This is a genomic window from Mesorhizobium sp. B1-1-7 (assembly GCF_006442705.1).
Lineage (GTDB): Bacteria > Pseudomonadota > Alphaproteobacteria > Rhizobiales > Rhizobiaceae > Mesorhizobium > Mesorhizobium opportunistum.
Genome location: NZ_VFWQ01000002.1, coordinates 399,681 through 456,700, shown reverse-complemented (window position 1 = coordinate 456,700; position 57,020 = coordinate 399,681). Strand labels below are relative to the sequence as shown.

Here is a 57,020-nt window from a genome sequence, read left to right as displayed (position 1 = left end):
CACTTGCCAGCCAGCCCCTTGTCACCTCTACTTGCCGGCCAGAAGATCCTTGATCAGCCGCTGGCAGCGCTCCGCCATGAAGTCGAGCAGCAGCCGCACCTTGGGGTCCTGCAGCTTCTTGTGCGGATAGACGGCCGCGAACTGCACTGGCGTCGGCGGCGTGTTGCTCAGGATCACCTTCAGCCGCCGGTCGCGGATGAACGGTTCGACCTCGAAGCGCGGCTTGTTGATGATGCCGCGTCCCGATAGCGCCCAGCCGGTCAGCACGTCGCCATCGTCCGTGTCGTAGGGGCCATGCACCTCGAATTTCTGCGGGCCGGTGGGAGTTTGCAGTGTCCATACATATTCGCGCGCGCCGGAGTAGCGTAGCATCAGGCAGTCGTGCTTGCGGCCGATCAGTTCCTGCGGCTCCACCGGTTCGCCGCGCGCTTCCAGATATTTCGGCGCCGCCACCAGCACGCGTTCGCATTCCATGATGCCGCGCATCCTGAGGCTGGAATCCTCGATGATGCCGAGCCGGAAAGCGACGTCGATGCCTTCCTTCATGATATCGACATTATGGTCCGAGAGCCTCAGCCGCACCTCGATGTCAGGGTATTTATCGTGGAAATCGGGAATGCCCGAGGCCACCAGCCGGCGGCCGAGGCCGAGCGGTGCGGTCACGCGGATGGTGCCGCGCGGCTGGCCGGACAGCGCCGAGACGGCGGCCTCCGCTTCGGTGATCGCTTCCAGCACCTGCTTGGCGCCCGCATAAAAAACCGTGCCGTGCTCGGTCGGCATCAACTGCCGCGTGGTGCGGTTGAACAGCCGCACGCCAAGATGCTTCTCCAACTCCTTGATGCGGTTGGAGGCGACCGCCGGCGAAATGCGCATGTCGCGGCCCGCCGCCGACAGATTGCCGAGTTCGACGACGCGGACGAAAACGGCGATGTTGTCGAGATAGGCCATGCGGAGCACTTTCGCCGGTTTGCAGCGATTAGCCTAGCGCATGACCCCGAAAAATCGGAATCGATTTTCGGAAAGGATCATGCGCCAGATCAAAGTGCTACAGCGTCCTTTGCGCGTCCAAGAGGACGCGCGGCGCTGTAGTATTTTCCATTTTTTTTTGAAAGTCATCGTACACCTCGCCTCTTTTCGTTTGCGCGCGACACCGTAAAGTCGCGTCATCGGCAGGGACGACGTCAATGATGGATTTCGCGATTTTCTGGGACTGGCTGAGCTTCGCCGTGCGCTGGCTGCATGTCATCACCGGCATCGCCTGGATCGGCTCGTCTTTCTATTTCGTCGCGCTCGATCTTGGCCTGCGCCAGCGTCCCGGGATGCCGGTTGGCGCCTTCGGCGAGGAATGGCAGGTGCATGGCGGCGGCTTCTACCACATCCAGAAATATCTGGTGGCGCCGGCCGAGATGCCCGAGCACCTGACCTGGTTCAAATGGGAATCCTATGCCACCTGGCTGTCAGGCTTTGCCATGCTGTGCGTGGTCTATTATGCCGGAGCCGATCTGTTCCTGATCGATCCCAACGTGCTGCCGATGTCGGTACCCGTGGGCATCTTGCTGTCTATGGCGACAATCGGCGTCGGCTGGGTGGTCTATGATCTCCTGTGCCGCTCGCCGCTGGGCAAAAGCGATACCGGCCTGATGCTGGTGCTCTACTGTGTGCTGGTGTTCATCGCCTGGGGGCTGACGCACCTGTTCACCGGCCGCGCCGCCTTCCTGCATCTGGGCGCCATCACCGCCACGATCATGTCGGCCAATGTCTTCATGGTCATCATCCCCAACCAGAAGATCGTCGTCGCCGACCTCATCGCCGGCCGCAAGCCCGATCCGAAATACGGCAAGATCGCCAAGCAGCGCTCGCTCCACAACAACTATCTGACGTTGCCGGTGCTGTTCCTGATGCTGTCGAACCATTATCCGCTGGCGTTCGGGACCGAGTTCAACTGGGTCATCGCCTCGCTGGTGTTCATCATCGGCGTGCTGATCCGGCACTATTTCAACAGCGTCCATGCGCGCAAGGGCAACCCGCATTGGACCTGGCTGGGCGCCCTTGTCCTGTTCATCATCATCATCTGGCTGTCGACCGTGCCGAGGGTGCTGACCGGCGAACCCAAGCAATCCGCATCGGCGGAACTCTATATCGCCTCCGCGCATTTTCCGGCCGTGCGCGACACCGTGCTCGGCCGCTGTTCGATGTGCCATGCGGCGGAGCCGGTCTATGAGGGCATCTACCATGCGCCCAAGGGCGTGATGCTCGACACCGACGCAGGCATCGCCGAACATGCCCGCGAGATCTATCTGCAGGCCGGACGCAGCCACGCCATGCCGCCTGCCAATGTCTCGCAGATATCAGACAAGGAGCGGGCGCTGCTGGTGACCTGGTTCGAAGGCGCAGGGAAATAGGCATGACCTCGATACTTCTGCGCGGCCGCACGCTGTCCTTCGAGCGCTGGCCGCAAACCATCGACGACCATTCGGCCTGGCGCTACGAGGAAGATGGCGGCGTGCTGATCAGCGATGGCAGGATCGTCGCCGCTGGCGCCTATGCCGATGTCGAAAAGCAGGCTGGCGAGGCGGTGAAAAAAATCGACCACCGGCCGCATCTGTTGCTGCCCGGCTTCATCGACGCGCATGCGCATTTTCCGCAGATGCAGGTCATTGCTTCCTATGGCGCCGAACTGCTCGACTGGCTGAATACCTACACCTTCCCGGAAGAGACGAAGTTCGCCAACGCGCAGCATGGACGCCGCATAGCGCGGCTGTTCCTCGACGAGATGGTGCGTCACGGCACCACGACGGTGGTCGCCTACTGCTCGGTGCACAAGGCCTCGGCGGAGGCCTTCTTCGCCGAATCGCACGATCGCAACATGCTCAACATCGCCGGCAAGGTGATGATGGACCGCAATGCGCCCGAAGGTGTGCTCGACACGCCGCAATCCGGCTATGACGACACCAAGGCGCTGATAAAGGAATGGCACGGCAAGGGGCGCCAGCTTTATGCCATCACCCCACGCTTCGCCATCACCTCCTCGCCGCAGCAGATGGAGATGGCCGGAGCGCTCTGTCGCGAGCATCCCGACCTGCACATGCAGACGCATCTGTCGGAAAACCACGCCGAGATCGCCTTCACACAGGAACTCTACCCGTGGTCACGCGACTACACCGACGTCTACGAGCATTACGGGCTGTTGGGCAAAAAGAGCCTGTTCGGCCACTGCGTCCATCTCTCCGAGCGCGAGGCGGACGCGCTGTCGGACAGCGGCTCGGTTGCGGTATTCTGTCCGACCTCCAACCTCTTCCTTGGCTCCGGCTTGTTCGACTATCAGCGCTACCGCAACCGTGACAAAGCGCTGCGCATCGCGGCCGCCACCGATGTCGGCGGCGGCACCAACTATTCGATGCTGCGCACCATGGACGAGGGCTACAAGGTGATCGCGCTGAATGGCGAGAAGCTGAACCCGTTCCAGTCTTTCTGGCAGATCACGCGCGGCAACGCCGAGGCGCTGTCGGCGGTGGAAAGGATCGGCACGCTGAACGAAGGCACCGATGCGGACATCGTCGTGCTGGATGCGAACGCCACGCCGGCGATGCGGCTCAGGATGGAAACAGTCGAGACCCTGGCGCAGGAATTGTTTCTCCTGCAGACCTTGGGCGACGACCGCACCGTGCGCGAGGTCTATGTGGCCGGGCGAGCAGCGAAGACAGACATGGTCGCGGGTTAAGACCGACCGCCGAGGGGAGAGGACCGCAACTCGATGGAGTGGGGGGTCGATCTTCGCGGGGGACAAGATGATGATTGCGCCTGATTGCTAAGTGGTTCCCCTGCTTCGCAAGACGGGTGCCGGTTCGGACAGCTTGGCGCGCTTCCTCTACCCCGTCGATCGGGAGAGAGGTGTCGAGCGAAGCTCGACGGAGTGGGGGTCGACGCTGGCGGGGCAAGACGACCGCTGCGACATGTGCTTGACCGGGCAGAGCTTGTCGTACAAACGACGTGTGACGATTTTCGGAGGAAGAAAATGGCCGCCGCGGACGACATCGCTCTGATCAAGAGACAGGAAGAGGTTCTTGTTTTTCCAGCCTTTGACGAGGCTGTCGCTTTCAAGATCGGTTCGGCCATCCGTGACCGGGCGCTTGCCGAGAACATGCCTGTTATCGTCGACATCAGGACCTTCGATCGGCCGCTCTTCTATGCGGCGATGCCGGGCTCGAACGCCTCCAACCCGGACTGGGCGCGGCGCAAGATCAACGTCGTCAGGCGGTATCTCAGGAGCACCTATCGGCTGGTGCTGGAGCAGCAACGCCCGGACCGCACCTTCAAGGTCGGCGAAGGCCTCGACATCTCGGACTATGTGTTGGCCGGCGGTGGTTTTCCGGTCACGGTCAAGGGCTCCGGCGTCATTGGCGTGATCGCTGTGTCCGGCCTGCCGGAGCGCGAGGATCACGGCGTGGTCGTCGATGCGCTGTGCGCCCACCTGGGCATCGACCGCCAAGAGCTTGCCTTGCCGCCGGAAGCCAAATGACAGAGCTCGACCCCAAGGCTTTCCTCATCTCGATCTTCGACGCCGCCGTCGCCGCTGCCGATCCGGAGCGCACCATCAGGGATCATCTGCCGGCCAGACCCAAGGGCCGCACCATCGTCATTGGCGCGGGCAAAGGCTCGGCGCAGATGGCGGCGGCGTTCGAGAAGGTATGGGACGGGCCGATCGAAGGGCTGGTCGTTACCCGCTACGGCTATGGTGCCAAATGCGAGCGGATCGAGATCATCGAGGCGGCGCATCCGGTGCCGGACGCCGCTGGCCTCGAAGCTTCGCGGCGATTGCTGGAAAAGGTCAGGGGGCTGACCGCGGACGACCTGGTCGTGGCGTTGATTTCCGGTGGCGGCTCGGCGCTGCTGCCATCGCCGGCCGCCGGCCTGACGCTCGCCGACGAGATCGCCGTCAACGAGGCGCTGCTTGCTTCCGGCGCGCCGATCGCTGCGATGAACACCATCCGCAAGCACCTTTCCACCATCAAGGGTGGCCGGCTGGCGGCCGCCGCTTGGCCGGCCAAGGTGGTGTCGCTGGTTGTCTCCGACATTCCCGGCGACAATCCGGCACTCGTCGCTTCCGGGCCGACCGTGCCGGACGTTGGCAGCCGTGAAGATGCGCTGGCATCGATATCGGCCTATGGCATGAAGCTGCCGGCTGCGGTGATGGCGCACATCAATTCGCCGGCTGCCGATGCGCCAGGTCCCGATGACCAGCGCTTTTCGCGCAACGAGGTGCATCTCATCGCCTCGGCCGGCGTCTCTCTGGAAGCGGCAGCCGCGGAAGCCAGTCGACAGGGCATCGAGGCGGTCATCCTGTCGGATGCCATCGAGGGCGAAGCGCGTGAGGTCGGTGGCGTCCATGCGGCCATCGCGCGTGAGGTCGCGACGCGCGACCGGCCATTCCAAAAGCCGGTGGTGATCCTGTCTGGTGGCGAGACAACCGTGACTTTGCGCGCCAAGGGCAAGGGTGGCCGCAACTCGGAATTCCTGCTCGCCTTCGCCATCGGCATCAACGGCGTTGAGGGTATGCACGCCTTGGCCGCCGACACGGACGGCATCGACGGGTCGGAAGACAATGCCGGCGCCTTCGCCGATGGTTCGACCGTTTCGCGCATGCGGGCGGCGGGTATGGATGCCAAGGCCATGCTGGCGGGCAACAACGCCTGGACGGCGTTCAATGCGGTCGGCGACCTGTTCGTGCCAGGGCCTACGGGCACGAACGTCAACGATCTCAGGGCCATTCTCGTCCGTTAAAGCGCGAGTTCGCCAACGTTGGCGCTCTTTCCTCTCCCTCCGGAGGGGGGAGAGGTGGCGCTGCGAAGCAGCGACGGAGTGGGGGAAGCCATTCGGCAAACGCGCCGCCGCAAGGCACAATTTGGCGGGCAGAAAGCTCAGGCAAGCGGCAATGAGACGGAATGGAGGTCGACCCCCACTCCGTCGAGCTTCGCTCGCCACCTCTCCCCCGATCGACGGGGGAGAGGAAATGTGCCTCGGGCTCTTCTTGCGTTGGCGATTGGCGAAAGCCGCGATGACAGCGCCTTTCTCCCCGTCCCTATACGGGGAGAAATGTCCGGCAGGACAATGAGGGGCGGCGCCGACCGACGATCCCTGATCAACCTGATCAAGCCGCCATCAACCGCTTTACCTCTCTCATATCCTTCAGGAAGCGCTTGCGCTCGGCTTCCTTGTCCGCAGGCTCGCGGATGCGCAGGATGAAGGAAGGGTGGATGGTGATGAACACACGCAGGCCGTCCTCGCGCTCGATCACCTGGCCGCGCATCTTCATCACCGGTGTCGCCTTGCCAAGCAGCGACAACGCCGCCGTTGCGCCGAGCGCGACGGCGAGGTGCGGCTTGATCAGTTCGAACTCCTGGTCGAGCCACCAGCGGCAGGCCTGAACCTCGCCGGCATTGGGTTTGGAGTGGATGCGACGCTTGCCGCGCGGCTCGAATTTGAAGTGCTTGACTGCGTTGGTGACATAGACTTTTTGACGGTCAACGTCCGCGTCATCGAGGATGGCATCGAACACCCTGCCCGCCGGGCCGACGAAGGGCTTGCCGGCGAGATCCTCCTGGTCACCCGGCTGTTCGCCGACGAAAATCACCTTGGCGTTGTCAGGACCCTCACCGAAGACGGTCTGTGTCGCATTGCGCCACAGCGGACAGCGACGGCAACCTTCCGCCGCCTCGCGCAGTTCCGGGATCGAGTTGGCATCAGTCTCGTCCGATATCAGTTCGGCGCGCGGAACGGAAACGCGTCGGGCTGGCATCTTCGCATCGCGCGGAAGACCTGTGGTCGCCATCATCCTGCCTCGTCCATTCCAATATTGAAATGGCCGAAGCGGGCGATAGTTCCCTGCTCAGACCTCGTGCAGGTAGAGATGATAATCCAGCTCGCTCACCGTGCGCGCGACACGCAAATATTCGGACTGCTTGATCGCCACGAAGGTGCGGTGCAAATCCTCGCCGAGCGCACCCTTCAGGAAGCTGGATGTCCTCGCCGCCTCGATGGCGGCGCGCCAATCGGCCGGCATCGTCGTGCGGGTGACGGCAGCCTCATAGCCATTGCCCGTCGTTTCGGGGCCGGGATCAAGCCCCTCGTCGAGGCCCTTGATGATACCGGCGAGCACTGTCGCGGCAATCAGGTAGGGGTTGGCGTCGACACCGGACGGCCGGTGCTCGATGCGCCGGTTCGTGGCGTCGCCCGCCGGCACGCGCAACGCCACGGAACGGTTGTTGACGCCCCAGGTCGGTGCCACCGGCGCATAGGATTGCGAGACGAAACGCCGCCAGGAATTGGCGTGCGGCGCAAACACCAGCATCGATTCCGCCATCGTCTGGATCAGGCCGCCGAGACCGCGCAGCAGCGGCAGCGACCAGCTTTCGCCGCCGGCTTCCGAAAATACGTTTCGGCCCGTCTTGTCCTGCAGCGACACGTGGAAATGCATGCCCGAGCCGGCATATTTCTCGATCGGCTTGGCCATGAAACAGGCGGTGACGCCGTGACGGCGCGCCTGTGCCCGCACCAGCCGCTTCAGCATGACAAGGTCGTCGGCCGCCCGCATCACGTCCTTGCGGTAATTCAGCGTCAATTCGTACTGGCCCGGCGCATATTCGGAAATCACCGTCTCGGCCGGAATTCCCTGCACCTTGGCCGCCGCATAGATGTCGGAGAACAAAGGCTCCATGCCGTGCAGATGGTCGACGGAATAGACTTCCGTCTTGCCCGAGACACGGCCGTCAAGCACCGCGCGCGCCGGCTGCACCTTGCCGTCGGCATCGCGTTCGTTGGCCAGCAGGAAAAATTCGAGTTCGAAGGCACCGGCCGGATAGAGCCCCTTGGCCGCCAGTATGTCGACTTGCCGGGCCAGTGCCAGCCGTGGGTCCGAAGACATTGCCTGGCCTTCGAGATGGTACATCGCCATCAGCACCTGGCCGCGCGGCGGGTTGGTGCCATGGAGCGGCACAAGGGTGCCGGGGATCGGCCATGCCCGGAGATCGCCGTCACCGGTCGTCCAGATCAGTCCGGTTTCATGCACATCCTCGCCGGTGATGTCGAGGCCGAGAATCGAGATCGGCATGTGGCGGCCGCCCTCGAAGATGCTTTTCAGCTCATGCCGGCGCACAATCTTGCCGCGGCCGACGCCATTGGCATCTGTCAGCACGATATCGAAGGCTTCGATCTCGGGATGGGCGTCGAGAAAGGCTTGCGCCTCGGTGGGCGAGGAGCCCGAAGGCGAGGTCACGATGGCATTGTCCATGGCCGCTTGTCTCATGCCGCAAGCTTTGCCGCAACCGCGCCGAAGGCGGCGATCAGCCGGTTGACCTGGGCGCCTGACGTCGCCGGCGAGATCAGCATCATGTTGTGGAACGGCGCGATCAACACGCCGCGATTGACCAGCGCGACATGGATGGCGGCTTCCAGCTCCGGCGCATGCGCACCCTCCGCCTCGGCGCCATTGCGCAGCGGGCCGGGCGCGCAGATGAACTCGACGCGGGCGCCGACGCGGGCGACATGCCAGGGCAGATTGTAGCGGTCGATCACGCCGGTCAGGCCGGCATCGAGCCGCCGCGCCAGATGGTCCATGCGGTCGTAATTGTCCTCGGTCATCACCTCTTCGAGCGTCGCGCGCATGGTGGCGAATTGCAGCGGATTGGCCGAGAGCGTCGTGCCCATGCCGGAATAGCCGGGCTCCTTGGTCCTGTTGTAGTCGGCATAGCGCGAGGCGACCTCGTCACTCATGCCCCACACGCTCGCCGGCACACCGCCGGCGATCGGCTTGCCCAGCACGAACAAGTCCGGATCGAGTCCATATTTCCTTGTGTAGCCGCCCGGACCGGTCGAGATCGTATGCGTCTCGTCGATCAGAAGCAGCGTGCCGGCCGCGCGGGTGAGACGCCGCAACGCATCGTGGAAGCCGGGATCGGCCAGAACCATGCAGGAATTGGTCAGCACCGGTTCCGCGATGACGCAGGCGACATCCTTGTCCTTGAGCGCTGCCTCAAGCGCTGGAATGTCGTTGAACTCGATGACCTTGGCCGTACGGGTCAGGTCGCGGAACTCGCCAGCCAGTCCCGGCCGGTTGACGGGCTTTCCGTCGATCAGCCGCACCATCGTCTCGTCCACCGAGCCGTGATAGCAGCCGTTGAAGACCAGGATCTTTTCCCGGCCGGTGACGGCGCGGGCGACGCGCAGCGCAAAGCGGTTGGCGTCGGTCGCCGTCGTCGCGATCTGCCAGAACGGCAGGCCGAAACGCTGCTGCAGCAGCGGCCCGATGGCGAGCGCGTCTTCCGAAGGCAGCATATAGGTCAGCCCGCGGCCGGCCTGGCGGCGGATGGCGCGCGCCACCGCTGGCGGCGAATGGCCGAACATCGAGCCGGTGTCGCCGAGGCAGAAATCGTCGAGCCTGTTGCCGTCTATGTCGGTGATCGTGGCGCCCCTGGCGCTGTCGACCAGGATCGGAAATGGCGTTGGCCAGTCATTCATCCAGTGCATCGGCACGCCGCCGAAGAAGCCGGGCAGGCCGTTGCCGACCTTTGCTTGCGATTTCGGCCGTGCCTTGCGGAACACTTCTCCTTCGGTCTCGCGCAGATTGGCGATGCGGTCGCGGCTGATGCCACCGATGGCCGTCTTTGACATGTCGCTGTGCATGGAAACCCCTTTGACAGGTTCCTCTCTTAGCCAATTCGGGTCGGCGACCGCAATTGGCCGCGCGTCTGTCCTGCATTGGCTCAGCCGTCAATGGCGGTGCTTGACCGTGCCCGAGAACTCAGCGTCAATGCTGCCGGCAATGGCAACACGGGGGGCAAAAATGCGGACGATCATCTGCGTGACGGCGCTGTTGCTGTCGGTCGGCACGGCGTTCGCCACCGGCGGCATCTGGTGCTCGGTCGATGACACGGCGGTGAAATTCCAGGTCGATGCCGGCGTCACCACCGGTATGGGCGGCCCGACCTTCAACTTTCGCGGTGATCTTGAAATCAAGGCAAGGCCTGTCGGCGACCAATTGCGAAAGACCACGTTCGAGGATTCCAACCTCACCCAGTACTGGCTCGACAACAAGGAACTGCGGCTCAACATCTACCACGAGCAGGAGATGGCCAAGACCTTCAGTTCCGTCGAGCTGACGATCCTGACCAGGGCCAGCGACGAAGGCGTCTATGATGGGGACTACAGGCTTGCCGTCTATGACAGCACGGCCGACAAGGACAGCGACGGCAAGCCAGTCGATCTGACAGGCAAGGTTTCCTGCAGCGCCGAATGATCCGCTATTTCGAAGCTACGCCGTGATGTCGATGACGCCGCAGTCGCCGGCGGCACTGCCGAAGGCGATGCGGCGTTCTTCCTTGTCCCACATCATAGAGGTGATCGCGCCCTTGCCGGGCCGCCGCAACAGCACTTCCTTGGCATCCGAGAAGCGCACCGCCATCACCATGCCGTCATCATAACCGACGGCGACGACATCCTGGCTGGGGTGGCAGGCAACAGCCGTCACCATGGCGTTGCCGCGCGTGCCGAGTTCCAGCGGCGCCTTGCCCATCGGGCCGTCCTTGCCTGAAAACGGCCAGACGATCGCCGCCGGCGCGCCGGAACTCGCCAGCCATTTGCCTTTGACGCTCCATGACAGGCTTTTGACCTTGCCGGGATAGCCGGTCATGCGCATGTGCTTGCCGTCCGCCAGCTTCCAGCCGTGCAAGGCGTTTTCCTGCATGGTGGTGACGAGGAAGGCGCCGTCCGGCGAAAAGGTGATGCCGGTGTGGGCGCCGGCCCATTCAAGTTCCACCGGCTTGCCCTCGGCGGCTGGGAAATGCAGCGTCGCGCCATTGTAGCGGGCAACACCGAAGCGCATGCCCTTGGGCGAAAACGCCAGTCCCTCGACCGAGCGCGGATGGACGAATTCCCGGGTCTTGCCGTCGGCGAAACGCACGAAGGCGGTTTTCCCCGTCGCATAGGCAATGGCGCCCTGCGGTCCGGCCGCGACGCTGGTGATCCACTTCTTGCCGGCTGTCGCCAATTCCTGTGCCTCGCCACCTGCCTTCACGGCAAACACCTTGCCGTCCTCACCGCCGGTGATCAGCCGGTCGTTGGCTGCGTCGTGGAAGGCCGCGAGCAGCCCGTCATTGGCCTGAACCGTCTTGTGGCCATTGTCGAGCCGGTGGACGGCGCCATCGGCCAGCACGAAATGCGGCACATCGCCGAGGAAGACGGCGGCAAGGCAGTGGCCTTCGAGATCAAGCGGGGCGACTGTGGGCATGTAAGAACATTCCATTCGATCGGAAGCCGCCAGCGCGGCTGGGTGCGCTCCGCCTTCTCCCCCTGTGGGAGAAGGTGGATCGGCGCGCAGCGCCGAGACGGATGAGGGGTGCGTGACGGAGTGCCGTCATTGCCAAGCTGGAACACCCCTCATCCGACCTCGCTTCGCGAGGCCACCTTCTCCCACAAGGGGAGAAGGAAGAACGGGCAGCGCTAGCGCTATAAACTTCGGAAATCAAGCAGCCTGGCAGGCGTCAAAGCTCTTCTTCAGCCGCTCGGCGTCGAGTTCGCGGCCGATGAACACCAGCCGGCTCTCGTGCTTCTCGCCGTCTTTCCAGGCGCGCTGGTGGTCGCCCTCGATGATCATGTGCACACCCTGGATGACGTAGCGCTCATCGTCGCCCTTGAGCGCGATGATGCCTTTCAACCGCAGGATGTTCGGGCCTTCCATCTGGGTGATCTTCTCGATCCACGGGAAGAATTTCTTCGGGTCCATTTCGCCGCCGCGCAGCGACACCGACTGCACCGTCACATCATGGATGTCGGAGGGATGCGCATGATGGTGGTGGTCATGCCCATGATGGTCATGGTGATCGTGACCATCGTGGGCATGATGATGGTGATCGTGGTCGTCATGCGCCTCGAGGAAATGCGGATCGTTTTCCAGCGCCTTGGAGAGGTCGAAGGCGCCACGGTCGAGCACCTCGGACAGGGCGACACCGGCGCGCGTCGTGCGATGGATCCTCGCCGCCGGATTGATGGCGCGGATCGTCGCCTCGACCTTGGCGAGTTCTTCCGGTGTGACCAGATCGGTCTTGTTGAGCACGACGACGTCGGCGAACGCGATCTGGTCCTCGGCTTCCCTGGAATCCTTGAGGCGCAACGGCAGATGCTTGGCGTCGACCAGCGCTACCACCGCGTCGAGCTTGGTCTTGGAGCGCACGTCGTCGTCCATGAAGAACGTCTGCGCCACCGGCACCGGATCGGCGAGACCGGTGGTCTCGACCACGATGGCGTCGAAGCGGCCGGGGCGGCGCATCAGGCCTTCGACGACGCGGATCAGGTCGCCGCGCACCGTGCAGCAGACGCAGCCATTGTTCATCTCGTAGATTTCCTCGTCGGATTCCACGATCAGGTCGTTGTCGATGCCGATTTCACCGAATTCATTGACGATGACGGCGTAACGCTTGCCGTGGCTCTCCGACAGGATGCGGTTGAGCAGCGTCGTCTTGCCGGCACCGAGATAGCCGGTGAGAACGGTTACGGGGATCTGCGTCTGTGCGTCGCTCATGGCTTGCCTCGAACTGACTGGGCCAAAATCTGGGGCCGCGAAAGGGATTGTCGGTTCCATATAGGATGTGTGCCGGGCTTTTGCACGGGGCAAACCAATGGGCCAAGGCGTCCGGCCGGGATTGTCCCATGATCCTGGCTGCGAAAAGCTTCGCTGCCTCCGCGACGTGACGACAAACAGGGCGTCCGGTCCAGGTCTGCCGACCGTCACATCGCCCGCGTCGCGGTGGCTGTGAATCCGCCGCTGCCGAAACTCGTTTGTCATCTAACTGAAATAAACATCTGGCATTAGCCACGGCGGACACCGCAATGCTTGCCGGCAAAGCTGTTTGGAGCGCCGGAATCTTTTCGATCGTCGATTGCCAACCGGCCGGCTGCGTCTATGCTGCACGCACCGGTACGGCCGAAGAGGGATGACCATGGCCAAGGCGGACAAGACTGCAACGATGAGCCGGCTGCATTCCGCGGCAAGGCTGGCAAGGACCGCACTGGCGGCTCGGCTTCTGGCGCACGGCTTCTATGCCGGCCAGGACCAGATCATGCTGGCGCTCGACCGCGAGGACGGCCAGACGCCGGGCAATCTTGCCGGTCGCCTCGGCGTGCGCCCGCCCACCATCACCAAGACCATCAACAGGCTGCAGGCGCAGGGTTTCCTGGAAAAGCGCGCCTCCGAGGCCGATGCCCGCCAGGCGCACATCTTCTTGACCGACACCGGCCGCGAAACCATCCGCGCCATCGAAAAGTCGGTGAAGAAGACCGAGAAGCAGGCGCTGAAAGGCCTCGACAAGAAGGACCAGAAGGCGCTGTTCAAGCTGCTTGCCCGCATCGAGGCCAACCTCTCCAACGAGGAGCTGGTGTTGATGGACGACGACGCCGAGTCGGACGACTGATAGTCCGGTAGGACGATCAGGCCGCCGCCATCGCGGCCGGTCCACGGATCAGCGAAGACCAGCGTCCAGGTGTCATGCCGAACGCCTTCTTGAATTGCCTGTTGAAATGGCTCTGGTCGCTGAAGCCGGCCTCGACGGCAATCTGCGCCAATGGTTCGCCGGCGATGATCATCCGCCGCGCGTGCTGAAGCCGGCGCATCACCAGGAAACGATGCGGGCTGGTTGAGAAGGCGGCGCGGAAATGCCGTGACAATGCATAGCGGTCGAGCCCGGTGATCGCCTCCAATTCGCCCGACCCCACCGGACGGTTCAGGTTTTCCGTGAGATAGTCACGCGCCGCCGCGGCCGCTTGCCACGCCGTCCTGGCTATCGGCTTGCCCGGCTGGCCGGCATGCCGCGAGAGCCTCTGCATCAGCTGCGCCAGGAAGTCGTCGACGAACAGCTCGTCGAGTTCCTGCTCCAGCGGCCCCAGTGCCGAAAGCAGCGTTGCGCAAAAGGCATCGTCAGTCACCACGGCGTCCCTGACGAAGGGCAACGATGCGCCGCCAAGGCAGTCGAGCATCAGCGACGGTTCGAGATAGAGCATCCTGTAGCGCAACCCGTCCTCGGTGCCGGCGCCGCCGTCATGCAACTCGTCGGGATGCAGCACGATGATCTGGCCGGGCAGGCTTACCCGGGTCTCGCCGCGATAGCGAAAGGTCTGCACGCCCTGCAGCGTCACCCCGATCGCATAGGTGTCATGGCGGTGCAGGTCGAAGGCGCTGCCATGGAATCGCGCCTCGATCCGCTCCATGCCCGCAGGGTCGGGAGCCGAGATGATGCAGTTCTCAGCCGCATCGGCGCACAAACGTCCAAGACCCTCGAAGGCCTGGCTGCCTAGATCGTGCGACATCGTCTCCTTCAGCCTCGAATGGGGACAGTTCGAATGGGTAATGTCTCATGTTCGATACGAAATTTGCAATCGTGCTCAGGGAGGACCTGCCGGTCTGGCAGAAACTCAACGTCACGGCCTTCCTGACCAGCGGCATCGTCGCCCAGTTTCCTGGCATCATCGGTGAACCCTACCGTGACCGGTCAGGCAATCTATACAATCCGCTGTCGATCCAGCCGGTCATCGTGCTGTCGGCCGATCAGGCGACGCTCGCCGCGATCCACCGGCGCACGCTCGAGCGTGGCGTGACGACCTCGCTCTATGTCGAGGAGATGTTTTCGACCGGCTTCGACGCCGCCAATCGCGCCGTCTTCGCCGAGTTTGCGCCCGAAGACGCCAAGGTGGTCGGCATCGCGCTGCGCGCCGACAAGAAGGTGGTCGACAAGATCACCAAGGGCGCCCGCATGCACGCCTAGCGACATAGGCATGGACTAAGCCTGGCGGCACCTGTTGTTAGGCCAGCACGCCCAGGCGCGGCAGCGGGCGACAATTGGCTTGCCGGCAAGCCACAATTCCCGCAAAGGAGGGCTTCAGCCCAGCTTTTCCCCGGCCTGCAAGTGAATGCTCCCCAAAGACACCCAGAAAGCGCGACGCCGCCGGTGGCGATCCTGTGCATGCTTTCCACCTATGTCTTCTTCACCTTCCTCGACACCTCAAGCAAATATCTCGTCCTGGCCGGGGTCTCGGTGCTGATCGTCGCCTGGGTGCGCTTTGCAGTGCATGTCGTGCTGGTCGGCGCTCTCCTGCGCGGCTGGCGCCAGCCGGTGCGGTTTCGCCCAGTCAACCTGCCGGCGCATGTGCTGCGCGGGCTGTTCCTGTTCGGCTCCACCATCTTCAACGTCCTGGCGCTGCGGTCCCTGCAATTGGCCGAGACGACATCGATCTATTTCTTTGGACCGATGGTGATCACCGCACTTGCCGGCCCGCTGCTCGGCGAATGGGCCGGCTGGCGGCGTTGGCTGGCTATCGTGGCTGCCTTCGCCGGGGTTCTGATCATCACCAGGCCGGGTGTCGGCGTTTTTGGCATCGGGCATCTCTTCGCGCTCGGCTCGATGCTGTCGAACTGCTTCTACGTCATCATGACCCGCCGCATGTCGGCGACCGAAACCTCGGAAAGCCTCATACTGTTTTCGGCGCTCGCGCCGGCGGTGCTGCTGTTGCCCCTGCTGCCGTTCTCGTTCTCGCTGCCGCATGATGGCTGGCACTGGTTCATCCTGCTCATGCTTGGCGTGTTCGGCGGCGTCGGGCACTGGCTGCTGGTCCAGGCCTACCGGCTGGCGACGACAACGGCGCTCGCTCCCTATCCCTATTCGCAGATGGTGTGGATGATCATTTCCGGCTGGATCGTCTTCAAGCAGTTCCCCGACCGCTGGACGCTGCTCGGCGCGGCCATCATCGTCGCCAGCGGCCTCTACATCGTCCACCGCGAGCATCGGCTTCGGCTGCAGAGCCGCGCGGCTTCCGATGTCGAGGCGGAAGCGCTGGCAAAAAAACTTTGATTTGCCCCCGATCGGTGGCATAACGCCGCCTTTAAACAGTTTAGGTCAGAATTCAGGTCGTTCGGGGAGCGCAAGGCGCTGGCACAAAAAATCAAGCTTTCGACGATCGCGGATGCGCTCGGCGTGTCCACGGCCACGGTTTCGCTGGCGCTGCGCGACAGTCCCCTGGTCGCCGGCTCGACACGCGACCGCATCAAGGAACATGCCCGCGCCATCGGCTATATCTACAACCGTCGCGCCGCCAGCCTGCGCACCTCGCGCTCGGGCATTGTCGGCGTCGTCGTGCACGACATCATGAACCCCTTCTTCGCCGAGATCCTGCGCTCGATCGAAAGCGAGCTCGACCGCAGCCGGCAAACCTTCATCCTGTCCAACCACTACGACCAGCTCGAGAAACAGCGCACCTTCATCGACACGCTGCTGCAGCTCGGCGCCGATGGCGTCATCATGTCGCCGGCAATCGGCACCCCGGCTTCCGACATCCTGATGGCCGAGGAGAACGGCCTGCCGGCGGTGCTGATCGCGCGCACTGTCGAGGGCGCCGACGTGCCGGTGTTTCGCGGCGACGATGCCTATGGAACGGGGCTCGCCACCAATCACCTGATCTCGCTCGGCCACAAGCGCATCGCCATGATCGGCGGCACCGACCAGACCTCGACCGGACGCGACCGCTATCAGGGCTATGTCAACGCCATGGAAGCGGCGGGACTGGAAGTCAGGCCGTCCTGGCGCATTGCCGGCCCGCGCACCAAGCAGGCCGGCTTCGAGGCCGCCGGGCAGTTCCTGGCACTGAAGGACAGGCCGACCGCGGCCTGCTGCTGGAACGACCTTGTCGCCATCGGATTGATGAATGGTATCGCGCGCGCCGGCCTGGTGCCCGGCGTCGACATCTCCGTCACCGGCTATGACGATCTCGAAGAGGCGGCGATCGCCACGCCGGCGCTGACCACCGTCTGGAACGGCCAGCGCGAGGTTGGCCGCCGCGCCGCCAGCGCGCTGCTCGACAAGCTCAACGGGCAGACGGTACGGCCCTCGCAGGAATTGATCAAGCCGGAACTGCATGTGCGCCAGTCGACCGGCAAACCGGTGGAGCGTGCATGACGAAGGCCGAAGAGTTGCAAGCCGTCGCCATTCTGGTGCCGGCGGGTTTCAGCGACCACGCGGTGGGGCGCATCGAGCGGACATTCAGGCGCATCGGCATCGAGCGCGCCGATGCGGCGCTGGTCACCGACGAGATGCGCAGCACGGTGCGGGGCATTGCTTCATTTGCCGGCATCAACGCGGCCATGATGGATGCGCTTCCCAATCTCGAACTGATCGCCTCCTTCGGCGTCGGCTATGATTCGGTCGATGTCGGCCATGCGGCGGCGAACAACATCATGGTCACCAACACGCCCGACGTCTTGACCGAGGAGGTCGCCGACACCGCGATCGGACTGCTCATCAACACCATCCGCGACCTGCCGCGCGCCGAAACCTGGCTGCGCGACGGTAGCTGGGCGAAGAAGGGCGACTATCCGCTGAGCCGGCTGACCTTGCGTGCACGCCGCGTCGGCATTTTCGGCATGGGCCGCATCGGACGAGCCATCGCCCGGCGGCTGGAAGCGTTCGGGCTGCCGGTCGCCTACCACAACCGGCGTCGCGTCGAAGGTCTTGCCTACCAGTATCACCCGACGCTGAAGGGTCTGGCCGAAGCGGTCGACACGCTGATTTCGGTGGCGCCCGGCGGCGCTTCGACACAGAAGGCGGTCAACGCCGAGATCCTGTCGGCGCTCGGCGTCAACGGCGTCTTCGTCAATATCGGCCGTGGCAGCACAGTTGATGAGGCCGCCCTTGCGGCAGCCCTGGCCAACGGCACCATCGCCGCCGCCGGGCTCGATGTCTTCGCCGCCGAGCCGAATGTGCCCAAGGCGTTGCTCGACGCACCCAACGCCTCCTTGTTGCCGCATGTCGGTTCGGCCTCGCAGCACACGCGCCGCGCCATGGCGGATTTGTGCGTCGACAATCTTGTGTCCTGGTTCGGCGAGCGCCGCCCGCTGACGCCGGTGCCGGAGACTGCGAATGTGAGGGCTCGCGGCTGAGTGGCAGTTCGCCACATTCATTAACGTCGGCTTAACCCTTGGAAATCATTGTTTATCCTGTCCGTGTACAGGGATGAAGACAAGGATGAAGACGCTCTCCGCATTGATCGCCGCCGCTGTGCTTCTTGGCGGTATCCAGCTGTTTCATGGCGGCACTGGGGACAGCGCGGCCAACGAGCCCGCCCCGTCCAACACCTACAGGCTTGTCGCCAATGGCGACGAGGCGGCTTGCGCGGTCAGCCGCGGCGCCGAAGTTTCCGATGGCTTGTCGCTGCTTTCTGTCGCGCCGGCCTGCCGCCGGCTCCTACCAGGTATCGAGCAAGCAAAATTCTGGCGTGAACAAACCGACGGCTCGGTCGCCTTCAGCGCCAACGGCATCGATCCGATCGTCACTTTCAGCATTGCCGACGGCAACGGTTACGAATCCTATGCCCCAGCCACGCCCTTGCTGTCGCTGGCGGCCACCGGTGGTTTGAAGTCGGAAGATTGATTATTCCGCAGCGGCCCGCGCACCGGCTTTCGCAGCCGCATGCAGGCGTACCGCGTCGCCGAAGGCGCGGAAAATCTTGACCGAGTTGCTGTCCGATTTGACCCAGTATTCCGGATGCCACTGGACCCCGACGGCAAAGGCGCGGGCCCCCCTGACCGAAACCGCTTCGACCGTGCCGTCGGTGGCGACAGCCTCGACCTCGAGCTTCGATCCCAGCCGGTCGATCGCCTGGCGGTGCAACGAATTGACCTTCATGTCGCCGGCACCGAACACGCCGGCTAGGCAGCTGCCTGGCTTGATCGAAATGGTCTGGTGGATGGCGAAGCGTTCGTCCTGCTTGTCGCTCACCGGCGCGCGGTGGTCGAGCGAACCCTCGCGTTCCTGGATCTCGGTGCCCAGCGTGCCGCCGAGCGCGACGTTCAGCTCCTGGATGCCGCGGCAGATGGCAAGCAGTGGCACGCCACGCTCGATCGCCTTGCGGATCAGCGGCAGCGTGGTGGCGTCACGCGCCGGATCATAAGGGCCGTTGGCCTCGCTGGCGTCGCCGCCGTAAAGCGAGGGATGCACGTTGGACTTCGAGCCGGTGACCATGACGCCGTCGACCGACGACAGGAGTTCGTCGAAGTCGAGCCTGTCGCCGAATGACGGCACCAGCAGCGGGAACACGCCGGCGCCGGTGATCGCGGCTTCCAGGTACTGCTGTGGGGCGGCATGCCAGGTGTAGTTGTCGAACTGACGGACGTCGGTCGATATGGCGACGAGCGGCTGCTGCATTTTGGCTCTGTTTTCCATCTGGGCAAGGAATGTCCTGCCTTCAAAATAGGCGATCTCCGGGCATTTTTCCATGCCAAGTTTCAGCGTGTCGCATGGGCCACGAAACCGCCTGTTAGACTATAGTTGCAGGGCTGCACGGCTTGGTCACCAAATCCGGCCGCCGTGCTGGACTAGGCTTCTCGCCTGTGTATTGTTTCGGCCAACCGATGCGGGAGCCGAGGATTCCCGAACGTCGGTCTGTTGATCCAATAGGGAGGAACTTCATGGATCGTCGTTCATTCATCCGCAAGGCCGGCGTGACCGGCGTCGGTGCCGCCGCCGCGGCCGCCACGCTTGCGGCACCCGCAATTGCCCAGTCAAATCCCAAGGTGACATGGCGGCTTGCGTCGTCCTTCCCGAAGTCGCTCGACACCATCTATGGCGGCGCCGAGGTGTTCTCCAAGATGCTGTCGGAAGCCACCGACGGCAATTTCCAGATCCAGGTCTTTGCCGCCGGTGAACTCGTGCCCGGCCTGCAGGCCGCTGACGCCACCACGGCCGGCACGGTCGAAGCCTGCCACACGGTGGCATATTATTACTGGGGCAAGGATCCGACATGGGCGCTGGGTGCGGCCGTTCCCTTCTCGCTCAACGCGCGCGGCATGAACGCCTGGCACTATCATGGCGGCGGCATCGACCTGTTCAACGAGTTTCTCGCCACGCAAGGGTTGTTCGGCCTGCCCGGCGGCAACACCGGCGTGCAGATGGGCGGCTGGTTCCGCAAGGAGATCAACACGGTCGCCGACCTCTCCGGCCTCAAGATGCGCATCGGCGGCTTCGCCGGCAAGGTGGTGCAGAAGCTCGGCGTCGTGCCGCAGCAGATCGCCGGCGGCGACATCTATCCGGCGCTGGAAAAAGGCACCATCGACGCCGCCGAATGGGTCGGCCCCTATGACGACGAGAAGCTCGGCTTCTACAAGGTCGCGCCCTACTACTACTATCCCGGCTGGTGGGAGGGCGGCCCGACGGTCCACCTGATGTTCAACAAGGCGAAATACGAAGAGCTTTCGCCGACCTACAAATCGCTGTTGCGCACATGCGCCCAGGCCGCCGATGCCAACATGCTGCAGAAATACGACTATTTGAACCCTCCGGCGGTGAAGCGGCTGGTGGCCGGGGGCGCCAAGCTGCGTCCGTTCAGCCAGGACATCATGGCCGCCTGCTTCGAGAAGGCCAACGAAGTCTATGCCGAAATGGAAGCCTCCAACGCGCAGTTCAAGAAGATCTGGGATTCGATCAAGGGCTTCCGCAAGGAGCACTATCTCTGGGCGCAGGTGGCCGAATACAATTACGACACCTTCATGATGGTCCAGCAGCGCAACGGCAAACTGTAGGACTGTCGAAGTCTGCGCCGCCCCTTATCCGCCCGGCAGGGCGATTAGGGGCGGCGCCAACTCCCGAAAGCTCGCCCTTCAGCCCAAACCCGGCACCACCAGCACCTTGACCTCGCCTGGAGCCGGCGGGCTGGCGATGACGTCAGCCGCCTCTTCGAGCGGCACTTGCCTGGAGATCAGCCGGTCGATCTCGATCGCGCCCGACGCGATCAGCTCGGCGGCGCGGCGATGCGTGTAGGGATTGAGGAAAGAGCCCAGCACCTTGAGTTCCCGGAACAACAGGTCGAAGGGTTCGAATTCCACCTTCATGCCTTGCGGCGTCACGCCGACGATGACGACCGTGCCGCCGGCCCGTGCCAGCCGCATCGACTGCTCGACGGTCTCGCGCACCCCGGCGCATTCGAACACCACGTCAACGCCGCCGGGCACAAGACCGGTTGGCGCAGCGATGGCATCGATCACGTCGCCGGCGGTCGGGTCGACCGTCGCTGTCGCGCCCAACTCCTCGGCGAGTGCGCGCCGTGAAGCCTGCCTTGTCGACAGGATGATGGTCGTGGCGCCGGCCAGCCGCGCCAGTTGCACGGTAAGCAGGCCGATCACGCCGCCGCCGAGCACGACCACCGAACTGCCGGGCTTGATCTCGGCCAGGTCCACGCCATGCAGGCAGCAGCCGAGCGGCTCGCAGAACGCGCCATGTGTCGGCTTCAAACCGGCGGGCAGGATGAAAGCCTGTTTCTGCGGCAGCACGACATAATCGGCAAAGCCGCCGTCGCGGTGGATGCCGATGGCATTGAGATTGCGGCAGAGATTGACCCGGCCGGCATGGCAATGCGGGCACCGCCCGCAGGCGATGTTGGGGTCGCCGGTGACGCGGTCGCCGACGGCAAAGCCGGAGACTTCGGCCCCAACAGCCTCGATGATGCCCGAGAATTCGTGGCCGGGCGTCACCGGCGGCCTGCAAGGAAACTCGCCGTGGAAAAGATGCCGGTCGGTGCCGCAGACGCCACAGGCTTCGACCCGCACCAGAAGATCGTCCAGTCCGGGGACGGGTTTATCGACCTCGCGCAGCGAAATGCTGCCCACCGCTTCCAGCCGCACCGCTCTCATGGCGTCGTTCCCATCAGTTGAAGCTCGGCGGCTGCGAAAGGTCCGGCGTCGGTGTCGCCGGCTTGGCCGGCGGCGAATCGCCGAAACTCGGCGGTTGCGACAGGTCCGGTGTGCCGGGCGCAGCCGGTCCATTGCCGCCATTGGCGGGCGCGCTGCCGCCCTGCGGGGCGCTGAGCGGCGATAGAGAGGGCATTTCCGGCACCTTGTAGTCGATCGTGCCCGCATCGGTCGCCGTGCCCTTGTAGCGCATCACCATTTGCGGGAAGGAGATGGTCAGCCCGATCATGATCACCTGGATCAGGACGAACGGCACCGCGCCCCAATAGATCTGGCCTGTCGTCACCGGCGCGACCTGCTTGCCGGTGAGGCGGTCGAGATAGGGTACCCGCGCGGCGACCGAGCGCAGGTAGAACAGCGCGAAGCCGAAGGGCGGGTGCATGAAGCTGGTTTGCATGTTGACGCCGAGCAGCACGCCGAACCAGATCAGGTCGATGCCGAGCTTGTCGGCCGCCGGCGCCAGCAGCGGCACGATGATGAAGGCCAACTCGAAGAAATCGAGGAAGAAGGCCAGGAAGAAGACGAGGATATTGACGCCGATCAGGAAGCCGACTTCGCCGCCCGGCAGCGAAGTCAAAAGGTGCTCGACCCATATCTGGCCGTTGACGCCGTAGAAGGTCAGTGAGAACACGCGCGCGCCGATCAGGATGAACAGCACGAAGGACGAAAGCCGCGTCGTCGAGGCGAGCGCTTGCTTGATCACATCCAGCGACAGCCGGCCCTTTGCCGCGGCCATCGCCAACGCGCCGACCGCGCCCATGGCGCCGCCTTCCGTCGGCGTGGCGATGCCGAGGAAGATGGTGCCCAGCACCAGGAAGATCAGCGCCAGCGGCGGGATCAGCACGATGACCACCTGCTGCGCCAGCCTGGACATCATGTGGATGTTCAGCCGCCGGTCGGCAATGGCGACGATATAGATCACGATCACGCCGGCCGTGGCGCCCAGAATATCGGCATTGTCGCCATGCGCCGGCGCCAGATAGCGGTACGCCGCGTAGGATATGGCCACCGTTGCCACCAGCGCCACCAGCAGCGACATCACGCCATGACCAAGCGTGCGTGCTTCGAGCGGCAGCGCCGGCATCATCTTCGGCCGGAAGATCGACACGATGAGAATGTAAAACGCGTAGAGCCCCGTCAGCACCAGGCCGGGGATCAGCGCGCCGGCATACATGTCGCCGACCGAGCGGCCGAGCTGGTCGGCAAGCACGATCAGCACCAGCGACGGCGGGATGATCTGCGCGAGCGTACCGGAGGCGGCGATGACGCCGGACGCCAGCCGGCGGTCATAGCCATAGCGCAGCATGATCGGCAGCGAGATCAGTCCCATGGCAATGACCGATGCCGCCACCACACCGGTGGTCGCCGCCAGCAGCGCGCCGACGAAGATCACCGCGTAGGCTAGACCGCCGCGGATCGGTCCGAACAGCTGGCCGATCGTGTCGAGCAGGTCCTCGGCCATGCCCGATCGCTCGAGCACGATGCCCATGAAGGTGAAGAACGGGATCGCCAGCAGCGTGTCGTTCGACATCACCCGGCTGCCGTAGAAATTGTCCGGAAGCGCATAGAGCAGCGGCCAGGCGAGGTTGATCGCACCGCCCGAATAGGGCGTCAGGAGCACGCCGATGAAGAAGAACATCAATCCGTTAGCGGCGAGCGAAAAGGCTACGGGATAGCCGATCAGCATGAACAGGATCAGCGAGGCGAACATGATCGGCGCCATGTTCTGGGCAATGAACTCCATCACGAGCGCACCTCGTCGGCGAGCGCCTTGGCTTCGAGCTCAGCCTGTTCGTGCACGGAAATGAAGGGGGTGGGATCGTCCATGTCGCCGCGTATGATGGCGATCTTCTTGATGATCTCGGAAATGCCCTGCAGCGCCAGCAGGAAAAAGCCGACCAGCAGGATGGCCTTGGCTGGCCAAACGATCAGGCCTCCGGAATTGTTGGACATTTCGCCGCTGTGAAACGACAGCCGCACGTAGGGCACGAAATAGAACACCATCAGCGTCACGAACGGCATCAGGAACAGGAGATGGCCGAGAAGGTCGATCCAGTGCTGCACGCGGCGTGAGAACAGGCCGTAGACGATGTCGATGCGGATATGCTCGTTCTGCTTCAGCGTATAGGCGGCAGCCAGCATGAAGGCGGCGCCGAACAGATACCATTGCAGCTCCAGCCACGCATTCGACGAAATGTCGAAGACCTTGCGGATGACGGCGTTGACCGCGCTCACGAGGATCGCCAGCAGGATCAGCCACGACACCGACTTGCCGATGAATTCGTTGAGGCGGTCGATCGCCCTGGAGAGAGCGAGAAGCCCTGCCATGCATTCCTCCCTTTTATCGGAGGCGTGCCGGCTCCCCTTGTTCCGTCACGCCGCGTGGCCCAACGGTATGCCGCGCGTGGCCGGACGGGTCAACAAGGATGGAGGCAACAAAACAGCATCGATTAAAGCGAGGGCCAAAGACTGGCGGCCTGCCCCGCGTCATGCAACCAAAGTCTGATCGGTTCAGACGACTTTGCTGGTGTCGCGGCCGGCGCCGATCAGCACCAGCATGGCCACCAGGAACAGATACATCCACGCATCGCGCCATTCGATCGGGAAATAGCCGGCCCATAGCGATTCGGCCATGCCGAAAGCCGCCGCGCCCAGCGCTGCCCGTGGCGGCGAGAGATATCCGCCGACCGCCGTCACGAACAGGATCTTCAATCCGTAGACGAGGCCGGAACCGAAGCTGACATTGCCATAGTAGAGGCTGGCCATGACGCCGGCCAGCGCCGCGCATAAGCCGCCGTACAACACGGCGCGCCGGAACACGGTGCGCACGTCGACGCCGCACAGGGCAGCGGCCCCGGGGTCGTCGGAGACCGCGCGCCAGGACCGGCCGAAGCTCGAGCGGGCAAACACCCAGGTGGCGAGTAGAACCGCTGCCAGGACGGCCGCGCAGTCGAGCACCTGGATCAGCGTCAGCGTCGCCTTGAAGCCGGCGCCCTCGGCGAAAACGATGGGCTGGGCCAGCATTGGCGGCAGCCACAGATCATGCGTGTCGGCCGCGATGCGGCTCGCTTCCGATAGCACCAGCAGGATGCCGAGCGTCGTCACCACGATGGCATTGGGCGTGCGGTCGGCCAGCGGCTCGAAGACGCTGCGCGACAGGACATGGCTGATGAGCGCGGCATAGAGCAAGGCCGCCACAACGCCGAGCAGCACCGAAGCCAGCAGCGTCAGCCACAGCACCTGGTAGCCGAAGGCGACGGTCAGGATCATTGCCTGGCCGCAGAAGGCGAACAGCGCGCCATAGGCAAGGTTGGTGCGGTGCAGGATGCCGTTGGTCAGCACGTAGCCGAAGGCAAGCAGCGCATAGAGCGCACCCGAATGCAGCCCGTTCAGCACCTGCTGGAAGAAATAGAGCATGCAAAACCTGCAAAGCATGTCGCCCAAAGCGCACAGCGGTTGGACTGACGGAATGCTCAAGACAAAGGCGACGATAGCTTACCCACAGGAGGTTTGCATCGGTGAATCTAACTTGTCAAATGCGATTTATCGGTTAGATTTTGGGCATGACAGTTGCCTGGACCCCGCATCGCTTCACCGGCGGCCTGCTCGCGCTCGATACGGCGAACACCGTCGTGCTGCGCGGCGATCCCCAGCGCACCTTCGACCGCTTCGACGATCCCGCCGAAATCGCCCGCTTTGCCGAGGCGGCCAGCGGTTTTCGCGCCGACGAGCTTGGCGACAGGCGGCTTGCGGTTTCCTCGCCTGCGGCGATCGCCCCCGTCGTGCTGTCGATCCGCGAGGCGACCGACCGGCTGTTTCGCGGTGCAGTGTCGAAAGGGGTGCTCGCGACCGCGGATATGCCCGGGTTCCTGACGGCCTGTGCCGAGGGCCTGGCTGGCAGCCGGACCGAGATCGGCGCGCCGGGAAGGCCGTTCGGCGACCCTGTGACGCCGATCGCCTTCGAGGCGGCGCTGGCGGTTTCGGCGCTGTCGCTGCTGCGGGACGATACAGTCGCAAGATTGAGGATCTGTCCCAACTGCACCTGGCTGTTCGTCGACAGGAGCCGCAATTCCAGTCGCCTTTGGTGCGACATGGCGGTGTGCGGCAACCGGCAGAAGGCAAGCCGTCACTATCGCCGCCGCCGCATGGCGGCCCATGAGGTCAAGGATGCTTAGAAGGATTTCCCGCTCGGTCGTTGTCGGCGCCATGCTGATCGCCGCCGTTGCGCTCGGCGCCTGCCGGGATACGGGCAAGGATGGCGAAGGCAAGCTGTTCGAGGTTTCGGGCAAGATATTTGTCTTCAACTACCGTCTCGCCCGGGCGACCTATGTCGTCACGCTGCGGCCCTTGCAGCCGATGGGCGAGGGCCAGGTGGCGGTTGCCAGTTTCCAGAATCCGGCCGGCGGTGCGCCTATCGTGGTCGAGCAGAAGGTCTGGCCGAAGCTCGGCAAGGTGAGTCTTGAGAGCCCGGCGCTGACCTGCATCGTCAAGAACAAGCCCTATGCCATCGCCATCAGCATCAAGGGCGCCGACGGTGCGGTCCTGCAGAAGATCGACACCACGCTGATGTCGACGGAAGACCAGTCGATCCTGCCCGACCGGCCGCTGGTCATCGACCAGCTCTATACGGCCAATCCCGACCTCGCCGGCCATCCCGATGGCAAGCTGCCCGGCGAGCCGAAGCCGGATTGTTCGAAAGCCGGCTGACACTTTCCGACCGGCATCGATTTGGCTGGAATTTTCGTGCGTCGTCGCACGATCGGCGCGCTGGTTCGTGCGCGATCCGGCACCTGCCGGACTGTTTGTTGCGCGGCACCCGGTCCCTTCGATTTTGTTTGACCTGACTTGCAAGGGGAGAAAGGATGCGTCATCCGATCCCGACGTTGGCTGCTGCCCCACGCGGCCTTCGCAGAGGAAATGCCTGATGACGCTGCACGATGTCGCGCTCGACGACAAGTTCGATCTCGGGAAGGAGCGCATCTTCCTGTCCGGCGCGCAGGCGGTCATCCGCATGCTTCTGATGCAGCGCGAGCGCGACCGTCGCGCGGGCTTGAACACGGCCGGCTTCGTCTCTGGCTATCGCGGTTCGCCGCTCGGCGGCCTCGACATGCAGCTGTGGAAGGCCAAGAAGCAGCTCGCCGGGGCCGACATCGTCTTCCAGCCGGGCCTCAACGAGGAGCTTGCCGCGACCGCCTGCTGGGGATCGCAGCAGACGGAACTGCTGGGCGAGGGCACCCACGATGGCGTGTTTTCCGTCTGGTACGGCAAGGGGCCTGGCGTCGACCGTTCCGGCGACGTGTTCCGCCACGCCAATCTCGCCGGCTCGTCGAAGCATGGCGGGGTGCTCGCGCTGATGGGCGACGACCACATGGCCGAATCCTCGACCAATGCGCATGCCACCGAATTCCTGTTCGTCGACACCATGGTGCCGATCCTCAACCCGGCGGGTGTCCAGGAGATCATCGACTACGGCCTCTACGGCTTTGCCATGTCGCGCTTTGCCGGCACCTGGGCGGCGATCAAATGCGTCAAGGACAATATCGAATCGACGGCCTCGGTCGATGCATCGCTTGAGCGGCTGAACATCGTCGTGCCGGAGTTCGACATGCCGCCCGGCGGCCTCAACATCCGCCACGAGATCGACATGCTGGGCCAGGAGGAGCGCCTGCATGAACACAAGCGCGCCGCGGCTTCCGCCTTCATCCATGCCAACGGATTGAACCGCATCGTCTATTCGGGCGGCCGCAGCCCGAAGATCGGCATCATCACCCTGGGCAAGAGCTATCTGGATGTGCGCCAGGCGCTGGAGGACATCGGCATCGACGAGGCGGCCGCCAACCGCATCGGCGTGCGGCTGTTCAAGGTCGGCTGCCCCTGGCCGCTCGACCTGCATCACATCGCCGACTTTGCCCGCGGCCTCGATACCATCGTCGTGGTCGAGGAAAAACGCTCGCTGATCGAGGTGCAACTGCGCGAAAGCCTCTACGGCACCGCCTCGCAGCCGGTCATCGTCGGCAAGAAAGACGAGCGCGGTGACTGGCTATTTCCCGCCAAGGGTGCGCTCGATCCCAACGAGATCGCGATTGCGCTCGGCGAGAAGATCGTGAAGACCATTGGTCCGTCGGAAGAGATTTCGGCGCGGGTGGGCAAGCTGCGACAGTTCCAGGCGATGCTTGCGGACGCCACTGACATCGGCTCGCGCACGCCTTTCTTCTGTTCGGGTTGTCCGCACAATTCCTCGACCAAGGTGCCGGACGGCTCGATCGCCGCCGCCGGCATCGGCTGCCATTTCATGGCGCTGTGGATGGACCGCAACACGCTCGGCTTCACGGCCATGGGCGGCGAGGGCGCGCAATGGGTCGGCCAGGCGCCGTTCTCCAAGCGCGACCACATCTTCCAGAATCTCGGCGACGGCACCTACAACCATTCCGGCACGCTGGCGATCCGCTTCGCCCTGTCGAGCGAAGCCAACATCACCTACAAGATCCTCTACAACGACGCCGTCGCCATGACCGGCGGCCAGCCGCATGAGGGTGGCCTGACCGTCGACATGATCGCCAGGCAGGTGCGGGCAGAGGGTGTCGACCGCATCGCCATCGTCACCGACGAGCCCGACAAATATGCGGGCAAGGTCGAATTCCCCGCCGGCGCATCCATCCATCACCGCGACGACCTAGACCTCGTCCAGCGCGAGCTGCGCGACGTCAAGGGTGTCTCGATCCTGATCTACGACCAGACCTGCGCGGCCGAAAAGCGCCGCCGCCGCAAGCGCGGCACCTTTCCCGATCCCGACAAGCGCGTCTTCATCAACGAGCTGGTCTGCGAAGGGTGCGGCGACTGCGGCGTGCAGTCGAACTGCGTCTCGATCCAGCCGGTCGAAACCGAATTCGGCCGCAAGCGCAAGATCGACCAGTCGAGCTGCAACAAGGACTTCTCCTGCGTCAACGGCTTCTGCCCCTCCTTCGTCACCGTGCACGGCGCCAAGATCAGGAAGGCCGAAGGCTTGGCCGGCAAGGCCGATCCGCTCGACGGGGTGCCGACACCGGCCGAATTCCCGCTGGGCTCCGAGGGCTGGGCGGCGATCATCGACGGCGTCGGCGGCACCGGCGTGGTCACCGTCGGTGCAGTCCTCGGCATGGCCGCCCATCTCGAGGACAAGGGCTGCGGCATGATCGACATGGCCGGCCTCGCCCAGAAGGGCGGTTCGGTGTTTACCCATGTGCGCATCGCCCGCACGCCGGACGACATCCATGCCATCCGCGTTTCGGCGGGCAAGGCCGACCTGGTGCTTGGCTGCGACCTCGTCGTGTCGGGCGCCAAGAAGGTGCTGACGGCGGTGCGCGAGGGCCATACGATCTTTCTCGCCAACACCGCCGAGATCATGCCCGGCGAGTTTGCCCGCTCGGCCGATTTCTCGCTGCCCATCGAGCGCCTGAAGAAGGCGATCCGGAGCGCGGCCGGCGACGACAAGGCGCATTTCTTCGACGCCACCCGCACCGCCACCGCTTTGTTCGGCAACTCGCTCGGCGCCAACATGTTCATGCTCGGCTTCGCCTTCCAGCATGGCGGCCTGCCGCTGTCGGCCGAGGCGGTCGAAAGGGCGATCGAACTCAACGGCGAAGCCGTGGCGATGAACATCGCCGCCTTCCGCTGGGGCCGCCGCGCGGCGCACCAGCCGGATTTCGTGCGTGGCCTCGTCGCCCAGCCGGGCAAGGCCGGACAGGCCGCCCCGGTCGCGCAGACGCTGGACGAGATCATTGGCCGCCGTGTCGCCTTCCTGACCGCCTACCAGAACGCCGCCTACGGCAAGCGTTATGCCGACAGCCTGGCCCGCCTGCGCGCTGCCGAAACGAAGGCCGTGCCGGGTTCGACCGCCGTGACCGAGGCCGCGGCCAGGAACCTGTTCAAGCTGATGGCGATCAAGGACGAGTACGAGGTGGCGCGGCTTTACACCGATGGGTCCTTCGCCGCCGAGCTTGGCAAGCAGTTCCAGAGCTACGAGAAGCTCGAATTCCATCTCGCGCCGCCGATCATGGGCCGGCGCGGCAATGACGGCAAACCGAGGAAATCGAGCTTCGGCCCCTGGATGATGAAGGGGTTTCGCCTGCTTGCGGCGCTCAAGGGCCTGCGCGGCACCGCTTTCGACCTGTTCGGATACACCGGCGAGCGGCGCATGGAACGGCAGCTTTTGGCACGGTATGAGAGCGATCTCGATCTTGTCGCCAAGTCGCTGGCGCCGGGCAAGGTCGAGGCTGCGACCGCCCTCGTGTCGGTTCCGGCACTCATCCGCGGTTATGGCCATGTCCGGCAGGCCAGCGCCGAAAAGGCCGCTGGCGAGCGCCAAAGGCTCCTCGAACGCCTGTCAGCCGCCTCGAAGCGGCCGGAACTCCAGGCCGCCGAATGACGGATACGGCTTGTTTACCTGAACCGCATTTTCCCGGCTTTCCCTGGCGTCAACTCCCTTGACCGCGAGCGAGCGTCCGCCCCTCTAAATGTTTCTTAAGGCGAATATGGCACTGCTTGGCTCCCAAGGGTTGGGATTCAGGCGTGAATCTGAGAAAAAAGAACGAGATCCCGGTCGACGTCTACATTCCGTTCGTGGAAACCCTGTTTCGCGACGGATTGACGCTTTCGATCGGATTCTTTGCCCAGACCCTGCTGGTGGTGCTCGTCTACTGGAAGACCAGGGACCCGGCTTACCTTGCGGTGACGTTTGGTTTCCTGACCGTCGCCTTCCTGCGCTTGCGCAACATCCGCAAGTACCGGCATGCGCCGACGCCCAAGAGCTGGGAGGAGGCCCGCCGGCGCGAGAACGACTATATTTTCTACGGCTCCATGCATGGTTTCATGCTGGGAACCTTCTGTTTCGTCGGCATCTATCTCGCCTATGACGGGTTTGCCGAGATCGCCGCGGTCTGCGTGACGCTGGCGTCGGCCACGTCCATCGCCGGCCGAAACTATGGTTCGCCCAGGATGGTGATGATCTTCATCATGACCATGACCTGGCCGATCTCTCTCGGCTTCATCCTGCGCGGCGACCCCTACCATTTCATCCTTGGCCTGCTTTCGGCGCCCTTCCTGTTCGCCATCAAGCGCTTCGCCGATCTGGTCCGCGAGGTGCTTTTCGCGGCGCTGTCGGAGGAAAAGAAGGCAAACCGCCTCGCCCAGCGTTTCAACCGGGCGCTCAACACCATGTCGCACGGCCTTGTCATGCTCGGCCCGGACGGCCGGGTGGCGGTCGCCAATGCCGAGGCCGCGCATTTGATGTCGCTCAAATCGGCCGACGCGCTGCTCGGACGATCGATCCACGGTCTCCTGATGCGCGGCGTCGCCGGCGGCATGCTGGCGCCGAAAGACTGCCGCTACATCGAGGCCCAGCTGACCCGCGCGCTGCGCGAGGGCCGCGACCGCAAGGTTCTGGTTTCCCTCGCCAATGGCCAGCATTATGAATTCTCGGCCCGCGAGGGCAGCCAGGAACTGGGGGTCATCACCTTCGAGGACGTGACGGCGCGCGTCGAGGCGGAAGACAAGATCCGCTTCATGGCGCGCTACGACAATCTCACCGGCCTGCCCAATCGCGCCTATTTCCATGAACTGATCGGCGAGGCGATGGCTTCGGGCGACCGCGATCGTCTCTGCGGCCTCGCGGTGCTCGACCTCGACGATTTCAAGAGCGTCAACGACACGCTTGGGCATCCGATCGGCGATGGGTTGATCTATGCGGTCGCCGAACGTCTTGCCGCCGTCGCCGGGCAAGGCATCACCGTCAGCCGTTTCGGCGGCGACGAGTTCATGGTTTTCTTCGACCGCATCGAGGATGAGAGCCACCTGACCATCCAGATCGATGAGATCTTTGCCGCGTTGCAGGGCGAAGTGGACGTCGCCGGCCACGGGCTGCGCATCCAGGCCAGTGGCGGCGCGGTGCTGTCGCGGGTCAGGGACAGCGATGTCGACGCGATGATCGTCAAGGCCGACCTGGCGCTCTACAAGGCCAAGGAACTCGGCAAGAACGGCTGGCGCCTGTTCGAGGCGGCGATGGATGCCGCGTTCCGCAATCGCCAGCTGATGAAGGCTGACCTGCGCAGCGCCGTGGAAAGCAAGGGCCTGCGGGTGGTCTACCAGCCGATCGTGGCGATGAGCACCATGCGCATCGCCAGCTGCGAGGCGCTGTGTCGCTGGGACCATCCCGATCTCGGACCGGTCTCACCCGGCATCTTCATTCCGCTGGCCGAGGAAATGGGCATCATTTCGGAAATCAGCACCTTCGTGCTGCATGCGGCCTGCACCGAATGTGCCAAATGGCCTGACCAGACCAGCGTCTCGGTCAACCTCTCCGCCAAGGATTTCCGCAGCCGCGACGTCATCCAGAAGGTTCGCGATGCCTTGGCAAGCTCCGGTCTCGCTGCCGGCCGGCTGGAGATCGAGGTCACCGAAACGGCGCTGCTCGACGACAAGTCGCTGACGCGCCAGTATATCGAGGAGCTGAAGCAGATCGGCGTGCGCATCGCGCTCGACGACTTCGGCACCGGCTATTCGAGCCTGAGCTACCTGCACAAGCTGCCGCTCGACAAGATCAAGATCGATCGCTCCTTCCTCATGGACGTCACCCAGAACTCCCGTTCCCTGGAGCTGCTCAAGGGCATCGTCAATCTTTCGCGGCCGCTGGGGCTTTCGGTAACGGTCGAAGGCGTCGAAACCTTCGAACAGCTCAAGATCCTGGCGCTCGAGGTCAAGCCGGATCTCGTGCAGGGCTTCCTGTTCGGCTCCGCGCTCAGCGCGTCCGGTATCGAGACCATGTCGACCACGGTCTGGCCCTTTGCCAAGGAGATCAAAAGCGCCAAGAGGGCATCCCGCGGCTAGTTTGCGGGACGGATGCTTTTGATTTTAGTAAAATTTTACCGATTGTTAACCTTAACGTTCGGTAAACAGTGCCCGAATCATTTTCATCTTTACATCCCGTGGTCTCGTCGTAGGGTTGAAACGCGGCGGCATTTACGGGGAAAGTCCATGGACGCGCATTTGACAGCGCTTCGCCAGGTGGCGGGCGTGAGCGAAGAAAATTCGCCCGACAACATGTCGAGCTTTGCCCGAAACATCTCCGCGATGTTGGAGCGCACTGAATATCGCCGCTGCGACAAAGGCGAAGACCTCGAAGACATCTATAGGTTGCGCTACAAATCCTATCGGTTGAGCGACATGGTGCCGGAGAATCCGGACCATATTATCCACGACGAACTGGATGAAGCCGAGAACTGTTCGAAGTTCGGCATCTACATTGACGGCGACCTGGTCAGCACGCTGCGCATCCACCATGCCTGCCACGAGACGCCGCAGTCGCCTTCCACCACGGTTTATGGTGACATCCTGCGGCCAATGCTTGCCGCCGGCGCGCATTTTGCCGATCCGAGCCGCTTTGCCGCCGACCCGGACTGGTCGAGGGTTTATCCGCAGATTCCTTATCTCACGCTGCGCCTTGCCGGCATGGCCTGCTTCTACTTCGATGCGCCCTACTGCCTTTCCACCATCCGGCCTGAGCATGCGGGCTTCTATCGCCGCATCTATTGCTCCGAGCAGATCGGCGAATTGCGCGACTATCCGGGACTGAACTACAAGGTCGTGCTCTACCGCGCCAACGTCAACGCAATCCGCGAGCGCTCCTTCTCCCGGTTCCCCTTCTTCCGCTCGACGCCGCTGGAGCAGCGCATGCTGTTCGAGACGCCTGGTGCGGGCGAACTGGCACCGCTGACCATCCTGCCGACGGCAAAGTATTTTCGCGAAGCCGCCTGAGGTCTCGCGACCGACGCCGTGCGATTTTTCCCGACATCCGTGGAGCTTCCAGGCGGTTTCCGCGTTCTGGGTGACGGCGGGCGCGCCGGGAATGTGCGCCAGCGGCTGTCGCGTCGTTATCGCGTGGGCCATACAATCGTCGACCAGACAGGGTCGAAAGGAGTTTCCCATATGACCGTTTCAACGCTCGCGCTCACGCCGCTGATCTCCTTGATAGCCGGCGTGCTGATCCTCGTGATGCCACGATTGTTGAACTACATTGTCGCGATCTACCTGATCATCGCCGGCCTGCTTGGATTGTTCCCGCACCTCGCCGGCTGAAGCCGGCGCAATTTCAGGAAAATGTAAGGCGGGTTTCCCGATAAAAGCGCATAGCGCTTGCCCTTGGGAATTGCGTCAGCATTAACTCTCAGCCAGCGAAGAAGCGTAGCGCTGCGGCGACGATGGCCTCCGGCCTGTCCTCCTGCATGAGATGGCCGGAACCGGGGACGAGGGTCAAGGCGCAATCCGGCAACATGGCCGCGAGCTTTTGGCCGCTTTGCGGCGATATCCAGCGGTCGTCCTCTCCCCACAGCAAAGCGACGGGGCAGCGGAGTTCACCGTAGAGCGGTTCGACCTCGTCGGTGAAACGCGGGTCCATCTGGGCGATCTGCCGATAGAAAGCCGGCTGGCCAATAGGCCCGGTCCAAGGCGCGATGTAGGGTTCCAGTTCGCTGTCCGACAGAGGCCTGGCCGCAGCGCCCGAAACATACGCCTTCAGGATCGCCACCTGTATGTAGTCAGGCACGCCGGCGAAGGCGGCCTCATGTCGTCGGACATGCTGAACGAAGGGCGAGCCCCATGGCCGCACCGCCACCGGGTCGATCAAAAGCAACCTGTCATAGTCACGGCCGTCGATCAGGTGCGCGCGTAGCGCCGTGGCGCCGCCGAAATCATGGGCGATGATCTTGGGTCGATCGAGCTTCCAAAAGGCCAGCATCGCCGCCAGCGCCTCGTTCTGGATGCCCAGCGAAACATCCTGGCCTTCCCGTTTGGTGGATCGCCCATATCCGGGAAGATCGTAGAAATACAGCGTATGCTCGCGCGCCAGTTCCGGTGCGACGCGATGCCAGACATGCGAGGAGAACGGCGTGCCATGCACGAGCACGATCGGAGGGCCTGAGCCGGCGGTCCCCCACGCAATGGCAGTGCCGTTCCAGTCAAATGTCTGTATGGGCGTGGTCATGGCGCTTCACCACCGGCTGTTCATCCGGCGACGATACTCCCCCGCGACAACGTCCAGAACCGCCAAATTCTCACAGCAGCTTCAACGGAGCTGACACATGATGCCGGCAGTTTCAATTTTCCCTTGAGGCAGTTGTCGGCTGCGATGCGGCAATAGCGCCATTGCTCTTGGCCCGGCTTTTCGCTATGTGCCTCAAAGATGTCTTCGAAGGGGTATTCCTATGGCTGATCACACGCCGAGCGGTCCTGTAGAACTGGGCGCGAAGATGGACTACGCCGAGCATGACCGCACCTATGCGGGCTTTCTCATGCTGGCCAAATACGGATCGCTTTTCTGCGGCGCCATACTCCTGGCGATGGCTTTCGGCTTCTTCGCTGGCGGCTTCTTCTCGGCGACCATCCTGTTCATCCTGATCATGGCCGTTGGCGCTTTCATTCTGCGGTAGACTTTCCAAAACCCTCTTGCCTTGACGTCGCCGGACGCCCCGGCCGACACTTTGCGCAGACAGGTTCCAGCCGAAAGGATCATGCGGTGGGACAGACGGTTTTCATCCCTCGTGAGCTTGACGCGAACGAGCCGCGTGTCGCGGCCTCGCCAGATACGGTGAAGCGGCTGGCCGGGCTTGGCTTCGATGTCGTCGTCGAGACCGGTGCCGGCACCAGGTCGCGCATCCCCGACGAAGAGTTCGCCAAGGCGGGAGCTGCCATCGGCAAGGCCGCGGATGTTGGCAAGGCCGATGTCGTGCTCAAGGTCCGCCGGCCGTCGGAAGCCGAGCTGAAGGGATACAAATCCGGCGCCGCCGTCATCGCAATCATGGACCCCTATGGCAACGATGCCGCCGTCGCGGCGCTGGCCAAGGCCGGTGTCACCGCCTTCTCGATGGAATTCATGCCGCGCATCACCCGCGCGCAATCGATGGACGTCCTGTCCAGCCAGGCCAACCTCGCCGGCTATCAGGCGGTGATCGACGGCGCCTCGGAATATGACCGTGCGCTGCCGATGATGATGACGGCGGCCGGCACTGTTCCTGCCGCCAAGGTGTTCATCATGGGCGTCGGCGTCGCCGGCCTGCAGGCGATCGCCACCGCGCGCCGCCTCGGTGCGGTCGTCACCGCCACCGACGTGCGCCCCGCCGCCAAGGAACAGGTCGCCTCGCTCGGTGCAAAATTCCTGGCCGTCGAGGACGACGAGTTCAAGGCCGCCGAGACGGCAGGCGGCTACGCCAAGGAAATGTCCAGGGAATACCAGGCCAAGCAGGCGGCGCTCACCGCCGAGCACATCGCCAAGCAGGACATCGTCATCACCACGGCGCTGATCCCCGGCCGGCCGGCGCCGAAGCTGGTCTCGGCGGCCATGGTCGCTTCGATGAAGCCGGGCTCGGTGCTCGTCGACCTCGCGGTCGAGCGTGGCGGCAATGTCGAAGGCGCGGTTCCAGGTCAGGTGGTGAACACGGCCAATGGCGTAAAAATCGTCGGCCACCTCAATGTGCCCGGCCGCGTCGCCGCATCCGCCTCGCTGCTCTACGCCAGGAACCTGTTCGCCTTCCTCGAGACGCTGGTCGACAAGACGACCAAGACGCTCGCCATCAACCGCGATGACGATCTGGTCAAGGCAACGATGCTGACCGATGGCGGCAAAGTCGTTCATCCGGCCTTCGCCAAGGCCGATCAGCAGCCTCCAAAGGGCCAATATGTCGAGCCGGCCGCGATCCCGGCCAAGACCATGGTCGCCGACGCTTCGCCCAAGAAGTCCGCGCCCAGGAAGACCGCCGCATCCAAGTCGCCCTCTTCCAAGTCGAAAGGCACAGCGTGATGGATCAGACCCTGCAGAAAGCCCTCGACCAGCTCGACCAGGCCAGTGCTGCCGTCCGGCTTGCAGTGCAGAACCTGGCCAACACTCCTGGTGGCACTGACGCGGCGGGTGACGCCGCGCACGCGCTCTCGGGCGGCGCCATCGATCCCTTCGTCTTCCGTTTCGCCATCTTCGTGCTGGCGATCTTCGTCGGCTACTATGTCGTCTGGTCGGTGACCCCCGCACTGCACACGCCGCTGATGGCCGTCACCAACGCCATCTCCTCGGTCATCGTCGTCGGCGCGCTGTTGGCCGTCGGCATCGCCGCTTCCGGTGTTGCCGCCGGCTTCGGCTTCGTCGCGCTGATGCTGGTTTCGGTCAACATCTTCGGCGGCTTTCTCGTCACCCAGCGCATGCTGGCCATGTACAAGAAGAAGGACAAGTAGAGCGCCATGAACGCCAACTTCGCGTCCTTCCTCTACCTCGTTTCCGGCGTCCTGTTCATCATGGCGCTGCGCGGCCTGTCGCATCCGACCACCAGCCGCCAGGGCAATCTCTACGGCATGATCGGCATGGCCATCGCCATCGCCACCACGCTGGCGCTGGCAACCCCGTCCGCCCCGCGCTTTGGCCTGATCGTGCTTGGCCTCGCCATTGGCGGCGGCGTCGGCGCCGTCACCGCGCGCCGCATCGCCATGACCTCGATGCCACAGCTGGTCGCGGCCTTTCACTCGCTGGTCGGCCTCGCCGCCGTCATGGTGGCGGCAGCCGCCATCTACGCGCCGGAAAGCTTCGGCATCGGCACGGCTGGCGACATCCATGCCCAGGCGCTGATCGAGATGAGCCTTGGTGTCGCCATCGGCGCCATCACCTTCACCGGCTCGGTGATCGCCTTCCTCAAGCTCGACGGTCGCATGTCGGGCAAGCCGATCATGATCGGCGGCCGCCACTTCATCAACGCGGCGCTCGGCGTGGCGCTGATCGTGCTGATCATCCTGCTCGTCACCACCGAGTCAAAACTGGTCTTCTGGCTGATCGTCGCCGCCTCGCTGGTGCTCGGCATCCTGCTGATCATCCCGATCGGCGGCGCCGACATGCCGGTGGTCGTCTCGATGCTGAATTCCTATTCGGGCTGGGCGGCGGCCGCACTCGGCTTCACGCTCGGCAACCTAGCGCTGATCATCACCGGCGCGCTGGTTGGCTCGTCCGGTGCGATCCTGTCCTACATCATGTGTAAGGGCATGAACCGCAGCTTCATCTCGGTCATTCTCGGCGGCTTCGGCGGCGAGACGACTGCTGCCGCCGATGACGGCATAGAGCGCACGGTCAAGCAGGGCTCGGCCGACGACGCCGCTTACCTGATGATGAACGCCCAAAAAGTCATCATCGTGCCGGGCTACGGAATGGCGGTCGCGCAGGCGCAGCACGCGCTGCGCGAAATGGCCGACAAGCTCAAGGCCAACGGCGTCGACGTCAAATACGCCATCCATCCGGTGGCCGGCCGCATGCCCGGCCACATGAATGTGCTGCTCGCCGAAGCCAACGTGCCCTATGACGAAGTGTTCGAACTCGAGGACATCAACTCCGAATTCGCGCAGGCCGACGTCGCCTATGTCATCGGCGCCAACGACGTCACCAACCCGTCCGCGCGCGACGACAAGTCCTCGCCGATCTACGGCATGCCGATCCTCGACGTCGACAAGGCGCGCACCTGCCTGTTCGTCAAGCGCTCGCTCGGCTCCGGCTATGCCGGCATCGACAACACGCTGTTCTACAAGGACGGCACCATGATGCTGCTCGGCGACGCCAAGAAGATGACCGAGGAAATCGTCAAGGCCATGGATCACTGATCCGGGCCGGCAGAAATCTCGACATACAAACGCAAAGAGCCCGGTTTCAAAGCCGGGCTCTTCTCGTTTCTATTTTCTGGACGATTGCGTTCAGGGGTTCGCGAGAAATACCGCTTCCTCGTCGTCGCGCTGCCTGCCGCCAAGCGCCGCGGCGGCACTGGCGATGAAGGCGCCGATGACGAGTGACAGGGCGCCGAGCAGGGCGAAAGTCGCGCTTGCTTTTCGGGCTGTGTCGGCCGCCTGCTGTGCCTTGACCTTGGCATCTTGCGCCTTGGCCAGGACAGCATCGACACGCGTTTTGGCATCCGCCTCGGAGAGGCCGGTGCGCGCGGCCACCAGTTGCGACAGGTATGTCTTGTCCTCCGCGGATACCTCGCCCGCGACGGTACCGGCGATCAGGATGCGCGAGGCCTGCCCCGCCGCGGCGGCCTGATCGCCGGGGTTGCCGGTGGCGAGTTTGGCCGGATCGGCCGGCCGGAACAGCGAATCCACCAGATAGGAGGTCGCATTGTCGGCCGATGCCGATGCGTTGTTGGCATTGGCGGACGCGCCCGCCGACGCTCCCGTGGCGGCGCCCGAAGCCACGTTGGATGCTGCCTGCACGCCCGTTCCAATCGCCGCCGAAAGTGCCGAGCCAAGCACGCCGACGACGAGCAAGGTGGCCAACGCCCAAGCGAGGAAGCCGTGAGCGGTGTCACGGAAATAGACTTCGTCGGTGTGGATGCCGACCCATTTGGTGCGCAGCCGGCCCGCCAGATAGCCGCCGACACCCGACGACAACCACTGCACGACGACAAGCCAGATTGCAGTCGATACGGCGAAACTGGTCGCCGAGAGGCCAGAGCCCGACCAGGGTGAAACCATCGTTAGCCCAAGCCCGGAGCCGAGCAGCATGAGGATGAAGGTCAGCGTCGAGGCCGCGAAGGCACCGGCGATGATCGGTCCCCAGCTGACAGCCGTGGAGGATGATTCCGTTGCAGTCGATACGCCGACAGCCGATAGGGTGGAGGACTGCATGGAGGCCTCCTATCGCATGAAAAGCATGAGAAGAATGATGATCGGAATCGGAACTCCGAGCAGCCACAGTAGAATGCCGCGTCCCATGAAAGCCTCCTGTAAGAAATTGTGATCGACACTGTCACAATGTCTTTGAAGGCCTTCTGTTCCGGCAACTTCTCAATGATTTTGATTGTGCAAGCCGACATTGGCGGGCCCTGGGGCACGCCAATGTCTCAAAAAAGCTTGCACAGACCTCAGATATCCAGATTGGCGACCGATAGCGCGTTGTCCTGGATGAATTCACGCCGCGGCTCGACCTCGTCGCCCATCAGCCGCGAAAACAGCGAGTCCGCGTCGGTGGCGTCATTGACCTTGACCTGCAGCAGCGAGCGCACATTCGGGTCGAGCGTGGTTTCCCAGAGCTGCTCGGCGTTCATCTCGCCGAGACCCTTGTAGCGCTGCATGGTCAGCCCTTTGCGGCCGGTCGCAAAGACGGCATTGAGCAGCGCCAGAGGCCCCGAGACGGTTTCGGAGACATCCTTGCGGCGCAGCACCGGCGGCGTCCCATAGACCTCGCTGAGGCGCTGTGCGTAGCGGTCGAGCTGGCGGGCGTCGGCCGAATTGATCAGTGCCATGTCGAGATGGGCGTATTCCTTGACGCTGCGCACGGTGCGCTCGAACACATAGCCGCCGATCCCTTCGTTCGACGTCGACATCCGCCCTGTCCAGCCGCGCTCGGTATCCTCGGCGATGATGTCGAGACGTTGTGCGACCCGCTCCGCCATCGCGTTGGCGCGGCCGAGGTCGGCAAAGACGTCGGGGTTGAGCCCGCCGGCGATCGCGGCCTGTTCGACCACGCCCCTATTGTAGCGCGTGTGCAGGCCGTTGATGAGCTGGCGCACGGCCAGCGCATCGTCGATGGCGCTGCGCAGGTCCTGCCCGGCCCGAACCTCGCCGGAGCCCAGCGCAAGCGAGGCTTCCTCGAGCCCGGAGCCGATCAGGAATTCCTCGAAGGCGCTCTCGTTCTTGATGTATTGCGAGCTCTTGCCACGCGTCACCTTGTAGAGTGGCGGCTGGGCTATGTAGAGGTGGCCGCGCTCGATCAGTTCCGGCATCTGCCGGAAGAAGAAGGTCAACAGCAAGGTCCTGATATGGGCACCGTCGACGTCGGCGTCGGTCATCAGGATGATCTTGTGATAGCGCAATTTGTCGGCATTGAACTCGTCCTTGCCGATCGAGGTGCCGAGCGCGGTGATCAGCGTGCCGATCATGTCGGAGCCGAGCATCCGGTCGAAGCGTGCCCGCTCGACATTGAGGATCTTGCCGCGCAAGGGAAGGATCGCCTGGTTCTGCCGCGAACGGCCGCCCTTGGCCGAGCCGCCGGCGGAATCACCCTCGACGATGAAGATTTCGGACTTCGCCGGGTCGCGTTCCTGGCAGTCGGCCAGCTTGCCGGGCAGGGACGTGACGCCGAGCGAGCTCTTGCGGGTGATGTCGCGCGCCTTGCGCGCGGCTTCGCGCGCCGCCGCGGCCTGGATCACCTTGTCGATGACCACCTTGCCCTCGGTCGGGTGCTCTTCCAGCCAGGTGCCGAGCGCCTCGTTGACCAGCCCTTCGACCACCGGGCGGACCTCCGACGAGACCAGCTTGTCCTTGGTCTGCGAGGAGAATTTCGGGTCGGGAACCTTGACCGACAGCACCGCCGTCAGGCCTTCGCGGCAATCGTCGCCGATCAGCGAGACCTTTTCCTTCTTGGTCAGGCCCGAGGAGTCGCCATAGCCGGTGATCTGGCGCGTCAGCGCGCCACGGAAGCCGGCCAGATGGGTGCCGCCATCGCGCTGCGGGATGTTGTTGGTGAAGGCCAGCACATTCTCGTGGTAGCTGTCGTTCCACCACATCGCCACCTCGACGGTAATGCCGTCGCGCTCGGCCTTGATGGCGATCGGCTTGTCGATCAGCGGTTTCTTGACCCGGTCGAGATATTTGACGAACTCTTCGAGGCCGCCATCGTAATGCAGCTCATGCCGCAACACGTCGGCATGGCGGGCATCGGTCAAGACGATGCGCACGCCGGAATTGAGGAAGGCGAGTTCACGCAGCCGGTGTTCCAGCGTGCCGAAGTCGAATTCGACCATGGTGAAGGTCTCGGCCGACGGAAAAAAGGTGATTTCCGAGCCGCTGCGCCCCTCATAGGTGCCTGGCTGCTTGTCCTGTTCATAGGCGCCGGTGACTTTCAGCGGCGCGTCCGCATTGCCATGCGTGAAGCTCATCTCGAAGATCTGGCCATTGCGGCGGATTTTGAGCTTCAGCCATGCCGAAAGGGCGTTCACCACGGACACGCCGACACCATGCAGGCCGCCCGACACCTTGTAGGAATTCTGGTCGAACTTGCCGCCCGCATGCAGCTGCGTCATGATCACTTCGGCCGCCGAAATGCCTTCGCCGGTGTGGATATCGGTCGGAATGCCGCGGCCATTGTCGATAACCGTCACCGAACCATCGGGGTTGAGCGTCACCGTGACCAGGTCGGCGTGACCGGCCAGGGCCTCGTCGATGGCGTTGTCGACCACCTCATAGACCATGTGATGCAGGCCCGAACCGTCGTCAGTGTCGCCGATATACATGCCGGGGCGTTTGCGGACGGCGTCCAACCCCTTCAAAACCTTGATGGAATCGGCGCCGTATTCGGCTTCAGCGCCGTTGGTGTTCTCGATCTGGTCGCTCATGAAAACCTGTTGTCTAGATGCCGCTTGTACAGCGCGAAAAATCGGCCCCGAATCGCGCCTCTGCTATGCACAAGATATAGGCGCTAAAGGCGGTTTTTCCAAGGTTTGCAGGCATTTCCGGCCCAAATGCCGAGCCGGCAGCCGGCTATTTTTTTCGGGCGCCGAATTTAGCGACAAGGCCGCGCAGATATTTGATCGTGGGTTTGTCCCTGGGCGCCAGCCGGCCCGTGCGATCGAGCTCCAGCGTCAGGTTCAGCGCCTTGGTCAGCACCGCCTTCGGATCCTTGGCCACATACGCATAGTTGATGTAGGCCTGCACCAGGTCAAATTGCCAGATCGCATTGTTCGGGTCGGACCGGGCCAATTGCTGGCGAATGCCAAGGCTGGCTTCGAAGGCTTTCTTGGAGGCCTCGAAGTGGCGCTGCTTGGTCTCCAGCATGCCGATTTCCGACAGGGTGATCGACAGATCGCGTTGCCAGTCGGAATTGCCTGGGTCGAGCTTCGCCAGCCGGTCGGCAATGGCAAGGCTGTCCTGGTAGTTTTGCAGCGCGTCGCTGGTATTGCCCTGGGCGTCAAGCACGCCGGCAACCTTCTCCAGGCAGACCGACAGGTCGCGCTGCCACTCGGTGTTGGCGGGGTCATCAGCGGCAAGGTCGCGCGCCACGGCCAGTGCTTGCCGGTAGGAAGCCAGTGCCGCCGGCCAGTTCTCCTGGTCGTTGAGTGCGTTGCCGACCTTGGCGTAACTGATCGACAGGTCGCGCTTCAAGTCGGTATCGTTAGGGTCGCGGCGCACCAGGTTTTCGGCGATCGCCTGGCTGTTGCTGTAGGCCACGAGCGCACCGGCGGCGTCGCCGCGCTGGCGCAGCACGTCACCGATCCGCTCCTGGCTGACCGCGACAGCGCGCTGGCGCTCTGGGTCATCGGGTTTGTTCCCCGTCAGCACCAGCCGAATTCTCAGGCTCTCCTCAAAGGCCGTCTGGGCATCGTCCAACTGGCCGGCGGTACGGGCAAGGTCGCCGATCTCGTCATAGCTTATGGTCAGGTCGCGCAGCCGATAGGCGCTGTCCGGCTCGGCATCGGCCAATTTCTGCTTGATCGACAGGCTCTCTCGATAGGCCTGAGCCGCCGCGCCCACGTCGCCTTGCGTCGCCAGCACGTTGCCGATCTTGTCATTGGCCATGGCAAGATCACCGAGCCAGTCCTTCTTGTCCGGCATGCTTGCGGTCAGCGCCTCCAGCATGCCCCTGGCCGCCTCATAGTTTTCGAGCGAGGTCGGCAGGTCGCCTTGCGCCATTTTTATGTTGGCGAGCTTGATGTGGCTGATGGCGAGATCCCGCTTGACGCTGGGATCGGCTTCCTGACGCGACCGCTGCTCGAGATCGCCCAACAGGGCGGTGAAGGCGCGGCCGGCCGCCTCGACATTGCCGACCGTCGTATAGAGCTGACCGAGTTCCTCCAGCGTGCGGCTCTGGCGGTCGGCCTGTTCCAGGTTGAGAGCGGTCTGCCCAGCTTCGCCATACAGCGACAGCACCGTTTCATAGCCCTTGATGGCCGCCGTATAGTTGAGATCGGCGCGCGCGGCACCCGCCGACAAGAACAGTGTTGCGGCCTGCGACAGCGTGCGGTCGACGAAATTCGCCTTCAGCGCCTTGCGCGACACCTCGTCGACAGCGACCGCTTCGGCGAGCTTCGCCTGTGCCGCGCCGAAGGCGCCCAGGGCCAGCTGCTCCTCGGCCTGGCGGCGCAGTTCAGTGACCCGCGGATCGTCGGCAGCCAGCGTCTTCATCTCGGCGCGCACCTTGACGAAGGCGTCGGCCGCCTCGCGCAGCCGGGCATTCAGCCTGTCCGCCGACAGATGGCTGGTGTCGGCGCTGATCAGCGCCCCGTAGAGCGGCGCCAGCGGCATGTCGGCATCGGTGGCGATCTGCTCGACCTGGCCGCGCATTTCCGGCGTCACGTCGGCCATGGCCAGCAGCAGGCGTTCGCGCTCCGGCAACTGTTCCCTGGCGGTGGCGGCGAAGAACAGCTTCGGCAGGCCGCTCTCGACATAGGGCAGCTGTTTGCCGCGCGACAGGTCGTAGACTTCCTGCTGCACCAGCGTCAGCACGGAGCGGATTTCGAGCCCGTCGGTGCCGAGATATTTGGTCAGCGCCGTGGTGAAGGGCGAGTTCTGGCCGGTTCCGTCGGCGGCCGTCTCGCCGGGCGCGGCCGAAAAAGCAAACAGGATGTTTTCCGCCCGGCCAACGCGCCCGAGGCCCGGCTTGACCTTGTCCGCGACATCCTTTGCCAGGGCGGTGGCGCCGCGCCCTTCGCCACCGTTCCCCGAGAACGGATCGCTGCGGCATGCATCGAGCACGATCAACCCGACCTTGGCGGTGGCGGCGACCGCGTCGCGCACCTCTTCCAGCGGCAGGCTGGTCTTGTCCAGCGCGTCGAGCGAGGACGCGTCGGCATCGACCGGCAGCAGCCGGTTGTCGCCTGAGATCTCGACGCCATGGCCGGAGAAATAGACCAGCGCCACGTCGGCACCCTTGGCGTCTTCGCGAAAATCGTCGAGTGCGCGCCGCATGCGCCGCAGATCCCGGTTGGTTTCGAGCACGACCTCGAAACCGAGCTTCTTCAGCGACGCTTCCATCGCCTCGCCGTCGTGAACGGGATTGGCGAGCGCCCGGACCAGCCGGTAATCGTCGTCGGCCATGACCAGCGCCACGCGCCGCTCGGCCACCGCCGTGGCGGTGGTCGCGAGCATCAGCAGCAAGGCAAACAGCAAACGCAAGTGGAACCGCCCCCCGGCTCGGTCGTTTGCCGACCATTCCACCTCTTTATCGCGCGGGCAAGCCGGCCCGAACCGGCTCGTTCAGGCCGCGCGCATCGGCTTCAGTGCCTCGCTCCAGCGCGACAACTCGTCCAGCATGGTCCTGGCTCCGCCAGCCACCTGCTCGCTGGCGTTGAAAGCGCGGTTTTCGTCGAGCAGCTTCTGGTACATCGGCAGCGCGACGCCTTCGGGGATCGGCATGATTCCGACCGATGTCAGTAACGGCTTCAGCGCCTGCGCCGCGCGCAGGCCACCGGAAACGCCGCCATAGCTGAAAATGGCGGCGGGTTTGTATTTCCATTCCCGCGCCAGGTAGTCGACCGCGTTGACGATCGCCGGCGCGACGAAATAATTGTACTCCGGCGCCACGAACACAAACGCGTCGGCGGCGTCGGTCGCCTTCGACCAGGCCTTGGTGTGGTCGTTCTGGTAGTTGCCAAGTCTCGGATGATGCGGCTCGTCCAGCACCGGCAGGTCGAACGCAGCGATATCAGTCAGCACCGGCTCGAATTTTCCATGCTCGCGCGCGAACGCCTCCAGCCACTCGGCAAAAACCGGGCCGGCGCGGCCGGGCCGCGTGCTGCCGATGATGATGTTCAGATGATGTTTCAAGGCGGGCTCCTTCGATTGGCGGTATCGTTGGTGACGGTCCCTACGGCAGAGCGCAACGACGGACAAGGCGGGAGCCTGCGCCCGGCGGTCACGATCGGATGAACGAAGCCGTCTGCTTTCGCGTCTCGCGCTGGCCTGGTTCGTCCTGCCGTTCGGCCACATGGACGCCCGCATCGCCAGTCACTACATTGAGGGGCAACAGCGGAGCACTTCATGGACACGCAGCCCGCACCATTCGTTCCGCCCGCCCCGAAGCCGCGCACGTCGCCGCCTTCGACGCTGGAGATGATCCGCATCGTCTACCGCAACCCGCTCGAACTGTGGGGTGAGCCGACCTATAACGAACCCTGGATTTCGGCCAACGGCGCGGGCGGGCCGCTGGTCATCGCCAACGACCCCGGCCTTATCCGCCATGTGCTGGTCGACAATGCCAAGAACTACAAAATGGCGACGGTGCGCCAGAAGATCCTGCGACCGATCCTGCGCGACGGCCTGCTGACCGCCGAGGGCGAGGTCTGGAAGCGGTCGCGCAAGGCGATGGCGCCGGTGTTCACCCCGCGCCACATTTTCGGCTTCGCCCAGCCGATGCTGAAGCGCACGCGCGAGTTCGCCACCCGCTACGAGGCGGGCGGCATGTCCGATATCGCCCATGACATGACGCTGCTCACCTACGACATCCTGGCCGAGACGCTGTTTTCCGGCGAGATCGCTGGCGAGCAGGGCAGTTTCGCCAATGAGATCGATCGTCTGTTCGAGACCATGGGCCGTGTCGATCCGCTCGACCTGTTGCGCGCGCCCGACTGGCTGCCGCGGCTCACCCGCATCCGCGGGCGCAAGACCATGGCCTATTTCCGCAAGATCGTCACCGACACGGTCAAGATGCGCGAAGAGAAGGTCAGGCGCGATCCCGATGCCGTGCCGCAGGATTTCCTGACGCTCCTGCTCAAGGCCGAGGGGCCAGAGGGGCTGACCCGGGCCGAGGTCGAGGACAACATCATCACCTTCATTGGCGCCGGCCATGAGACCACGGCGCGCGCACTCGGCTGGACGCTTTATTGCCTGGCCGAATCGCCATGGGAGCGCAACAGGGTCGAACAGGAGATCGACCAGGTGTTGGCGCGCGAAGCCGATCCGACGAAGTGGCTGGACGCCATGCCGTTGACGCGCGCCGCCTTCGAGGAGGCGCTCAGGCTCTACCCGCCGGCGCCGTCGATCAACCGCGAACCGATCGTGCCGGAGATGTGGAAGGATCTTTACATCCCCAAGCACGCGGCCGTGCTGGTCATGCCATGGGTCGTTCATCGCCACCGGAAGCTTTGGGACAGGCCCGATGCCTTCCTGCCGGAGCGCTTTCACCCGGGAAACCGCGAAAAGATCGACCGCTTCCAGTATCTGCCGTTCGGCGCGGGGCCGCGCGTCTGCATCGGCGCCAGCTTCGCCATGCAGGAGGCGATCATCGCGCTCGCCATCCTGCTATCGCGCTTCCGCTTCGATGTGACCGCTGAAACGAAGCCCTGGCCGGTGCAGAAACTGACCACGCAGCCGCATGGTGGTTTACCCATGCAGGTCACACCTCGCTAGAGCAATTCCAGGAAAAGTGTGACACGGTTTTCCGTCCGGAATTGCGTAAAAACAAAGAGATAGAGCGGTTCGCCGTTTCCGTGAAACGGTGAAATGCTCTAGGCGGGCCGATAGTCAGGTGATGCCGGCCTGACCTTTGGACGGTTGCGGCAGTTTATGCCGCGGGCTTGCGCTGCTGGAATTGACCGGCGGCGCGGAAGCGCCAGAGGTAGCTGGGCAGGACCGTCGCGATCGATTGCGGCTGGATGCCCAGCCCGGTGAGTGTCCGGTTGGCCTTGGTTGCCGCGTCGGAAACGATGTTGTGCTCGCGCAGCTGCATCACCTGGTCCTTGGTCAGCAGCGGATTGGGCAACAGTCCGAGGATAGAGGCCTGGATGTTGGCCACCCACCACGGCACCGGCACCAGCAGGCGCTTGCGCTCGATCACCTCGAGCAGCTCTTCCATGCATTCCCTGAAGGTGAGCACCTTGGGACCGCCAAGCTCGTAGATCTGGCCGCCATCGACCTTGCCGTCGACCGAGCGCGCCACCGCCTCGGCGACATCGCCGACATAGACCGGCTGCAGCTTGTTGTTGCCGCCGCCGATCAGTGGCAGCACCGGTGAATAGCGCGCCATATTGGCGAAGCGGTTGAAGAAGGAGTCCTCAGGCCCGAAATTGATTGATGGCCGGAAGACCACGGCATCCGCGATCGTCTCCAGCACGGCCTTTTCGCCAAGCGCCTTGGTGCGCGCGTAATCCGATTGGGAGTTCGGATCGGCGCCGAGCGCTGAAATATGGGTGAGGCCGGCGCCGACAGAGCGCGCCGCCTCGGCCACCGCGCGGGCGCCGAACTCGTGCACGGCGGAGAATTTCTGCCGGCCGCTCTCATGCAGGACGGCGACTAGGTTGATGACATGGTCGGCGCCTTGGACGGCGCGGTCGACCGACCAGCGCACCCGCACATTGGCCTGTACCGGCTGGATCTGGCCGACATTGCCGAGCGGCTGCAAATGGCCTGCAAGGTCAGGCCGCCGGCAGGCGACCCGGATGCGATAGCCGCGCTTGGCCAGCGCGCGCACGACATGGCGGCCGACAAAGCCGGACCCGCCAAACACGACGACGAGCTTCGGGGTCTGCAAGATTTCGGTCATGGCGGGCTCCGGCGCACGTTCCAGATGGCTTGGCTGAAGCCGTTTCATAGTCCGTTTTGCGCCAAAGGCAAAGGGTGACGCGACGTCGCTGTCACCCTTGTCTCCGCGCAATTCCAGGAAAAGTGCAAGGCGGTTCTTCCTTGGGAATTGCGTCAGGACAAAAACACCTCAGAACGCCTTGCCGATGCGGGCGTCGACGCAGAAAACCCCGCCGAAGCGGGGTTTTCCGGATGACATCCATGCGAAGCCAGGGGCCGACGGAGCGGCCTGACCTGAGACGGTATCAGGAGGGCGTGAAGCAAGTACGCCCACCCCAGCCCTGAACATCCGACATGGTGCCACCGACCTTCTTGCAGGCCGCGACGAAATCGGCGCTGCAATTGGCGAATTTGGCGTGGCCGTTCTTGCAGTAATGGTCCTCGGTGGCGCCGCCGCTCGGGGCGGTGATGACGCCGGGCGTGGACGGTTTCACCGGAGCGGCCTTCAACGTGGCTGCCTGGGTGGCGCCCATGAACGAGCCGAGAAGAAGGACCGCGTGAGCATGGTGATCTTGGTGTTGGTCATGGCAATTTTCCTTTTGATTCCGGTTGGGTTTTCCGAGGCGCGAAGGGACATCCTCCGCGTGAAGCAGGCTTTCGCTTTCGGTTTGCTGTTTCCCCCGGCGTGGATCGGGCAAGCTCGCCTTGCCCTGGACAAAGCTGGGTGTTTGCAAAGCGCAAAAAGGTTCAGCGGCGCGCAGAAAAAAACGCACCGCGCCGCGCCCTGCGCCGGCAGTCTTCAGGTAACTGTCTGAAATAATGGACTATTCAGGCTGAATAGCGCTCGGCGAATTCGGAAATGCGCTGCACGACCGCCTTCGGCGCGGTGATGCCGCGTGCCTGCGCCTTCTCGGCTGCCTCTGCCCGGGCGCGCCCCGGCACATGGACGCCGTAGCGGCGGCGCAGCCGGTCGAGCTGGTCCTTCATGCGCTGCTCGAAATCCGGATCGAGCAGCTTGGGTTCGACGGCAAGCACGAACAGGCCGGTTCCGGGGCTGTCCGGGCCGCCGCTGAACCATGGCGCGTCGAGCGACCAGTTGGCGCCCGACAGGCCGGCTGCCAGCACTTCGACCATCAGCGCGATGTTGGCGCCGCGCTGGCCGCCGAAGGCAAGCATGGCGCCCTTCATGGCGGCCGCCGGATCGGTGGTCGGGTTGCCGCTCTCGTCCAGCGCCCAGCCTTCGGGAATTTTCTTGCCGTCCTCGGCCGCCTTGCGGATGTTGACGAAAGCGGTGGCGCTCGACGACTGGTCGATGACCAGCGGCGCGCCGTCGGCGGCAGGGGCGGCGAACGACATCGGGTTGGTGCAATAGACCGGCTTGACCGAGCCGGAACCAGCCAGAACGGCCGGGCCATTGGTGGCGGCGAACGACACCAGCCCTTGCGCCGCCAGCCGGCCGGTGAAGTAGCCGAGCGCGCCGCATGTATAGGCATTCTTCTGCGAGAAGATGGCGACGCCGAACAGCCTTGCCGCCTTGGCGAGGTCGTCGATGGTGCGGTCGAAGCCGGTATGCGCCAGCCCGCCGCGCGCGTCGGAGAGATAGACCGCCAGCGCCGGCCTTGTGATCACCGGATCGGCGTTGCCGTCGATGCGGCCGGCCTCGAGCGCTTCGAGATAATCGATGAAATGCGTGAGCCCCACGCTCGAAAGCCCTTCTGCCTCGGCCGATATGATCGAGGCGGTGAGCGATTGCGCCGCTTCTTCATTGGCGCCGGCGCCGAGTGCCGCCATCCGGCACAGTCCTCTTGCCTGGTCGAGACTGAGTTGCATCGTAGCTGCCTTCAAGTGGGTAGGGAGTGGTGGGTAGTGAATAGAGGATGCGGCGAGCCGCTTCCACTCACTATTCGCTACTCACTCCTCACGAGAGCAATTCCAGGAAAAGTGTGACACGGTTTTCCCGGGAAAAGCGCGTAGCGCTTTCCCTTGGGAATTGCGTAAAAACAAAGAGATAGAGCGGTTCGCCGTTTCCGTGAAACGGTGAAATGCTCTAGCCGATCTTGTTCGGGATGCGCGCCTCTATCCTGCCGAAGGCGAACACCAGGATGCCGGTGATCGTCATGTAGATCAGCGCCAGCAGCAGCAAGGGTTCGTAGGTGAGGTAGGTGTCCTGCCGCACCTTGGACGAAACCGCGAAGATATCGATGACGCTGATCGTCGCCACCAGCGGCGTCGATTTCAATTGCAGCACGGTCTCGCCGGTCAGTGTCGGCAGCGCCCTGTAGAAGGCCTGCGGCAGCCAGATGCGCCGAAAGATTTTCCAGCGGCTCATGCCAAAGGCGCGAGCCGCCTCCAATTGTCCCTTGGGTACGCCGGCAAAGGCACCGCGCATCACCTCGCCCTCGTAACCGGCGAACGACAGGGTCAGCGCCAGCACGCCATAAGGCCAGGCTTGCCGCAGATACGGCCACATCCAGGATTCGCGAATCCACGGATATTGCGGAAACAGCGAACCGAGGCCGTAATAGAGCAGCCACAGCTGGATCAGCAGCGGCGTTCCCCGGATCACCGTACAGAAGGCCTTGGCGGGTGCCGCGAACCAGAACGAGCCGGTGGCCTGCGCCAGCCCGAGCGGCACGGCGAGCAGGAAGCCGAGCACGCAGGTAACGGCCAGGATCCATAGTGAACGCCAGATGCCGAGCAGGCCCATCTCGTAATACTGCGGCAGCCAGTCCCAGCGCATGAAGAATATGGCACCCAGAACCAGCCCCAGCGCGACCAGGATCAGCACGATGCGGTGCGGCTGCAGCCATAGCGACGTTCGCGCGACAACGTTGATGACGGCCGCTTCGTTCGCCATCAGCGTGCTTCCTTGAGCGAAGGCATGCCGCGCCGCGACCATGCCTCGACGCGGCCGATAAGGAAATTGGAAATCAGCGACAGCAGCAGGTAGAGAACGGCTGCGGCGAAAAAGAAGGTGAAATAGGCTTTGGTGACGCCTGCGGCCTGCCGCGTTGCCAGCGCCAGTTCGTAGAACCCGACGACCGCCAGCAGGGCGGTGTCCTTGGTGGCGATCAGCCAGAGGTTGGCGAGGCCCGGTATGGCAAACGGCAGCATGGCCGGCAGGGTTATGCGCCGCAGCATCAGGCCGGGAGACATTCCGTAGGCACGGGCGGCTTCGATCTGGCCCTGCGGAATAGCCAGGATCGCTCCGCGTATCACCTCGGTCGAATAGGCGCCCTGGACGAAGCCGAGCACGGCGATGCCGGCGGCAAGGCCACTGATGTCGACGCGCTGGTAGCCCATTGCCGTCAGCGCCTGGTTGATCAGGTCGGTTCCGGCATAATAGAGCAGCAGGATCAGCACCAGTTCGGGCACGGCGCGCACGACGGTGGTGTAAACCGCCAGCAGATCACGCACCACCGGCCCGCCATAAAGCTTGCCGAAGGCGCCGCCAGTGCCGATCAAAAGGCCGAGGCAAGTGGCCCCGAGCGCGATCTCGATCGAATGCAGAAGTCCGAGCAGAAGCGTTCCGCCCCAGCCTGGTGGGTTGGGCGAGAGAAGCTCGATGATGCCGGCCGCCGAGGCCGAAAGAAATGCGTCGATCAGCTTTGCCCCCGGATTGCTGGCGTCAGCCGCTGGCCATTTTCGTCAGCGAAAGCGTGCGTGGACAGGTTCAGGCGAAACCGCACGACGCACGATGCGCCGCGCGGCCACAAGCCAAGCTTGCCAATCAGTTCGACTGCGCGCCGCCGCCGCCGTAAATGTCGAAATCGAAGTACTTCTTCGAGATCTCGTCATACTTGCCGTTGGCGCGGATCGCCTTGATACCGGCGTTGATCTTTTCCTTCAGGTCGGTGTCTTCCTTGCGCACGCCGGCGCCGACGCCCGGTCCGAGCACTTCGTCGTCCGGAGCCACCATGCCCTTCAGGTCGCAGCATGCCTTGCCCTGGTCGGACTTGAGGAATTCGCCGAGCGCGATGGAATCGGCCTGCACCGCGTCCAGCCGGCCGGCGGCGAGATCGTTGTTGGCTTCGTCCTGGGTCTGGTACTCCTTGATCTCGGAAGCCGTGGCGCCGAAGTGCTTCTTGGCGTAGACGGCATGTACGGTCGACACCTGGACGCCGACGACCTTGCCCTTGAGGTCTTCAGGCGTGGAGCCGAATTTCTGGTCCTTCGGTCCGATGATCGCCGTCGGCGTGTTGTAATACTTGTCCGAGAAATCGATCGTCTTCTCGCGCTCCGCGGTGATCGACATCGAAGAGACGATGAGGTCGATCTTCTTGGTGGTCAGCGCCGGGATGATGCCGTCCCAGGCAACAGGCGTGATGACGCAGTCGAGCTTCTCCTCGGCGCATACGGCGTCGATGAACTCGATCTCCCAGCCGACCCATTTGCCCGAGGCGTCCGGCGAGGTGAAGGGCGGATAGGGCTCGGCGGCGACGCCGATCTTGACCGGATCGGCCTTGGCGACGCCCATGGCGGCGACGCCGAGCAGCAGCGCCGCGGCGAATGTCTTCAGAACAGTCTTCATTTTCAAACTCCCAGTTTGTTGTTGGTTCCCGGTTTTCTTCCGTCCCGGCCTGTCCCTAGCCGATGTTGCGGATGAACTGCTTGAGCCTTTCGGATTTCGGTGCGCCGAAGATCTGCTCCGGCGGCCCTTCCTCCTCGACCAGCCCGTTGTAGAGATAGACGACGTGGGTCGCGACCTCGCGGGCGAACTTCATCTCGTGGGTGACCAGCACCATGGTGCGGCCTTCGCGCGCCAGGTCGCCGATCACCTTCAGCACTTCGCCGACCAACTCGGGGTCGAGCGCCGAGGTCGGCTCGTCGAACAGCATGACGCGCGGATTGATGGCAAGCGCGCGAGCGATCGCGGCGCGCTGCTGCTGGCCGCCTGAAAGATAGGCCGGATAGACATCGCGCTTTTCGGCAAGCCCGACGCGCGCCAGCAATTTCTCGGCCTGGGCGATAGCCTCGTCGCGCTTGACGCCGAGCACATGCACCGGAACCTCGATGACGTTCTCGATCAGCGTCATGTGGCTCCACAGGTTGAAATTCTGGAACACCATGCCGAGCTTGGAGCGGATGCGCTCGATCTGCTTGCGGTCCGCCGGAACGGTGTGGCCATAGCTGTCGGCCCTGAGCTTGATCTCCTCGCCGTTGACGCGGATGATGCCGCTGGTCGGGTTTTCCAGGCAGTTGATGCAGCGCAGCAGTGTCGATTTGCCCGAGCCCGAGCCGCCGATAATGGCGATCACCTCGCCGTCGCGCGCCGACAGCGACACGCCCTTCAGCACGTGCAGTTCGCCGAATTTCTTGTGCAGGTTCTCGACGTGGATGGCTTCGGCGGCGCCGTCCTGCACCTTGCCGGATTGGACTGTGGCAGCTTCCACCACGGTCACTGGGCGACCTCTGTAGGGTCGGCGGTTCGTCGAACGTCTATCCGGCTAATCAACATATACGCTGTACTGCCCACTCCAGACTTCAGCATGGACCCAACGGCGAGAGCCCGTCAATCCTGCTCATTACGGCACTTGCGAGCTTGTTGTGCAAGTGTATAAATAGCCTTCCATGAAATTTTTTCGATTTTTTTCAGCAGAAAAAGGGCCTCTATGAGCGCTTTCGGATCACAGTCCATGGCGGCGCCGCTGCGACGCGTGCTGATGCGGTCGGCGGCCAACGCCATGCGCAATGCCGACAGGGATGCCTGGCACTATGGCCCGGGTTTCAATCCGGCGAAAGCGGCATCGCAGCACGCGCTCCTTGCTGAACTGGTGACGGCTTCCGGTGCCGAGATCGAATGGATCGAGGACACCGCGGATGGACTTTCGGACTCGGTGTTCACGCACGACCCGTCGCTGATGACCGACCGCGGCGCGTTGATCCTGTCCATGGGCAAGCCCTTGCGCGCCAGGGAACCTTCGCTGCATGAGGAAACCTACCGAAGGCTGGGCATTCCAATCCTCGGCCGGGTCGAGGCTCCCGGCCAGGTCGAAGGTGGTGATTGTGTATGGCTTGATGCCCGCACGCTGGTGATCGGGCGCGGTGTCCGCTCCAACCAGGAAGGCATCCAGCAGGTTTCCAACCTGCTGACGCCGCTCGGCGTTTCCGTCTACGGCTTTGACCTGCCGCTGTGGCAGGGCCAGGAGGCGTGCCTGCATCTGATGTCGGTGATCAGCCCGCTGGCCGACGACCTCGCACTGGTCTATTCACCGCTTTTGCCGGCCCCGTTCTATCAGATGCTGAAGGCGCGCAACATCCGGCTGGTCGAAGGCGACGCCGAAGAGTTCGCGGCTTCCAATGGCCTTAGCCTGAACGTGTTGCCGACCAGCCCACTCAAGGTCATTGCCGTTGCAGGCTTTCCAAAGACCAAAGCCGCGATGGAAGCCGCCGGCTGCACGGTCGAAATCTTCGAGGCGGATGCGCTCTGCATCGCCTGCGAGGGCGGGCCGACATGCCTGACACGGCCGATCCTGCGCCAATGAATACGCCGTCCCGCCGCAGCTTCCGTCGCGAGGGCGAGGAGCGGCGGCGGCAGGATCTGATCGAGGCCACCCTGGACAGCGTGGCGGAACATGGCCTGCAGGGCGCCACCTTGCGCACCATCGCATTGCGTGCCGGCGTCACCGCCGGGCTGATCCGGCACTATTTTCCCAGCAAGGAAGAATTGCTGCAGGAAGCCTATGCGGCGCTGATGGGCCGCATGACCGAGCAGGCGAAAGCGGCGTTGGTCATGGAAGACGCCTCGCCTCGTCAGCGTCTTGCGGCTTTCATCACCGCCAACCTCGATGCGCCGATCATCGACGCGCGGGTGTTTTCGCTCTGGGCAACCTTCATCGGCCGCGCCAGCGCGGATCCGACCCTGGCCCATGCCCACCGCGAAGGCTACCTTGGTTTTCGCAATGAGGTGGAAGCGGTCGTGGCCGAGGTGCTCGCCGCCGAACGGCGCAATCCGGACACAAGCCAATTGCGCCACCATGCCATCGCGATCAATGCGATTATCGACGGACTCTGGATCGAAGGCTGCCTGGCCGGCGAGATGTTCTCGCCCGGCGAACTGGCGGCGATTGGCATCAAGACCGTCGAGGCCGAACTAGGCCTTGCGCCGGAAGGGAAGAAAAACCAATGACGACACTCGGCGAGGCCCTTATCACGCTGCTTGAAGCGCATGGCGTCGATACCGTCTTCGGCATCCCAGGCGTCCACACGGTCGAGCTTTACCGCGGCCTGGCGCGCTCGAAGATCCGTCACGTCACGCCGCGCCATGAGCAGGGCGCCGGCTTCATGGCCGACGGCTATGCCCGCGCCAGCGGTAGGCCGGGCGTCGCTTTCGTCATCACCGGACCGGGGCTGACCAACACCATCACCGCCATGGGCCAGGCGCGCGCCGATTCGGTGCCGATGCTGGTCATCTCGGGCGTCAACGCCATGCCGACCCTGGGCAAGGGGCTGGGCTTTCTGCATGAGCTGCCGGATCAGCGCGGCATGATGGAAACGGTGGCCCTGTTTTCGCAACGCATTACCGAAGCCGATGAATTGCCCGGCGCGCTGGCACGGGCCTTCGCGCTGTTTTCGTCTTCCCGCCCCGGCCCGGTGCATATCGAGATCCCGACCGATGTCATGGTCAAGACGGCGGACGGCATCGCTGCCCTGTTGAGCAACGCCGCGCCGCCCGCGCCCGACGGCGCGGCAATTGCGGATGCGGCCAAACTCATCGCCGCCGCGCGCCGTCCGCTGATCCTTGCCGGCGGCGGCGCCAAGCGTGCCGACATGGCGCTGCGTCGCCTGGCTGAGAAGATGGGCGCACCGGTCGTCGAGACCACCAATGCGCGCGGCCTGCTGCACCGCCATCCGCTCTGCGTTCCGGCAAGCCCGAGCCTGAAGGCGGTTCGCGCCCTGATGGCGGACGCCGATCTGGTGATTGCCGCCGGCACGGAATTCGGGCCGACCGACTATGACGGCTATGGCGACGGCGGCTTCGTCCTGCCTTCCAATCTGATCCGCATCGACATCGGCGCCGACCAGCTTGCGCGACGTCCGGTGACAGTCGCCATCCAGGCCGATTGCACCGAGGCGATCGAGGCCCTGCTTGCCGCGATCGGCGCCGCTCATCCGGCCGCGCCGGACGGCCAGGTACGCGCCGCCGCTGCACGCGAGGCCGGCTTTGCCGAGCTGAGCCCGGCCTATGTGGCGCAGGTGCATGCGGTGGAAATGATACGCGACACCTTGCCGGGCGCGATTATCGTTGGTGATTCGACACAACCGATCTATGCCGCCAACCTCTACTATGATCACGACCGGCCAGGCGGCTGGTTCAACGCCTCCACCGGCTTCGGCGCGCTCGGCTACGGCCCGCCGGCGGCGATCGGCGCAGCGCTTGCCATGCCCGATGCGCCGGTCATTTGCCTGACTGGCGACGGCGGGTTCCAGTTCACGTTGCCTGAGCTCGGCGCGGCGCTCGATGCCGCGGCCCCTGTCATCTTCGTCGTCTGGAACAATCGCGGCTATCGCGAGATCGAAACCTCGATGCTCGATGTCGGCGTGGAACCTGTCGGCGTATCGCCGGCGCCGCCGGATTTCTGCAAGCTGGCCGAGGCCTATGGCATCGGCGCCGAACGGCTGGCCGATGTCGGCGCCTTGCCGCGGGCCCTGAAGCGCGCCCGGGCGACGGGACTGCCGTGCGTCATCGAAATCACGATCGATTGAAGCCTTCAGGACAGCGTTGATTTTCCATCCAGCATCGTATCCTTCG

50 protein-coding genes are annotated in these 57,020 nt (G+C 63.9%); 26 read left to right on the top strand and 24 right to left on the bottom strand.

The window, feature by feature from the left end:
• Positions 1-27 precede the first annotated feature (27 nt).
• Positions 28-948 (bottom strand): LysR family transcriptional regulator, encoded by a 921-nt coding sequence (locus FJ978_RS04680; RefSeq protein WP_140570610.1) that lies wholly within the window; start codon positions 946-948, stop codon positions 28-30.
• Positions 949-1,184: 236 nt separating this feature from the next.
• Here FJ978_RS04680 and FJ978_RS04675 point away from each other — a divergent pair, with 236 nt between their 5' ends.
• The 4 genes from FJ978_RS04675 to FJ978_RS04660 all read left to right on the top strand — a co-directional run bounded on the left by FJ978_RS04675 (position 1,185) and on the right by FJ978_RS04660 (position 5,781).
• Positions 1,185-2,402 carry a urate hydroxylase PuuD gene (locus FJ978_RS04675; protein WP_140570608.1) on the top strand — a complete coding sequence of 406 codons (1,218 nt, stop codon included), beginning with the start codon at positions 1,185-1,187 and terminating at the stop codon, positions 2,400-2,402.
• Positions 2,403-2,404: 2 nt separating this feature from the next.
• Complete coding sequence (gene guaD / locus FJ978_RS04670; protein ID WP_140570607.1) at positions 2,405-3,721, top strand: guanine deaminase; 1,317 nt, start codon at positions 2,405-2,407, stop codon at positions 3,719-3,721.
• Positions 3,722-4,015: 294 nt separating this feature from the next.
• On the top strand, positions 4,016-4,519 hold the full coding sequence (locus FJ978_RS04665) for a heme-degrading domain-containing protein (RefSeq protein WP_023775919.1): 504 nt from the start codon (positions 4,016-4,018) through the stop codon (positions 4,517-4,519).
• Positions 4,516-5,781, top strand: a complete 1,266-nt coding sequence (locus FJ978_RS04660; RefSeq protein WP_140570606.1) for a glycerate kinase — start codon at positions 4,516-4,518, stop codon at positions 5,779-5,781. Before FJ978_RS04665 ends, FJ978_RS04660 begins: the two co-directional genes overlap by 4 nt.
• A gap of 367 nt (positions 5,782-6,148) precedes the next feature.
• Here FJ978_RS04660 and FJ978_RS04655 read toward each other — a convergent pair whose 3' ends face one another.
• From FJ978_RS04655 to FJ978_RS04645, 3 genes are all read right to left on the bottom strand, one after another.
• Complete coding sequence (locus tag FJ978_RS04655) at positions 6,149-6,796, bottom strand: UdgX family uracil-DNA binding protein (RefSeq protein ID WP_246678046.1); 648 nt, start codon at positions 6,794-6,796, stop codon at positions 6,149-6,151.
• Between the two features lie 90 nt (positions 6,797-6,886).
• Positions 6,887-8,287 carry a glutamine synthetase family protein gene (locus tag FJ978_RS04650; RefSeq protein WP_140570604.1) on the bottom strand — a complete coding sequence of 467 codons (1,401 nt, stop codon included), beginning with the start codon at positions 8,285-8,287 and terminating at the stop codon, positions 6,887-6,889.
• Between the two features lie 11 nt (positions 8,288-8,298).
• Positions 8,299-9,678, bottom strand: coding sequence for an aspartate aminotransferase family protein (locus tag FJ978_RS04645; protein ID WP_140570602.1), 1,380 nt, complete (start codon positions 9,676-9,678; stop codon positions 8,299-8,301).
• A gap of 160 nt (positions 9,679-9,838) precedes the next feature.
• On the opposite strand from FJ978_RS04645, the gene FJ978_RS04640 reads away from it, so the two are divergent.
• Positions 9,839-10,291: a hypothetical protein gene (locus FJ978_RS04640; RefSeq protein ID WP_140570600.1), complete on the top strand. Its 453-nt coding sequence runs from the start codon at positions 9,839-9,841 to the stop codon at positions 10,289-10,291.
• Positions 10,292-10,306: 15 nt separating this feature from the next.
• Here FJ978_RS04640 and FJ978_RS04635 read toward each other — a convergent pair whose 3' ends face one another.
• Positions 10,307-11,281 carry a WD40 repeat domain-containing protein gene (locus FJ978_RS04635; protein ID WP_023775914.1) on the bottom strand — a complete coding sequence of 325 codons (975 nt, stop codon included), beginning with the start codon at positions 11,279-11,281 and terminating at the stop codon, positions 10,307-10,309.
• 234 nt (positions 11,282-11,515) lie between these two features.
• Positions 11,516-12,571: a GTP-binding protein gene (locus FJ978_RS04630; RefSeq protein WP_023775913.1), complete on the bottom strand. Its 1,056-nt coding sequence runs from the start codon at positions 12,569-12,571 to the stop codon at positions 11,516-11,518.
• Positions 12,572-12,989: 418 nt separating this feature from the next.
• Here FJ978_RS04630 and FJ978_RS04625 point away from each other — a divergent pair, with 418 nt between their 5' ends.
• The gene (locus FJ978_RS04625; RefSeq protein WP_013891578.1) at positions 12,990-13,460 is read left to right on the top strand and encodes a MarR family winged helix-turn-helix transcriptional regulator; all 471 of its coding nucleotides are present in this window, start codon (positions 12,990-12,992) and stop codon (positions 13,458-13,460) included.
• A gap of 16 nt (positions 13,461-13,476) precedes the next feature.
• On the opposite strand, the gene FJ978_RS04620 is transcribed toward FJ978_RS04625, so the two are convergent.
• Positions 13,477-14,352 (bottom strand): AraC family transcriptional regulator, encoded by an 876-nt coding sequence (locus tag FJ978_RS04620; RefSeq protein WP_013891577.1) that lies wholly within the window; start codon positions 14,350-14,352, stop codon positions 13,477-13,479.
• A 47-nt stretch (positions 14,353-14,399) separates the two neighbouring features.
• Here FJ978_RS04620 and FJ978_RS04615 point away from each other — a divergent pair, with 47 nt between their 5' ends.
• The 5 genes from FJ978_RS04615 (at position 14,400) to FJ978_RS04595 (ending at position 18,461) form a co-directional block, all read left to right on the top strand.
• A complete protein-coding gene (locus FJ978_RS04615) occupies positions 14,400-14,807 on the top strand; it encodes a DUF2000 family protein (RefSeq protein ID WP_013891576.1) in 408 nt (135 codons plus the stop codon).
• 198 nt (positions 14,808-15,005) lie between these two features.
• Positions 15,006-15,890 (top strand): DMT family transporter, encoded by an 885-nt coding sequence (locus FJ978_RS04610; protein WP_041163965.1) that lies wholly within the window; start codon positions 15,006-15,008, stop codon positions 15,888-15,890.
• 78 nt (positions 15,891-15,968) lie between these two features.
• The gene (locus tag FJ978_RS04605; protein ID WP_083833194.1) at positions 15,969-16,991 is read left to right on the top strand and encodes a LacI family DNA-binding transcriptional regulator; all 1,023 of its coding nucleotides are present in this window, start codon (positions 15,969-15,971) and stop codon (positions 16,989-16,991) included.
• Positions 16,988-17,971 carry a 2-hydroxyacid dehydrogenase gene (locus FJ978_RS04600; RefSeq protein WP_140570598.1) on the top strand — a complete coding sequence of 328 codons (984 nt, stop codon included), beginning with the start codon at positions 16,988-16,990 and terminating at the stop codon, positions 17,969-17,971. The genes FJ978_RS04605 and FJ978_RS04600 overlap by 4 nt, the downstream gene beginning before the upstream one ends.
• Before the next feature lie 85 nt (positions 17,972-18,056).
• Positions 18,057-18,461 carry a hypothetical protein gene (locus tag FJ978_RS04595; protein WP_140570596.1) on the top strand — a complete coding sequence of 135 codons (405 nt, stop codon included), beginning with the start codon at positions 18,057-18,059 and terminating at the stop codon, positions 18,459-18,461.
• Here the strand turns inward: FJ978_RS04595 and FJ978_RS04590 are convergent, their stop codons facing one another.
• Positions 18,462-19,235 (bottom strand): gamma-glutamyl-gamma-aminobutyrate hydrolase family protein, encoded by a 774-nt coding sequence (locus FJ978_RS04590; protein ID WP_140570661.1) that lies wholly within the window; start codon positions 19,233-19,235, stop codon positions 18,462-18,464.
• Positions 19,236-19,498: 263 nt separating this feature from the next.
• On the opposite strand from FJ978_RS04590, the gene FJ978_RS04585 reads away from it, so the two are divergent.
• Positions 19,499-20,608 (top strand): TRAP transporter substrate-binding protein, encoded by a 1,110-nt coding sequence (locus FJ978_RS04585; protein WP_140570594.1) that lies wholly within the window; start codon positions 19,499-19,501, stop codon positions 20,606-20,608.
• Between the two features lie 78 nt (positions 20,609-20,686).
• Here FJ978_RS04585 and FJ978_RS04580 read toward each other — a convergent pair whose 3' ends face one another.
• The 4 genes from FJ978_RS04580 to FJ978_RS04565 all read right to left on the bottom strand — a co-directional run bounded on the left by FJ978_RS04580 (position 20,687) and on the right by FJ978_RS04565 (position 25,189).
• Positions 20,687-21,715: a zinc-dependent alcohol dehydrogenase family protein gene (locus FJ978_RS04580; RefSeq protein WP_140570592.1), complete on the bottom strand. Its 1,029-nt coding sequence runs from the start codon at positions 21,713-21,715 to the stop codon at positions 20,687-20,689.
• Positions 21,716-21,728: 13 nt separating this feature from the next.
• Positions 21,729-23,516 (bottom strand): TRAP transporter large permease subunit, encoded by a 1,788-nt coding sequence (locus FJ978_RS04575; RefSeq protein WP_140570659.1) that lies wholly within the window; start codon positions 23,514-23,516, stop codon positions 21,729-21,731.
• A complete protein-coding gene (locus FJ978_RS04570) occupies positions 23,516-24,100 on the bottom strand; it encodes a TRAP transporter small permease subunit (protein WP_013891567.1) in 585 nt (194 codons plus the stop codon). Before FJ978_RS04570 ends, FJ978_RS04575 begins: the two co-directional genes overlap by 1 nt.
• A 183-nt stretch (positions 24,101-24,283) precedes the next feature.
• Positions 24,284-25,189 carry a branched-chain amino acid ABC transporter permease gene (locus FJ978_RS04565; RefSeq protein ID WP_013891566.1) on the bottom strand — a complete coding sequence of 302 codons (906 nt, stop codon included), beginning with the start codon at positions 25,187-25,189 and terminating at the stop codon, positions 24,284-24,286.
• Between the two features lie 146 nt (positions 25,190-25,335).
• On the opposite strand from FJ978_RS04565, the gene FJ978_RS04560 reads away from it, so the two are divergent.
• From FJ978_RS04560 to FJ978_RS04535, 6 genes are all read left to right on the top strand, one after another.
• A complete protein-coding gene (locus FJ978_RS04560) occupies positions 25,336-25,947 on the top strand; it encodes a CGNR zinc finger domain-containing protein (protein ID WP_013891565.1) in 612 nt (203 codons plus the stop codon).
• Positions 25,940-26,479: a hypothetical protein gene (locus tag FJ978_RS04555; protein ID WP_023765548.1), complete on the top strand. Its 540-nt coding sequence runs from the start codon at positions 25,940-25,942 to the stop codon at positions 26,477-26,479. The genes FJ978_RS04560 and FJ978_RS04555 overlap by 8 nt, the downstream gene beginning before the upstream one ends.
• A 217-nt stretch (positions 26,480-26,696) precedes the next feature.
• Entirely contained in the window at positions 26,697-30,176 is a 3,480-nt protein-coding gene (locus tag FJ978_RS04550) for an indolepyruvate ferredoxin oxidoreductase family protein (protein WP_140570590.1), read from the top strand.
• 143 nt (positions 30,177-30,319) lie between these two features.
• Complete coding sequence (locus FJ978_RS04545; RefSeq protein ID WP_140570588.1) at positions 30,320-32,632, top strand: EAL domain-containing protein; 2,313 nt, start codon at positions 30,320-30,322, stop codon at positions 32,630-32,632.
• 147 nt (positions 32,633-32,779) lie between these two features.
• Complete coding sequence (locus tag FJ978_RS04540) at positions 32,780-33,559, top strand: hypothetical protein (protein WP_013891561.1); 780 nt, start codon at positions 32,780-32,782, stop codon at positions 33,557-33,559.
• 171 nt (positions 33,560-33,730) lie between these two features.
• Complete coding sequence (locus tag FJ978_RS04535; protein WP_013891560.1) at positions 33,731-33,880, top strand: DUF3096 domain-containing protein; 150 nt, start codon at positions 33,731-33,733, stop codon at positions 33,878-33,880.
• Between the two features lie 88 nt (positions 33,881-33,968).
• Here the strand turns inward: FJ978_RS04535 and FJ978_RS04530 are convergent, their stop codons facing one another.
• Positions 33,969-34,784 carry an alpha/beta hydrolase gene (locus FJ978_RS04530; protein ID WP_140570586.1) on the bottom strand — a complete coding sequence of 272 codons (816 nt, stop codon included), beginning with the start codon at positions 34,782-34,784 and terminating at the stop codon, positions 33,969-33,971.
• Positions 34,785-35,004: 220 nt separating this feature from the next.
• Here FJ978_RS04530 and FJ978_RS04525 point away from each other — a divergent pair, with 220 nt between their 5' ends.
• The 4 genes from FJ978_RS04525 (at position 35,005) to FJ978_RS04510 (ending at position 38,425) form a co-directional block, all read left to right on the top strand.
• The gene (locus FJ978_RS04525; RefSeq protein ID WP_013891558.1) at positions 35,005-35,229 is read left to right on the top strand and encodes an aa3-type cytochrome c oxidase subunit IV; all 225 of its coding nucleotides are present in this window, start codon (positions 35,005-35,007) and stop codon (positions 35,227-35,229) included.
• Positions 35,230-35,315: 86 nt separating this feature from the next.
• The gene (locus FJ978_RS04520; RefSeq protein ID WP_013891557.1) at positions 35,316-36,596 is read left to right on the top strand and encodes a Re/Si-specific NAD(P)(+) transhydrogenase subunit alpha; all 1,281 of its coding nucleotides are present in this window, start codon (positions 35,316-35,318) and stop codon (positions 36,594-36,596) included.
• Positions 36,593-37,021 carry an NAD(P) transhydrogenase subunit alpha gene (locus tag FJ978_RS04515; RefSeq protein ID WP_181176650.1) on the top strand — a complete coding sequence of 143 codons (429 nt, stop codon included), beginning with the start codon at positions 36,593-36,595 and terminating at the stop codon, positions 37,019-37,021. Before FJ978_RS04520 ends, FJ978_RS04515 begins: the two co-directional genes overlap by 4 nt.
• Before the next feature lie 6 nt (positions 37,022-37,027).
• Positions 37,028-38,425, top strand: coding sequence for an NAD(P)(+) transhydrogenase (Re/Si-specific) subunit beta (locus FJ978_RS04510; RefSeq protein ID WP_140570582.1), 1,398 nt, complete (start codon positions 37,028-37,030; stop codon positions 38,423-38,425).
• Between the two features lie 90 nt (positions 38,426-38,515).
• On the opposite strand, the gene FJ978_RS04505 is transcribed toward FJ978_RS04510, so the two are convergent.
• From FJ978_RS04505 to FJ978_RS04490, 4 genes are all read right to left on the bottom strand, one after another.
• Positions 38,516-39,442, bottom strand: a complete 927-nt coding sequence (locus FJ978_RS04505; protein ID WP_140570580.1) for a hypothetical protein — start codon at positions 39,440-39,442, stop codon at positions 38,516-38,518.
• A gap of 236 nt (positions 39,443-39,678) precedes the next feature.
• Positions 39,679-42,150 (bottom strand): DNA topoisomerase (ATP-hydrolyzing) subunit B, encoded by a 2,472-nt coding sequence (gene gyrB, locus FJ978_RS04500; protein ID WP_140570578.1) that lies wholly within the window; start codon positions 42,148-42,150, stop codon positions 39,679-39,681.
• Positions 42,151-42,295: 145 nt separating this feature from the next.
• The gene (locus FJ978_RS04495) at positions 42,296-44,926 is read right to left on the bottom strand and encodes a caspase family protein (protein WP_140570576.1); all 2,631 of its coding nucleotides are present in this window, start codon (positions 44,924-44,926) and stop codon (positions 42,296-42,298) included.
• 81 nt (positions 44,927-45,007) lie between these two features.
• Positions 45,008-45,577, bottom strand: a complete 570-nt coding sequence (locus tag FJ978_RS04490; protein WP_140570574.1) for an NADPH-dependent FMN reductase — start codon at positions 45,575-45,577, stop codon at positions 45,008-45,010.
• 213 nt (positions 45,578-45,790) lie between these two features.
• Here FJ978_RS04490 and FJ978_RS04485 point away from each other — a divergent pair, with 213 nt between their 5' ends.
• Positions 45,791-47,158: a cytochrome P450 gene (locus FJ978_RS04485; RefSeq protein ID WP_013891549.1), complete on the top strand. Its 1,368-nt coding sequence runs from the start codon at positions 45,791-45,793 to the stop codon at positions 47,156-47,158.
• Positions 47,159-47,312: 154 nt separating this feature from the next.
• On the opposite strand, the gene FJ978_RS04480 is transcribed toward FJ978_RS04485, so the two are convergent.
• The 7 genes from FJ978_RS04480 to FJ978_RS04445 all read right to left on the bottom strand — a co-directional run bounded on the left by FJ978_RS04480 (position 47,313) and on the right by FJ978_RS04445 (position 53,670).
• Complete coding sequence (locus FJ978_RS04480; protein WP_140570572.1) at positions 47,313-48,290, bottom strand: complex I NDUFA9 subunit family protein; 978 nt, start codon at positions 48,288-48,290, stop codon at positions 47,313-47,315.
• Between the two features lie 283 nt (positions 48,291-48,573).
• Positions 48,574-49,041, bottom strand: coding sequence for a hypothetical protein (locus tag FJ978_RS33085; protein ID WP_246678044.1), 468 nt, complete (start codon positions 49,039-49,041; stop codon positions 48,574-48,576).
• 55 nt (positions 49,042-49,096) lie between these two features.
• Complete coding sequence (locus FJ978_RS04465; protein WP_140570568.1) at positions 49,097-50,098, bottom strand: Ldh family oxidoreductase; 1,002 nt, start codon at positions 50,096-50,098, stop codon at positions 49,097-49,099.
• Between the two features lie 217 nt (positions 50,099-50,315).
• Complete coding sequence (locus tag FJ978_RS04460) at positions 50,316-51,125, bottom strand: ABC transporter permease (protein ID WP_140570565.1); 810 nt, start codon at positions 51,123-51,125, stop codon at positions 50,316-50,318.
• Positions 51,125-51,838 (bottom strand): ABC transporter permease subunit, encoded by a 714-nt coding sequence (locus FJ978_RS04455; protein WP_210160835.1) that lies wholly within the window; start codon positions 51,836-51,838, stop codon positions 51,125-51,127. Before FJ978_RS04455 ends, FJ978_RS04460 begins: the two co-directional genes overlap by 1 nt.
• 160 nt (positions 51,839-51,998) lie before the next feature.
• Positions 51,999-52,799 carry a transporter substrate-binding domain-containing protein gene (locus FJ978_RS04450; RefSeq protein ID WP_013891543.1) on the bottom strand — a complete coding sequence of 267 codons (801 nt, stop codon included), beginning with the start codon at positions 52,797-52,799 and terminating at the stop codon, positions 51,999-52,001.
• Between the two features lie 55 nt (positions 52,800-52,854).
• Positions 52,855-53,670 (bottom strand): ABC transporter ATP-binding protein, encoded by an 816-nt coding sequence (locus FJ978_RS04445; protein ID WP_013891542.1) that lies wholly within the window; start codon positions 53,668-53,670, stop codon positions 52,855-52,857.
• A 210-nt stretch (positions 53,671-53,880) separates the two neighbouring features.
• Here FJ978_RS04445 and FJ978_RS04440 point away from each other — a divergent pair, with 210 nt between their 5' ends.
• From FJ978_RS04440 to FJ978_RS04430, 3 genes are read left to right on the top strand one after another with little or no spacing between them, the layout of a single operon-like run.
• A complete protein-coding gene (locus tag FJ978_RS04440) occupies positions 53,881-54,753 on the top strand; it encodes a dimethylarginine dimethylaminohydrolase family protein (RefSeq protein ID WP_140570564.1) in 873 nt (290 codons plus the stop codon).
• Positions 54,750-55,397: a TetR family transcriptional regulator C-terminal domain-containing protein gene (locus FJ978_RS04435; RefSeq protein ID WP_246678043.1), complete on the top strand. Its 648-nt coding sequence runs from the start codon at positions 54,750-54,752 to the stop codon at positions 55,395-55,397. Before FJ978_RS04440 ends, FJ978_RS04435 begins: the two co-directional genes overlap by 4 nt.
• Entirely contained in the window at positions 55,394-56,974 is a 1,581-nt protein-coding gene (locus FJ978_RS04430; protein WP_140570560.1) for a 5-guanidino-2-oxopentanoate decarboxylase, read from the top strand. The genes FJ978_RS04435 and FJ978_RS04430 overlap by 4 nt, the downstream gene beginning before the upstream one ends.
• The last annotated feature ends 46 nt before the right edge of the window (positions 56,975-57,020 follow it).

What these genes read in the sequence shown, in the direction of transcription:
- FJ978_RS04450 (WP_013891543.1), bottom strand. Translation starts at nt 52,799, where the DNA reads ATGAAGACTGTTCTGAAGACATTCGCCGCGGCGCTGCTGCTCGGCGTC.
- FJ978_RS04540 (WP_013891561.1), top strand. Translation starts at nt 32,780, where the DNA reads ATGGACGCGCATTTGACAGCGCTTCGCCAGGTGGCGGGCGTGAGCGAA.
- FJ978_RS04625 (WP_013891578.1), top strand. Translation starts at nt 12,990, where the DNA reads ATGGCCAAGGCGGACAAGACTGCAACGATGAGCCGGCTGCATTCCGCG.
- FJ978_RS04555 (WP_023765548.1), top strand. Translation starts at nt 25,940, where the DNA reads ATGCTTAGAAGGATTTCCCGCTCGGTCGTTGTCGGCGCCATGCTGATC.
- FJ978_RS04535 (WP_013891560.1), top strand. Translation starts at nt 33,731, where the DNA reads ATGACCGTTTCAACGCTCGCGCTCACGCCGCTGATCTCCTTGATAGCC.
- guaD (WP_140570607.1), top strand. Translation starts at nt 2,405, where the DNA reads ATGACCTCGATACTTCTGCGCGGCCGCACGCTGTCCTTCGAGCGCTGG.
- FJ978_RS04435 (WP_246678043.1), top strand. Translation starts at nt 54,750, where the DNA reads ATGAATACGCCGTCCCGCCGCAGCTTCCGTCGCGAGGGCGAGGAGCGG.
- FJ978_RS04610 (WP_041163965.1), top strand. Translation starts at nt 15,006, where the DNA reads ATGCTTTCCACCTATGTCTTCTTCACCTTCCTCGACACCTCAAGCAAA.
- FJ978_RS04505 (WP_140570580.1), bottom strand. Translation starts at nt 39,442, where the DNA reads ATGCAGTCCTCCACCCTATCGGCTGTCGGCGTATCGACTGCAACGGAA.
- FJ978_RS04595 (WP_140570596.1), top strand. Translation starts at nt 18,057, where the DNA reads ATGAAGACGCTCTCCGCATTGATCGCCGCCGCTGTGCTTCTTGGCGGT.
- FJ978_RS04530 (WP_140570586.1), bottom strand. Translation starts at nt 34,784, where the DNA reads ATGACCACGCCCATACAGACATTTGACTGGAACGGCACTGCCATTGCG.
- FJ978_RS04645 (WP_140570602.1), bottom strand. Translation starts at nt 9,678, where the DNA reads ATGCACAGCGACATGTCAAAGACGGCCATCGGTGGCATCAGCCGCGAC.
- FJ978_RS04480 (WP_140570572.1), bottom strand. Translation starts at nt 48,290, where the DNA reads ATGACCGAAATCTTGCAGACCCCGAAGCTCGTCGTCGTGTTTGGCGGG.
- FJ978_RS04660 (WP_140570606.1), top strand. Translation starts at nt 4,516, where the DNA reads ATGACAGAGCTCGACCCCAAGGCTTTCCTCATCTCGATCTTCGACGCC.
- FJ978_RS04565 (WP_013891566.1), bottom strand. Translation starts at nt 25,189, where the DNA reads ATGCTCTATTTCTTCCAGCAGGTGCTGAACGGGCTGCATTCGGGTGCG.
- FJ978_RS04600 (WP_140570598.1), top strand. Translation starts at nt 16,988, where the DNA reads ATGACGAAGGCCGAAGAGTTGCAAGCCGTCGCCATTCTGGTGCCGGCG.
- FJ978_RS04525 (WP_013891558.1), top strand. Translation starts at nt 35,005, where the DNA reads ATGGCTGATCACACGCCGAGCGGTCCTGTAGAACTGGGCGCGAAGATG.
- FJ978_RS04440 (WP_140570564.1), top strand. Translation starts at nt 53,881, where the DNA reads ATGAGCGCTTTCGGATCACAGTCCATGGCGGCGCCGCTGCGACGCGTG.
- FJ978_RS04550 (WP_140570590.1), top strand. Translation starts at nt 26,697, where the DNA reads ATGACGCTGCACGATGTCGCGCTCGACGACAAGTTCGATCTCGGGAAG.
- FJ978_RS04680 (WP_140570610.1), bottom strand. Translation starts at nt 948, where the DNA reads ATGGCCTATCTCGACAACATCGCCGTTTTCGTCCGCGTCGTCGAACTC.
- FJ978_RS04640 (WP_140570600.1), top strand. Translation starts at nt 9,839, where the DNA reads ATGCGGACGATCATCTGCGTGACGGCGCTGTTGCTGTCGGTCGGCACG.
- FJ978_RS04635 (WP_023775914.1), bottom strand. Translation starts at nt 11,281, where the DNA reads ATGCCCACAGTCGCCCCGCTTGATCTCGAAGGCCACTGCCTTGCCGCC.
- FJ978_RS04665 (WP_023775919.1), top strand. Translation starts at nt 4,016, where the DNA reads ATGGCCGCCGCGGACGACATCGCTCTGATCAAGAGACAGGAAGAGGTT.
- FJ978_RS04510 (WP_140570582.1), top strand. Translation starts at nt 37,028, where the DNA reads ATGAACGCCAACTTCGCGTCCTTCCTCTACCTCGTTTCCGGCGTCCTG.
- FJ978_RS04620 (WP_013891577.1), bottom strand. Translation starts at nt 14,352, where the DNA reads ATGTCGCACGATCTAGGCAGCCAGGCCTTCGAGGGTCTTGGACGTTTG.
- gyrB (WP_140570578.1), bottom strand. Translation starts at nt 42,150, where the DNA reads ATGAGCGACCAGATCGAGAACACCAACGGCGCTGAAGCCGAATACGGC.
- FJ978_RS04580 (WP_140570592.1), bottom strand. Translation starts at nt 21,715, where the DNA reads ATGAGAGCGGTGCGGCTGGAAGCGGTGGGCAGCATTTCGCTGCGCGAG.
- FJ978_RS04630 (WP_023775913.1), bottom strand. Translation starts at nt 12,571, where the DNA reads ATGAGCGACGCACAGACGCAGATCCCCGTAACCGTTCTCACCGGCTAT.
- FJ978_RS04575 (WP_140570659.1), bottom strand. Translation starts at nt 23,516, where the DNA reads ATGGAGTTCATTGCCCAGAACATGGCGCCGATCATGTTCGCCTCGCTG.
- FJ978_RS04675 (WP_140570608.1), top strand. Translation starts at nt 1,185, where the DNA reads ATGATGGATTTCGCGATTTTCTGGGACTGGCTGAGCTTCGCCGTGCGC.
- FJ978_RS04655 (WP_246678046.1), bottom strand. Translation starts at nt 6,796, where the DNA reads ATGCCAGCCCGACGCGTTTCCGTTCCGCGCGCCGAACTGATATCGGAC.
- FJ978_RS04430 (WP_140570560.1), top strand. Translation starts at nt 55,394, where the DNA reads ATGACGACACTCGGCGAGGCCCTTATCACGCTGCTTGAAGCGCATGGC.
- FJ978_RS04485 (WP_013891549.1), top strand. Translation starts at nt 45,791, where the DNA reads ATGGACACGCAGCCCGCACCATTCGTTCCGCCCGCCCCGAAGCCGCGC.
- FJ978_RS04585 (WP_140570594.1), top strand. Translation starts at nt 19,499, where the DNA reads ATGGATCGTCGTTCATTCATCCGCAAGGCCGGCGTGACCGGCGTCGGT.
- FJ978_RS04650 (WP_140570604.1), bottom strand. Translation starts at nt 8,287, where the DNA reads ATGGACAATGCCATCGTGACCTCGCCTTCGGGCTCCTCGCCCACCGAG.
- FJ978_RS04465 (WP_140570568.1), bottom strand. Translation starts at nt 50,098, where the DNA reads ATGCAACTCAGTCTCGACCAGGCAAGAGGACTGTGCCGGATGGCGGCA.
- FJ978_RS04615 (WP_013891576.1), top strand. Translation starts at nt 14,400, where the DNA reads ATGTTCGATACGAAATTTGCAATCGTGCTCAGGGAGGACCTGCCGGTC.
- FJ978_RS04460 (WP_140570565.1), bottom strand. Translation starts at nt 51,125, where the DNA reads ATGGCGAACGAAGCGGCCGTCATCAACGTTGTCGCGCGAACGTCGCTA.
- FJ978_RS04560 (WP_013891565.1), top strand. Translation starts at nt 25,336, where the DNA reads ATGACAGTTGCCTGGACCCCGCATCGCTTCACCGGCGGCCTGCTCGCG.
- FJ978_RS04590 (WP_140570661.1), bottom strand. Translation starts at nt 19,235, where the DNA reads ATGCAGCAGCCGCTCGTCGCCATATCGACCGACGTCCGTCAGTTCGAC.
- FJ978_RS04570 (WP_013891567.1), bottom strand. Translation starts at nt 24,100, where the DNA reads ATGGCAGGGCTTCTCGCTCTCTCCAGGGCGATCGACCGCCTCAACGAA.